We start from the raw sequence: 55,908 nt of genomic DNA, 5'->3' as shown, positions 1-55,908 counted from the left end.
CGTATGGCTGGGTCTTGCGCAGGTCCCAGGCGATACCGGAGCCACGGAGCATGGGGCCGGTCATACCCAGATTCAGGGCTCGCTCGGGTGGCACCACACCGATGCCCACCGTGCGCTGCTTCCAGATGCGGTTGTCGGTGAGCAGTGTTTCGTATTCGTCCACACAGCCTGGGAAACGCTGGGTGAAATCGTCGATGAAGTCCAGCAGAGACCCTTGACGATTCTGGTTCAACGCCTCCAGCGCCTTGGCATTCTTGATCTTGCTGACCTTGTACTGCGGCATGCTGTCGGGCAGATCGCGGTAGACGCCGCCCGGACGGAAATAGGCCGCATGCATGCGCGCGCCAGAAACCGCCTCGTACATGTCAAACAGGTCTTCCCGCTCGCGGAAGGTGTAGATCAGGATGGTGGAGCTGCCGCAGTCGTTACCGTGCGAGCCCAACCACATGAGGTGGTTCAGCAAGCGCGTGATCTCGGAGAACATCACGCGGATGTACTGCGCGCGCACCGGCACTTCCAGGCCCAGCAGCTTCTCGATGGCAAGGCAGTAGGCGTGCTCGTTGCACATCATCGACACGTAGTCCAGCCGGTCCATGTAGGGCAGTGACTGGATGTAGGTCTTGTGCTCGGCCAGCTTCTCGGTGGCGCGATGGAGCAGACCAATATGCGGGTCAGCGCGTTGCACAACCTCGCCGTCCAGCTCCAGCACCAGGCGCAACACACCGTGCGCCGCAGGGTGCTGCGGACCAAAGTTCAGGGAGTAGTTCTTGATTTCAGCCATGATGGATCACATGAGGCGCGAGGCGACTCAGTGCAGGCCTCCGTACTTGTCTTCGCGGATGATGCGGGGCGTGATTTCCCGCGGCTCGATGGACACGGGTTCATACACTACACGGCGCTGCTCGGCGTCGTAACGCATTTCGACATGTCCAGACAAGGGGAAATCCTTGCGGAAAGGGTGCCCGATAAATCCGTAGTCCGTGAGAATGCGGCGCAGGTCGTTATGACCATCAAACACGATGCCAAACAGATCGAAGGCTTCGCGTTCGTACCAGTTGGCTGCATTCCACAGCTCAGCTACCGAAGCAACAACCGGGAAATCATCGTCTTGGCAGAACACCTTCACGCGCACTCGCTGGTTGAGGCTGACCGACAACAGGTGCGACACCACACAGTAGCGGGCACCCTCATGGACTGCATCGCCATATGCAGAATAGTCCACACCGCACAAATCGATCAGCTGCTCGAAACGGCAACCTTCCGAATCGCGCAGCAAGCGCATCGCATCCAGATAGTCAGCAGCAGCGACCACCAGGGTGACCTCGTCGAGAGCGACCGAAATCTGGCGCACTTTGGCACCCAGCGCCGCAGAGATATTCTCTTTAAGCTTCTCAGGCCGAATGGCAACAGCTGTCATCATCAACCCTTCAGACACGAGCAATGGTGTTGGTGCGGCGGATCTTCTGCTGCAGCTGGATGATCCCGTAGATCAGAGCTTCTGCCGTCGGAGGGCAACCTGGCACATAAACATCTACCGGCACGATGCGGTCACAACCGCGCACCACCGAATAGCTGTAGTGGTAGTAACCACCACCATTGGCACACGAACCCATCGACAAAACCCAGCGCGGCTCGGACATCTGGTCGTACACCTTGCGCAGTGCGGGGGCCATCTTGTTGCACAGCGTGCCTGCCACGATCATCAGGTCGGACTGACGAGGGCTGGCACGGAACACTTCCGCACCAAAACGACCGATGTCATACCGGGCCGCCGCAGCGTGCATCATCTCCACAGCACAGCAAGCCAGACCAAACGTCATCGGCCACAGAGAACCGGTCTTGGCCCAGTTCACCACTGAGTCGTAACTCGTGGTGATGAAGCCTTCCTTCATCACGCCTTCAATCATTGCATTGTCCTTGTTGAAGTCCGCTCATTCCCAATCCAGGGCACCCTTTTTCCATTCGTAGGCAAAACCCACGACCAGAATGGCCAGGAAAATCACGACCGCCACAAAACCGGCCACACCCACCTCGTGCAGCGTGACCGCCCACGGGAAAAGGAATGCGATTTCCAGGTCGAACAGAATGAAGAGAATGGCCACGAGGTAGTAGCGCACATCGAATTTCATGCGCGCATCCTCGAAGGCTTCAAAGCCACATTCGTAGGGGGAGTTCTTTGCGGCATCCGGGCGGTTGGGGCCCAGTATGTAGCCGAGTACAAGGGGGACAACGCCTACGGCGATGCCGACCAAGATGAACAAAAGGACGGGGAGGTACTGATCGAGGTTCATCTTGAGGATGTGCTCACCGCTGTGGCCTTGCCCGTCAGGACCCAAGCCGGGTCATGCAGGCAGGCCTTTGTTTTGGTGCCGTCGGCGAGACTCGAACTCGCACAGCTTTCGCCACTACCCCCTCAAGATAGCGTGTCTACCAATTTCACCACGACGGCTGATTTTTGCATCTGGATGGCATGAGGAACCTTGCGGCTTTTGGCTTTCCAGACAATCCAGAATTCTACTCCGGAAAAACCCTGCTTCGGCCCTGCGGGCCGAAATTCAGTTCAATTATTTGGTCGGGATCTGCGCGGCGCCCGAAGCGGGAGCGGCAGGCGCTGCAGGCACCTCAGAAGCAGGTGCGCCGGCAGGCACGGCAGCGGCTGGCGTTTCCAGAACGCTGCCCGAACTGGCGGGACGAGCATTGCCAAAGTAGGCCAACGCGAGCGTAGAAACAAAGAACACTGCAGCCAGCACGGCCGTGGTACGGGACAGGAAGTTGGCGCTGCCGCTGGCGCCAAAGAGGCTGCCCGAACTGCCGCTACCGAAAGCCGCCCCCATGTCGGCTCCCTTGCCATGCTGAATCAAGATCAGGCCGATCATGGCCAGGGCCGCCAACATCTGCACTGCCAAAATCACATTCACGATCACGTTCATTCTCTGTTCACTCCTGATTGAATTGTTTGACTCGCAGCCGCCTCAACGGGCGGCCGCAATGATTTGTAGAAAGTCGGGCGCCTTCAGCGAAGCACCACCGACCAAGCCACCGTCGATATCGGGCTGCGCCAGCAACTGGGCTGCATTGGCCGCATTCATGCTGCCGCCGTACAGCAACCGGATGCGGTCCGCATGCTCGCTCGCAGCTGCCAGCTGGGTGCGCAGCACGGCATGCACGGCTTGCGCCTGCTCCGGCGACGCGGTGCGACCCGTGCCAATGGCCCACACAGGCTCGTAAGCCACCACGATCTCGCTGATGCAATGACCGTTGAGATGAATTACCGCTGCCAGTTGCCGCTTGACCACCGCCTCGGTCAGTCCCGCTTCACGCTCCTGCAGTGTTTCCCCCACACAGACCACCGGCGTCACACCGGCCGCCAGCGCGCGCTGGGCCTTCTCCGCCACAATCGCGTCCGTTTCACCATGGTACTGGCGGCGCTCAGAGTGCCCCACCAGCGCATAGCGCACACCAAAATCCTTCAGCATGGCCACCGATACCTCACCAGTGTAGGCACCCGCCTCGTGCGAAGACACATCCTGTGCTGCCACCGCAATGGCAGTGCCGGCCGTCAACGCCTGCACCTGCGCCAGATAGGGCGCTGGCACTGCGACTGCCACATCACAAGCCACATCTGCAGCACCCGCAATCAAGGCCTTCAACAAAGCTTCGTTGGCAGCGAGGCTGCCATTCATCTTCCAGTTGCCAGCGATGAGTTTTTTCTTGTTGTTCATGATTACCACGTCAAAACAATCTTGCCAACATGCTGGTTGGACTCCATCAGCGCATGGGCTTGTGCCGCATCCGCAGCAGCAAACGTGCTGTGGATGACCGGACGCACCTTGCCCGCTGCCAGCAAGGGCCAGACATGCTCACGCAGCGCCCGTGCAATCGCACCCTTGAAAGCCACGGGACGCGGACGCAACGTGGACCCTGTGATGGTGAGCCGCTTGCGCAGCACCAACCCTGCATTGAAACCGCTCTGCACACCCCCTTGCACGGCGATGATGACGATCCGTCCGTCCTCGGCTAGGCATTCGACCTCGCGGGCGACATAGTCACCTGCCACCATATCGAGCACCACATCAACACCACGCGCCTCGGTGATTCGTTTCGCCTCGGCCACAAAGTCCTGAGACTTGTAGTTGACGGCGTGGTGCGCGCCCAGCGCCAGGCACGCTGCACACTTGTCATCGCTTCCAGCGGTGGCAATCACGGTAGCACCGAAGGCACGTGCCAGCTGAATAGCCGTCACGCCAATGCCACTCGTACCGCCTTGCACCAGGAAGGTTTCACCGGCTTGCAAACGCGCACGGTCAAAGACATTGCTCCACACCGTGAAGAACGTCTCCGGAAGTGACGCAGCCTCTACGTCACTGAAGCCATCAGGCACCGGCAGGCATTGCACCACCGGCGCCACACACCACTGGGCATAACCACCACCCGCCACCAAGGCGCAAACACGGTCACCCACACGAATGCCCGCCTCTGCCATCGCCAAAGCATCGCCCGACTCAACCACCCCCGCGACCTCCAGCCCCGGAAGATCCGAGGTGCCAGGAGGCGGCGCATAGTGGCCCATTCGCTGCAATACATCTGGGCGGTTGATGCCACTGGCCGCCACGCGGATCAGCAGCTCACCCGCACCCGCTACAGGAGCGGGGCGCTCACCCAGACGCAGCACCTCAGGCCCACCAAACGATGTGATCTCAACAGCATGCATAACGGGGTTTACCGAAGATGGATTCAGATGATTTAGGCCGCTAGCGCATGATTTATATGCACCAGCAGCTACCAAATCAATAGCAGATCAATAATTTAGCCATTCACCTGAACAGACGCACCATCTGCAGGCAGGGCCTGCTGCTGTTGCTGCTCTGCGGGATGACGGCCGCCATCGCGACCATGATCGCGGCGGGGTTCGCGATCGCCACGTTCTGCAGGCGCTGGACGGTCGCTGCCACCGGCGGGACGATCTGCCAACACCTTCATGGACAGCTTGATGCGGCCCTTTTCGTCGGTTTCCATGACCTTGACCTTCACGATCTGGCCTTCGGTCAGGTAGTCAGACACCTTTTCGACGCGCTCGTGAGCGATCTGGCTGATGTGCAGCAGACCATCCTTGCCAGGCAGCAGATTGATCAGCGCGCCAAAGTCGAGGATCTTGGTCACAGGGCCTTCGTAGATCTTGCCGATCTCGACTTCTGCCGTGATCTGCTCGATGCGCTTCTTGGCTTCGTCGGCCTTCGCAGCGTCGGTAGCGGCGATGGTGATGGTGCCGTCTTCCTCGATGTTGATCTGGCAGCCAGTTTCTTCGGTCAGCGCACGGATCACAGCGCCGCCCTTGCCGATCACGTCACGGATCTTCTCGGGGTTGATCTTCATGGTGTACAGCTTGGGCGCGAAGTTCGACACTTCGGTCTTGGCTTCACCCATGGCCTCCTGCATCTTGCCCAGGATGTGCATGCGCGCCTCCTTGGCCTGGGCCAGTGCCACTTGCATGATTTCCTTGGTGATGCCCTGGATCTTGATGTCCATCTGCAGGGCCGTGATACCGCCCGTGGTACCCGCCACCTTGAAGTCCATGTCACCCAGGTGATCTTCATCGCCCAGGATGTCGGTCAGCACGGCGAACCGGTTGGCGTCCTTGATCAGACCCATCGCAATACCGGCCACGTGGGCCTTCATGGGCACGCCAGCATCCATCAGCGACAGGCAGCCGCCGCAGACCGAAGCCATCGACGAGGAACCGTTGGACTCAGTGATTTCCGACACCACACGCATGGTGTAGGGGAATTCTTCCTTGGTCGGCAGCACAGCAACCAGCGCGCGCTTGGCCAGACGACCGTGGCCGATTTCGCGGCGCTTGGTCGAGCCCATGCGGCCCACTTCGCCGGTGGCGAAGGGAGGCATGTTGTAGTGCATCATGAAGCGGTCTTCGTACTCGCCAGCCAGTGCATCGATGCGCTGTGCATCACGCTCGGTGCCCAGCGTGGTCACGACCAGCGCCTGGGTTTCGCCACGTGTGAACAGGGCCGAGCCGTGGGCGCGGGGCAGCACGCTGTTGCGGATCTCGATGGGGCGGACGGTGCGCGTATCGCGGCCGTCGATGCGGGGCTCGCCAGCCAGGATCTGGCTGCGCACGATGCCCGCTTCGATGTCGAACAGCATGCCTTCAACCTTGACGGCGTCGAACTCAACACCATCGGCCTTCAACGCCGCCATCACGGCTGCATAGGCTTCGCGGCAGGCCTGGGTGCGGGCTTGCTTGTTGCGGATCTGGTAGGCAGCGCGCAGCTTGTCGTCGGCCAGTGCCACCACCTTGGCGATCAGGGCTTCGTCCTTGGCAGGCGCTTCCCATTGCCACACGGGCTTGCCCGCGTCGCGCACCAGTTCGTGAATGGCGTTGATGGCCACATTGCCTTGCTCGTGACCGAACACCACGGCACCCAGCATGATTTCTTCAGACAGCTGCTGGGCTTCAGATTCGACCATCAGCACTGCGGCTTCGGTACCCGCCACCACCAGATCCATCTGCGAGTTCTTGCGCGCAGTCTGGCCAGGGTTGAGCACGTACTCGCCGTTGATATAACCCACGCGTGCGGCACCAATGGGGCCGTTGAACGGAATGCCAGAGATGGCCAGGGCAGCACTGGTAGCGATCAACGCAGCGATGTCGGCATCCACTTCAGGATTCAGCGACACCGTGTGGATCACCACGTGCACTTCATTGAAGAAACCTTCGGGGAACAGCGGACGGATCGGGCGGTCGATCAGGCGGCTGGTCAGGGTTTCGTGCTCGCTGGGCTTGGCTTCGCGCTTGAAGAAGCTGCCAGGGATCTTGCCGGCCGCGTACGTCTTCTCGATGTAGTCCACCGTCAGGGGAAAGAAGTCCTGGCCGGGCTTGGCGGACTTGGAGGCGACCACAGTGGCCAGCACCACGGTGTCGTCAATATTCACCAGCACGGCGCCAGAGGCCTGGCGGGCGATTTCGCCGGTTTCCATGATGACGGTCTTGTCACCCCATTGGAAGGTCTTGGTGACTTTGTTGAAAATGCTCATGTTCAGCTCCTGTTTTAATAGCTGGTAGTGCCCTACCAGATTGTCTTGGAGAGCAATTCAGAACACGATGCCATTCCAGGGAAGTTCTGCGCCAGGCAGTAACAACAACTTCATTGGAATGACACAGCTTCGCTCTGTTTTGCGGCTCCGAAGTAAAAAACGCCTGAGCTAGCGGACTAACCCAGGCGTTTTGGCATGCAATGAAGATTACTTGCGCAGACCCAACTTGGCGATCAGCGCGGTGTAACGGTCAGCGTCCTTGGCCTTCAGGTAGTCCAGCAGCTTGCGACGACGACTCACCATGCGCAGCAGGCCACGGCGACCATGGTGGTCCTTGGCGTGCGTCTTGAAGTGGGGAGTCAGTTCGTTGATGCGAGCGGTCAGCAGGGCCACTTGCACTTCTGGGCTACCAGTGTCATTGGCAGCACGGGCGTTCGCCTTGACGACTTCGGCCTTGATGGAGGATGCGATCATGTTTTTCCTTGAATGTGGCCTGCCGCAGGCGGAAGACCATGGTTTTTACTTGCGCCAGCAGCTGGAACGGCCGCAGGCGTGCGTCTTGCACCATGCAAAACCCGTGGATTATAACCCGAGGCCCTCAATTCGCCTCTGACCAGCCCACAGGCACCTTGCCAGCCCGATCTCGCCGGACCAGAACACGGGGGCTTGCTGCCGCCCTTCGTCGCCGGTGTAGCGTAGAGGATACGCGCAGCACAGGCCTCATCGGCGTGAGCCCGCCTCGACGCATTGCAGCCCAAGCCCACTTTAAGATCACCCGGCGCCCCGGCATCCCAACATTCACTACCCCGGACCACTCAACATGCCATTCCCCCCGCCCCTCCACCCCTCGACCAACGTGGCACTGCGCAAGGTTATCGCTCCCCTGCTTTTGTGGATGCTGGCCCTTAGCCTCGGGCTGCATACCGGGGCAAGCCACGCCACCACCCAAAATGCGACCCAAAGCGGCCATAGCGAAGTGAGCAAGAAAAAGAAATCCACCAAGGTGAAACAGGAGCGAAGCTCATCCGAGGAAAGCCGCTCGGAACGCGACCGCCGGCTGTATCGGGAGTGCAAGGGGCGCGCCAATGCGGGCGCCTGCCTCGGATACACCCACAAACCGTGACCCCACACACCACGCTGCCAAGCCTGAAGTCATCCGCATCCCTCAGAGACACCCCGGGGCGTGGCGCCGGTGCTGCGAAAAGGCCGTTGCTCTTTCAGGCGTTGGCCGCCGTGATCCCCCAGCGCGCGAGCGCTGCGTCGTCACTCACCCGTGCATCCACCCAGCGAGCGCCATGTGAGGTTTGTTCTTTTTTCCAGAACGGCGCCTGGGTCTTGAGGTAGTCCATCAAAAACTCGCAGGCCTGAAAACTCTGACCCCGGTGGGCACTGGTCACCGCCACCAGCACGATCTGGTCCAGGGGCTGCAGCAGACCTACGCGGTGAATCACGCGGGCGCCAAAAATATCGAAGCGCCGAAAGGCCTCTTCCACCATGGCTTCGATGGATTTTTCGGTCATGCCAGGGTAGTGCTCCAACTCCATGGAGGACACCTGATCCCCCTCGTTGCGATCACGGACGGTGCCCACGAAGCTGCAGACAGCGCCCACACCCTTGTTCTCACGACGCAGAGTAGCGATTTCGGTGGACAGGTCAAAGTCCTCGGTCTGAATAGAAACGCGGGGCAAGGTCATGACAAAAGGCTCTCAGCAGGTAGTGTGGAGTTCAGACAGAAAGTCGCTTCAGGGCGAACGATGCAGCCGTGGCGCAGCCAGCAGGGCACGTTCTTCCTCCACCACCTTGTTCAACTGCGCCAGTGCGGGCGATGGGGGCAACTGCGCCAGCAATGCCTGCAGCCGCGTGACGTCGCCCACGGTCGGTGCCACCTTGATCTGAGCAATGGCAGCGGGCAGGTTGCCGCCCCGAACCAACGCCAGCACCTTGGCGGGCCATTCACTTTTATTGCGTGCCATAGATTGGTAATAACGTTTGTCTGTACGATTCGCCCGCACTGTACCCGCATGCGATCCGGTACGTGATCTTCCAAGCCCTTTCCACCCATGGCCACACAAACGATTCAGACCGATCTCTACAAGCTCTACCCATCCCCGCGCAATACGGTCCGCGATGTGTTCGAGCACCAGGTCTTCGTGCCCCACCCCTACGCCATCATTGACTTGGATGTGATGGAGCTGGCGGGCAAAACGACGCTGTTTGGTGCCTGCCGCCTGTCGGACATGAAAATGGGCCAGGTGGTGACTTTCGAGCTGGCCTCCGATCAGGCCAAGTTCGAACGGCTGTTCACCCCCGACTAAACCACCCCATGGATGACGACAACCAGATCCACGTGCCGCCCTCCTTCATGGCGGTTTACACCGACACCCGAGGGCGCCTGACGGAAAAGGCGAACGGCGTGCGCGCCCGCTACGAGCTGTGCGAAGACCTGGCTGGCCACCTGGTGGAGCACGCGCAGACGCTGTACCACGTGCAGGCGCCATCCGAGTCCGAGATCCTGCAGCGCATCCACGCGGGGCTGTGCACGGCCGAATCTGGCGTGGCGGTGGCCGAAGCGACATGGATCGTCACCCGGCTGGCCGAGCTGCTGGTGTGGCAATGCCCCGTGCTGGTGCCGCCGCAGCCTGAATCAGCAGCCAACGCTGCCCGGCCACCGCAGGCAGGCTGACCAACCTTGGGACACGGTGGGCGCTTGGCTATACTGCGGCCCATGTCCACGCGCACCCCCTTTGCCACGACCGCCGCACCGGCGGTGGCGTTGCAGTGCGTGGGCAAAACCAAAAAACCAGAGCTCATCTGACCGGAGCTGTGGTTCCGTCCGGATGAGCGACGGAACCACCTGGTAGGGAAATTTCCTTTTCTCGTTTCACTCCCCGGCATTCAGCGCGCGCTCCCTCCGGACGGTTCTTCCCCTGGTCGAACCCTGAAAGGACGCTTCGCATGTCTGCCACCGATACCGCTACCTCCCACCAGCCGCTGTTCAGCGGGCTCTGGATCGCCTTGGTCACACCGTTCAAGGATGGCGCCGTGGACCACCCGGCCCTTGCCGCCCTCACCACCCGGCTGCGTGCCGACGGCGTTGCGGGCTTCGTTGCCTGCGGCTCGACCGGTGAGGCCGCGGCCCTCGACAAGGCCGAGCAACTGCAGGTGCTGGAGACCGTGCTCAGCGCCGCCCAGGGTTTGCCCGTGGTGATGGGCGTGTCGGGCTACCACCAGGACCAGGTGCTGGAGCAGGTGCAGGCCCTTGCACACTACCCGGTGGCAGGCCTGCTGGTGTCCGCCCCGCACTACATCCGCCCCTCGCAGGAGGGCCTGCTGCACTGGTTCCGCACTCTGGCCGATGCCAGCGCGGTGCCCCTGCTGATCTACGACATTCCGTACCGCACAGGCGCCACGCTCACCACCGAAACGCTGCTGGCGCTGGCGGCACATCCGCGCATAGAGGCCATCAAGGACTGTGGCGGCAACACGGCCAAGACGCAGGCCCTGATCGCCGATGGCCGGCTGCAGGTGCTGACGGGCGAAGACGCGCAGATCTTCCATACGCTGGCCCTCGGCGGCGCAGGCGCCATCTCTGCCTGTGCACACTGGCAGACGCCGCTTTTTGTGGAGTTGATGGCATTGCTGCGTCAGGGCGACCTGCCCGCAGCCCGCCATTTGTGGCAGGCCTTGCAACCCTGGGTGGAAGCGTGTTTTGCAGAGCCCAACCCTGCCCCGCTCAAGGCCATGCTGGCGCATGCAGGGTGGATGCGCAGCGAACTACGCGCGCCGATGATGCCGGCCTCGAAGGCGCTGCAAGATCGTTTGAAGGCGCTTTGAGGTGACGTGCTGGCGAGCTGGCTAGCCGCCCGTCACCGGGGGGAAGAAAGCCACCTCGGCCCCATCGGCCAGGGTGGCGGACTCGTCGCTCAAGGTCTGGTTGAGTGCCATGCGCACGGCCCGGCCCCGCGCCAGGCTGCTGGCATGGGCACCACCGCGTGCGATGAGCTCGTCGCGCAAGGCGCCCAGCGTGGTGGCAGCGGTTTCGACCGCCTCGCTGCCGTGCCCAATGGCCTCACGGATCGAGGCAAAGTAGCGCACAGAGACCTTCATCCCAGCAACTCCGAAAACGCGATAAACCGCACCATATCGCCTGGCGCAATCGTCTGGCCCGCCGGGTTGTCCACCACGCCATCACCCCAGGCGGCCGAAGTGAGCACGCCCGAACTCTGGTTGTTGAACAGGTCCAGTCCGCCCGCCGCGTTGTGCCGCACGCGCAGAAATTCGCGGCGTTTATCGGCTTTGGGCCAGCTGAAATCGGCACGCACCGCCACGGCCTGCGGAGTCACGTCCTGCACGCCCTGCAGCCGCAACACTAAGGGCCGCACCAGCAACGCAAAGGTCAGAAAGCTCGACACCGGGTTGCCGGGCAGGCCCATGAAGTGGGCAGCACCGCCTTCACGCGGGATCTGGCCATAGGCAAACGGCTTGCCGGGTTTCATCGCGATCTGCCACAGGTCCAGCGTGCCCAGAGTCTCCACAGCAGGCTTGATGTGGTCTTCCTCACCCACGCTCACGCCGCCGCTGGTCAGGATCAGGTCGTGCGCGCTGCTGGCCTGGCGCAGGGCGTCGATGGTGGCCTCGCGCCGGTCGGGCACGATGCCCAAGTCGGTCACCTCGCAGCCCAGGCGTAGCAGCATCGCACGCAGGAAAAATCGGTTGCTGTTGTAGATGGCACCGGGTCGCATCTGCTCGGGCGGGACTTCGCCGGGCATGACCAGTTCATCGCCCGTGGAAAACAGCGCCACGCGAGGGCGCCGCGCGACCTGCAGCTGGTGCTGACCGATGCTGGCCGCCAGGCCCAGTTCGGCCGGAGTGAGACGCGTGCCAGCCGACAGCACCACCGCACCCCGGGTGATGTCTTCGCCCGCGCTGCGGATCCACTGCCCGGCTTGCGGAACGGCGTTGATACGCACCGAGCCCAGGCCATCGGCCGCCGCAAGGGCTTCACAGTCTTCCTGCATCAGGATGGCATCGGCGCCTGCAGGCACTGGAGCGCCGGTGAAGATGCGCGCTGCCGTGCCGGGCTGCAGTGGGTCGCCCGCACTGCCGGCAGGAATGCGCTGGGACACCGGCAACACCACCCCTGCCGCCGCCACATCGGCGCAGCGCACGGCGTAACCATCCATCGAGCTGTTGTCCTGGGGAGGCACCTGCAGAGCCGACACACAGCTTTGCGCCAGCACGCGGCCGTCGGCGTCAAAGGTGGTGACGGTATCGGAGCCTGGCAGCAGCTGGGCGTGCGCCAGCAGGTCCGTCAGCGCCTCGTCCAGCGGCTTGAGCGGCTTCATTGCGGGGCGCATGGCAGCAGCCCTCCGTGCAATTCCCAGTTGTATTCAAAGCGGTGTTCGTACTGGATGAGCCAGTCCACCACTTGGTCGGGTGCGTTCAGGTCCAGCAAGGGCAATTGCGTGGCAACCGGCAGGCTCTTGGGGGCATCAGTGGCCACAGCCACCACAAAGTCGTCTTCGGGGTAACGCACGGGCTTGGCCACTTGCCCTGGCTCGGGGGCCCGCCAGACTTCGATCTTGAGCAGGTCGCTGTCCTTGAAACCCTCCACCAGCACCCAGTCCACCCCCTGGTACAGCTCCGCCAGCAGGTGGTGCACGCTGAGGGTGGCGGGCTGCTCGAACTCGCGCACCAGCATCAGGCGCTTGTCCGATGCCGCGACCACCTCGAAAGCCCCCGCCTCGCGGTGGCGGTAGGTGTCCTTGCCCGGGTGGTCCACATCAAAACTGTGGTGGGCATGCTTGACCACCGACACTCGCAGGCCCCGCAGCCGCAGCGCGGGGATCAACTGCTCGACCAGCGTGGTCTTGCCACTGCCGGAAAACCCGGCAAAACCGACAACCTTCATCCACTGCTCCTTGATTAGCTATGTTATTTATAGCTTTAAGTGCATACCAGACTAGCGCCCGGGGCAATATTGACCACAAAAGAGCCTGTCCTGGCCCGCCCGGCATCTGCCGGCCGCTCACGCGGACAGGCAGGTACCGACCGCTCACCCCAGCGCGGCAGGGGAGCAGTGGCGTTCGATGTAGGCCTTGACCAAGTCCACGTCGGCGGGCATCACCTGTACACGCTTGGGCAGGTCTTCGATGCCTGCAAACTTGGCAGGCCGCTCGGGCGCATGGCCCAGCGCTTCGACGATGGTCTCGGCAAACTTGATGGGCAGCGCCGTTTCCAACACGATCATCGGTACGTTGGGGTCTTGGTGATGCTCCAGGGCCACCTTCACCCCGTCGGCGGTGTGGGTGTCGATGGTCACGCCATGGCGCTGATAGTTGTCGCGGATCGTGGCCAGGCGGTCGGCGTGGGTGCTCTTGCCACTTTCAAAACCGTATTTGGTGGCGGCATCGGCAAACAGCGGCTCCGCGCTCAAGTCAAAGCGGCCGTAGGTTTGCAATGCAGCGCCGAACAAGGCCTTGGTACGTTGGCCGTTGCGGCCCAGCAGGTCGAAAATGAAACGCTCGAAGTTGCTGGCTTTGCTGATATCCATCGAAGGGCTGGACGTCTCGTGCGTGTCGGCACTGCTGCGCACGCGGTACACGCCGGTGCGGAAGAACTCGTCAAGCACGTCGTTTTCATTGGTGGCCACCACCAGCTTGGCAATGGGCAGGCCCATCATGCGCGCCACATGGCCCGCGCACACGTTGCCAAAGTTGCCCGATGGCACCGTGAAACTCACCTTCTGGTTGTTGGTCTCGGTGGCCTGGATGTAGCCCGCAAAGTAGTACACCACCTGTGCCAGCAGGCGCGCCCAGTTGATGGAGTTGACGGTGCCGATCTTGTACTTGTGCTTGAAGGCATGGTCATTGGAGACGGCCTTGACGATGTCCTGGCAGTCGTCGAACACACCTTCGATGGCGATGTTGTGGATGTTCTCGTCCTGCAGGCTGAACATCTGCGCCTGCTGGAACGCGCTCATGCGGCCGTGCGGGCTGGTCATGAAGACACGCACGCCCTCTTTGCCGCGCATCGCGTATTCGGCGGCGCTGCCGGTGTCGCCACTGGTCGCGCCCAGGATGTTGAGCTGCTCGCCACGGCGCTTGAGCTCGTACTCGAACAGGTTGCCCAACAGCTGCATGGCCATGTCCTTGAAGGCCAGCGTGGGGCCGTTGGACAGGGCTTCGAGCCACAGACTGTTTTCGAGGTGGCGCAGGGGCACGATCTCGCCCGTGCCAAACACTTCGGCGGTGTAGGTCTTGGCGCAGATGGCCTTCAAATCGGCGGCAGGAATGTCGTCGATGTAGAGCGACAGGATCTGAAACGCCAGCTCGGCGTAGCCTTGCTCGTGGTAGGCCTTGCGCAGGCGCGTGAGCATGGCGTCATCCACCTGCGGGTAATGCTCGGGCAGGTACAGGCCACCATCGGGCGCCAGGCCTTCGAGCAGGATGTCGCAGAACTGTTTGCGGTCTGCATGGCCGCGGGTGCTGAGGTACTTCATGAAGGATTCCCGTCGGTATCGGTGAAGGTGGTGAACTGGCTAAAAGCTGATGCCGTACACACGAATGTCAATGTAGAGACGCGAAGCGATCAGCAGGAAGAACCCGCCGATCAGGATGAGCCAGTGCAGTGCCCAGTCCTGGCGGTTGTCGGTGCGCTCCAGCAGCACAAAGTAAAGCCACGCGGCCAGAAAGCTGCCCACACCGTTGAGCAGGGCCTGCGTGCGCGACATGGCCCCGAACAGGGCCAATGCGACCAGCAGGCCGAACCAGAACGCCAGATGCCAGCGCGGCAGATCGACATGCGCCATCTTGAGCAGCGCCGACAGCGTGAGGGCGGCAACCAGAGTGGGCATGGCGAGGCAGCATCATGGTGTGGCGTGGCCCATCATCAGTTGAGTTCTTCCTTGCGAATGCGCGTGATGGGTGCCAGCACGGTCGGCAGCGCCTGCATTTGTGCAATGACGGCATCCATCGTGCCTTCGCGGGTGTCGTGGGTCAGGATGATCAGGTCGGTCTGCGTCGATCCCTCGCCGCCCACTTCGTCAGCCTCGCGCTGCAGCACGGCGTCGATGCTCACGCCTGCCTCGGCCAGCAGGCCGGTGACTTTGGCTAGCACGCCAGCCTGGTCGGCGACGCGCAAGCGCAGGTAGTAGCTGGTGACCACTTCGCTCATCGGCAGCACGGGCAGCTGGTCCATGGCGCCCTGCAGCGTGTTGGCCTGGAAGGCCAGATGCGGCACGCGGTGTTCAGGGTCGGCCGTGTGCAGGCGGGCGATGTCTACCAGGTCGGCGATCACGGCACTGGCGGTGGGCTCACTACCTGCGCCCTTACCGTAGTACAGCGTGGTGCCCACGGCATCGCCCTGAACCACCACGGCGTTCATCGCGCCTTCGACGTTGGCGATCAGGCGCTTGGAGGGCACAAGGCTCGGGTGCACGCGCAGCTCGATGCCCTTTTCGGCGCGCTTGGTGATGCCCAGCAGCTTGATGCGGTAGCCCAGTTGTTCTGCGTATTTGATGTCGGCGGCGGAGAGCTTGGTGATGCCTTCCACATAGGCCTTGTCGAACTGCACTGGAATGCCGAAAGCGATGGCGCTCATCAACGTCGCCTTGTGCGCGGCGTCCACGCCTTCAATGTCGAAGGTCGGGTCGGCCTCGGCATAGCCCAGGCGTTGCGCTTCCTTGAGCACCACGTCGAAGTCCAGGCCCTTGCTGCGCATCTCGGACAGGATGAAGTTGGTGGTGCCGTTGATGATGCCGGCGATCCACTGGATGCGGTTGGCCGTGAGGCCTTCGCGCAGCGCCTTGATGATGGGGATGCCACCCGCCACGGCTGCCTCAAAGGCCACCATCACGCCCTTGGCCGATGCGGCCGCAAAAATCTCGGTGCCATGCACGGCCAGCAGCGCCTTGTTGGCGGTGACGACATGCTTGCCTGCGGCAATGGCTTCGAGCACCAGTGCGCGTGCGATGCCGTAGCCGCCGATCAACTCGATCACGATGTCGATGTCGGGGTTGGCGATGATGGCACGGGCGTCGTTGACCACCTGGACGCCGTCACCCACCACAGCCTTGGCGCGCGCTACGTCCAGGTCCGCCACCATGGTGATCTCGATGCCACGGCCAGCACGGCGGCTGATCTCGTCCTGGTTGCGCTGCAACACGTTGAACACGCCGCTGCCGACGGTGCCGATGCCCAGAAGGCCTACTTGGATGGGTTTCATAGCAATGGGAAGAGAAAGAAAAACAATGATTCGGGAGGGATGTAAAGGGCGCGGTGTCGAGCAGCAGATCCCTCAACGCGTGACATAGGTGGGCAACTGCCAGGCGCCACCCGCAAAGCCACGGCACATGCCGTCACCAGACTCGCTGCGCAGCACAAAACCCTGGCCGTCGAACTGCCACTCACGCACCCACCAGCAGTCGCCAATGCCCCGGCCCTTCATTGCCGAATGCACCATGCCCGAGGCCGGATCGAAATCGCCGTCCACGTCCTGCAAGGGCTCTGGCTTGTAGGGCGGGCGGTCGTTGGCCACCCACAGCAAGCTGCTGAAGTTGTAAGCGCCCATGCCACAGGGCACGGACAGCAGCACCTTGCGCTCCGTGAGCCGGTAGACCTGCACATTGGCGGGGTTGAACGCATCGTCGCCGTTGCACTGGCCTTCGGTACTGGCGCGGCCCAGCGCAGCCACCAGCGGCTTGGCCAGTGCGGCATCCCCCTTGCGCGCAGGCATCGGGGTCACAGCCTTGATGACCGGAGCAGGCAAAGACGGCAGCACAGAAGCCTCTGGCTTCGTGCCCTTGCGCACCAAGGCGCCCGGTGTGCCCACCCGGCCCTGGGCCTCGTCCATCTTGAGCAGAACCGCGGTGACACCCGCCAGTGACAGCACCCAACGGTCCTTGCCAGCGGCCACCGTGGCCTCTTCGTTCTTGAGCAGCTCCTGCAGCAGGCGGGGCACCTGCGCTGCAGGCACGCTGGGGGTGTCGCCCTTGAGCCCTGGCAAAGACAGTGTGCCCACCTTGAGGTGCAGCGACGCTGGAGTGGCTTTCTCGGTGGACACCTGCAGGTCCACCAGCACCGGCGTGTCAGGTCCTGCCTCGCGGGTCAGGCGCATGGAGACCGGCTCCGACTCGCCACTCTCCGACTGGTAACCCACGGCCCTGCAAGTGCGGGTGTTGTCGCACTGCAAGGCCCAGTCCTTGTGCTGGAAGCTCACGGGCTCTTTGCCCTTTTCGGCAGCCTGCACAGCAGCGCCGTGCAAGCCCGCCGCCACCAGCCCACAGGCGGCGACATGCCGGGCCAGGTCAAGAACGGGGGGTCTGTGCATGGAGCGTATCGCCTTGTCTTCTGGGCAACGCGACGGATCAGGCCGCGACGGCTGCCGCAGCGGTCTGCTTGCGCTTTCGGTATTGCTCCAGGAAGCGCGCCACGCGGCCAATGGCATCGCGCAGGTCGTCTTCATGGGGCAGGAACACGATGCGGAAATGGTCCGGAGCAGGCCAGTTGAAACCCGTGCCCTGCACCAGCATGACCTTCGTCTCCTGCAGCAACTCCAGGAAGAACTGCTGGTCGTCCTCGATGGGATACACCGCCGGGTCGAGGCGCGGAAACATGTACAGCGCGGCCTGAGGTTTCACACAGGTCACGCCCGGGATGGCCGTGATCAGTTCATACGCCAGATCACGCTGCTTGCGCAGGCGGCCGCCCTCACAGACCAGTTCGTTGATGCTCTGGTAACCACCCAGCGCCGTCTGCACGGCCCATTGGCCAGGAACGTTGGCACAAAGTCGCATGTTCGAGAGCATGTTCAGGCCCTCGATGTAGTCCTTAGCGGGCTTCTTGTCGCCCGAGACCACCAGCCAGCCAGCACGGTAACCGCAAGACCGGTAGCTTTTGGACAGCGAGTTGAAGGTGAGCGTGAGCACATCCTCGCTCAGCGAGCCGATGGCCGTGTGCTTGGCGCCGTCGTACAACACCTTGTCGTACACCTCGTCCGCAAAGATCACCAGGCCGTGTTCGCGGGCGATGGCCACGATGCCCTTGAGCAACTCGACCGAGTACAGCGCACCCGTGGGGTTGTTGGGGTTGATGACCACGATGCCTTTGGTACGCGGCGTGATCTTGGCGCGGATGTCCTCCAGGTCGGGCATCCAGCCATTGGCCTCATCGCACAGGTAGTGCACCGGCGTGCCGCCCGACAGGCTGGCCGCAGCGGTCCACAGCGGGTAATCCGGCGATGGCAGCAACAACTCATCGCCAGTGTCCAGCAACGCGTTCGTTGCCATCACGATCAGTTCGCTGGCGCCGTTGCCCAGGTAGATGTCATCCAGCGCCACGCCCTTGATGCCCTGCTTCTGGGTCTCGTGCATCACGGCCTTGCGGGCGGCGAAGATGCCTTTGCTGTCCGAGTAGCCCGCCGAGTTGGGCAGGTTGCGGATCATGTCCTGCTGAATTTCTTCGGGGGCATCAAAGCCAAACACCGCCAGATTGCCGATGTTGAGCTTGATGATCTTGTGCCCATCCTCCTCCATCTGCTTGGCCGCGTCCATGATCGGGCCCCGGATGTCGTAACAAACATTGGCGAGCTTGGCGGATTTTTGGACGGTTTTCATGCGCTGACAGTAGTGCGGTGGGGTCAGGAGGCCGCCGGAGCCGGCGCCCTCAGGCGAAACCTATAATTTGACCACAGAACCGTTGCCATCCCCTGGCGCCGGGCGCCGCTGCCACACCCCGCAGCACCTGAGGCCCACCACTTCCTGCCATGAAATTCCAGCCCGACCGCTCCAACGCTCAGACCATCAGCGGCTACGGCCCCGGCTGGATCGGCATCGACGCCGACAAGATCACCCACAGCATCATCATCGGGTCGGCAGGCCTGCGCCAGCCCTGGCCCTGCTCCCGCTTTGAGGATCTGACCCCGGAGCATTTCGCCCAGTTGGCCGGGCTGGAAACCGAACTGGTCATTTTTGGCAGCGGGCTGCGCAATCGTTTTCCCCCGCCCGCATGGCTGGCTCCCCTGATAGCGCGGCGAGTCGGGCTGGAGACCATGGACACCCAGGCAGCATGCCGCACCTACAACATCCTGGCGGGCGAAGGACGCAACGTGGTCGCAGCCCTGATTCTGGAAGTCTGAACGGGCGCTCACGGCCTGCATCAAAGTCTGGCGCACCGGGAATGCCACTTATGCACGGCCGTGCCAAAGTGCCCGCCGCCCCACGCAGGACACACTGTCTTACATTTGGCCGGGAACCGATTTCAGGGTAAAATCACCGGTTGCGGTCGGGGGCACCACCAAGAGCAATAACACACCCACTCCCCCGGCTTACCAACGACTACATCCTAAGAGATTGAAGTGATATGGCGATCGTTGTCAACAAACCCCTCCCTGAATTTGAAGCCAACGCAACCGGTGGTATCAAGGTCTCCAACACCTCCCACCTTGGCCAAATTCTGGTTCTCTACTTCTATCCCAAGGACAACACGCCGGGCTGCACCACGGAGGCCATGCAGTTTCGCGACAAGTACAAGGATTTCGTGAAAGCTGGCGCAGCCGTGTTCGGTGTCTCGCGCGACAACATGAAGTCGCACGACGACTTCAAGGAAAAGCTGGAACTGCCGTTCGAGCTGATCGCCGACACCGAAGAAAAGATGTGCCACATGTTCGGCGTGGTCAAGAACAAGATCATGTACGGCAAGAAGGTCAAGGGCATCGAGCGCAGCACCTTCCTGATCGGCCCCGATGGCCTGCTTGTGCAAGAGTGGCGCGGCCTCAAGGTACCAGGCCACGTGGACGAAGTCCTCAAGACCGTCAAATCCCTCAAGGCCCTGAAAAAGGCCGCCTGAGCAGAACCTGATCGCGTCAGCGCTGCTGCGACCGTTGCAATCCACCAAAGGGCACTGGAGCATCCACGCGACACACCGCCCGTTTTGCCCTGGCAAGACACATGGAGTGGGCATAATGGGTCAATGCCCCTGGTTCTTGCACCGTTAGCACCCATTCAAAAAGCCGCCTTGGCCTCCAGGCGGCTTTTTGCTTTCTGACCCCATCCGTTACCCCTTTACCGACCGAGGCCCTGCCACCATGCCCCTGCCCCCCGCCCCCAGCCGGCGCGCTGCACTCCTCGCGCCAGAAGCCTTTGAAGTCACGGCCCGCCCCCGCGTAGCCACCACCTCGGTCAACGAAGCCGTTGCCATGCCTCAGCGCGCCGCTGCAGCCCCAGCCCGCGCGGGACGCAAGGCAGACAGTGTGGCCTCGTCGCTGGCAGCGCCTGACACCGCTCCACTGCTACAAATCGAGACACGAACCCGGACAGCCGCCCCCTCTGCCGCTCCCGTGGCTCGCAGCACTGGCACGCGCAAGGCGCGCGGTACCGCCACTCCTCCTGCCGTCACCGCCAGCCCCGCGCCAGCCACCGCAACCACCACACGCAGCCGCAAGTCCGCATCGCACGGCCCGACCAAGCTCTTCGTGCTGGACACCAATGTGCTCCTGCATGACCCGACCAGCCTGTTCCGCTTTGAAGAGCACGACATCTTCCTGCCGATGATCGTGCTGGAAGAATTGGACGGCCACAAGAAGGGCATGACCGAAGTCGCGCGCAACGGCCGCCAAGCCAGCCGCACCCTGGATGCGCTGGCGGCCGCCCAGGGCGCCGACATGGCCAAGGGCCTCAAGCTCGACTCCACCGGCCAGCGCGCCGCAGGCGGCCACCTGTTCTTCCAGACCGTACCGCTGGATTACAGCCTGCCCACCAGCCTGCCCCCCGGCAAGGCCGACAACCAGATCCTGGGCGTGGTCGAAGCCCTGCGCAAGCTGCACGCCCCGCGCGAGGTGGTGCTGGTATCCAAGGACATCAACATGCGCGTCAAGGCGCGCGCCCTGGGCCTGAACGCCGAGGACTACCAGAACGACAAGACACTGGAAGACGGCGACCTGCTGTACGCCGGTGTGCTGGCCCTGCCCCCCGACTTCTGGGCCAAGAGCGGCAAGAACGTGGAAAGCTGGCAGAGCGGCGCCCACACCTACTACCGCATCGGCGGGCCCATCGTGCCGCAGCTGATGATCAACCAGTTTGTGTACTTCGAGGCCCCCGGCGAGCCCAGCCTGTTTGCGCGCGTGAGCGAGATCCGTGAAAAGACTGCGGTGCTGCAGACGCTCAAGGACTATGGCTCCACCAAGAATGCTGTGTGGGGCGTAACCACGCGCAACCGCGAGCAGAACTACGCCATGAATCTGCTCATGGACCCCGAGATCGACTTCGTGACCCTGACCGGCACTGCAGGCACCGGCAAGACCCTGCTGGCCCTGGCCGCGGGCCTCACTCAGGTGTTGGACGACCGCCGCTACACCGAGATCATCATGACCCGCGCCACCGTGAGCGTGGGAGAAGACATTGGCTTCCTGCCCGGCACCGAAGAAGAGAAGATGGGCCCCTGGATGGGCGCACTGGATGACAACCTGGAGTTTTTGGCCAAGGGCGATGGCGGCAACGCAGGCGAATGGGGCCGCGCGGCCACCAATGAGCTGATCCGCAGCCGCATCAAGATCAAGAGCATGAACTTCATGCGCGGGCGTACCTTCCTGAACAAGTACGTGATCATCGATGAGGCGCAGAATCTGACGCCCAAGCAGATGAAGACGCTGATCACCCGCGCAGGCCCCGGCACCAAGATCATCTGCATGGGCAACCTGGCGCAGATTGACACGCCGTACCTGACCGAAGGCTCCTCCGGCCTGACGTATGCGGTGGACCGCTTCAAGGGCTGGCCACACAGCGGGCACATCACCCTGGCGCGGGGCGAACGCTCACGCCTGGCGGACTTCGCCAGCGAGGTGCTCTGAGTTGGCGGCAAGCTGGGTTGCAGCACTGAAGCTGGTGCCCTGGGGCGACGTCATCGAGGCGACGCCCCAGATCCTGCAGGCGGCCAAGAAGCTGCTGGGCACCACCCAAAAAGGGAATGCCGAAGCGGCGACGGCTGCACTAGATGGTGCCGTTGGCGAGCCCGCCATTCCGGTGGCCTTGCAGCTTCAGCATCTGCGTGACCGCGTGGCGCAATTGGAGCGGGAGCAGCAGGAGTCCGCCATGCTGATCCAGTCCCTGGCCGAACAGCATGCCCAGGTGGTGCAAGCGGTGGAAGTGCAGCGCCGACGCCAGCAATGGCTCACCGTGGCGGTGAGCATGCTCGCAGTGGCTTGCGCCGGTTTGCTGGTGTGGGTACTAACTCAATAGTGCAATAGCGATACCGCGCATGCCGGGAGCCTGGAACCACGGGCACTGTACGGCATGGCACCAGAACTTGTTCGCTATAAATTCAATAGCTGCTAGCGCTTATAAAACCGGCGCTAACAGCTATTTTTATTAGAAATCGTCGCCGGAACCCATCGCCAGGTTCTCAAAGCGCGTCTGGTTCTTCTGGAAGAACAGCTTCACGGTTCCGGTGGGGCCGTTCCGCTGTTTGCCAATGATGACCTCGGCCACGTTGGGCTCTTTGGAGTCTTTGTTGTAGTAGTCGTCGCGGTAGATGAACATGATGATGTCCGCGTCCTGCTCGATGGCGCCCGATTCGCGCAGGTCGGACATCATGGGGCGCTTGTCGGTACGCTGCTCCACCGAGCGGTTGAGCTGAGACAGCGCGATCACCGGGCATTGCAGCTCCTTGGCCAGCATCTTGAGGCCCCGGGAAATTTCGCCCAGCTCCGTCGCCCGGTTGTCCGAGCCCGACGAACCCGAGCCGCTCATGAGCTGCAAGTAGTCCACCACGATCAGACCCAGCTTGCCGCACTGGCGCGCCAGACGGCGCGCGTTGGCACGCAGCTCGCTGGGCGTGAGGCCCGGGGTTTCGTCAATGTGCAGCGACACCGTGCGCAGCTTTTCGATGGCTTCGGTCAGGCGTGGCCATTCATCGTCGGTGAGCTTGCCGGTGCGCAGGTTGCCCTGGTTCACCCGGCCGATCGAGCCCACGATACGCACCGCCAATTGAGCGGCACCCATTTCCATCGAGAAGATGGCAACAGGCAAGCCCTCGTTGAGCGCCACGTGCTCAGCAATGTTCACCGCGAACGAGGTTTTGCCCATGGACGGGCGGGCTGCCAGCACCACCATGTCGCCCGCCTGCAAGCCGCTGGTCATGCGGTCCAGGTCGGCAAAGCCGGTGGGGACGCCCGTGACGTCCACAGGGTTGTCAGCCATCTCCTGCACGCGGTCGAGCAGGTCAATCACCAGCGTATCGAGCGACTGGAAGCCCTGCTTGGTGCGCGAACCCTCTTCGCCAATGGCAAAGATCTTGGCCTCGGCTTCGTCCAGAATGCGTTCCACCGTTTTACCCTGGGGGTTGAACGCGTTGGTCGAAATTTCATCGCTGGCCGTAACCAGCTTGCGCAGGATGGCGCGTTCGCGAACGATTTCGGCATAGCGCCGAATATTGCTGGCACTGGGTACGTATTGCGCCAGATTGTTCAGATAGGCCAGCCCGCCCATCTCCTGCGCCTTGCCTTGGTTCTGGAGGTGCTCGAACACCGTGATCACGTCGGCTGGCTTGCTGGCATTGATCAGCGCGCCAATGGCCGTGTAGATCATCTGGTGCTCGTGGCGATAGAAATGGCTTTCTACCAGCAGGTCGCCCACGCGGTCCCAGGCGTTGTTGTCCAGCAGCAGACCACCCAGCACACTGGACTCCGCCTCGATGGAGTGCGGTGGCACACGCAGCTGGGCAATTTCACGGTCCGGCACGGGCGTGAATCCATCATCAAGGGGTGGGAAAACGGCAGACATGGAATCCTTGGAGCTAACCCGGCATGCTATCGCCCACGCGGCGTGTCGTCATGGCACAAGTCTGTGGATAAGGCGGGGGTAACCCGTGGGCAACCGTGTAAAAACTACGGTCACACAAAGACAAAAGCCGCCCAAGGGCGGCTTTTTTGAGAGGTCCTGACGGACGATCAGGCGGTTTCGCCGTAGACCGACACGTTGACCTCCACGACCACGTCGGTGTGCAAAGCAACGCTCACAGCGCTGTCGCTCACGACCTTGATAGGGCCGTTGGGCAGGCGGATTTGCGACTTGGCAACCTTGTAGCCTTGCTTATTCAGCTCTTCGGCGATGTCATGGTTGGTCACGGAACCAAACAGACGGCCATCCACGCCAGCCTTTTGTGTCAGCTTGACAGTGGTACCGGCCAGCTTTTCACCTTGGGCCTGGGCTTCTGCCAGCTTGGCAGCAGCGGCCTTTTCGAGTTCAGCGCGCTTGGCTTCGAACTCTGCCTTGGCAGCTTCGGTGGCGCGACGTGCGCGGCCAGCGGGAATCAGAAAGTTGCGGGCGTAGCCGTCTTTGACCTTGACGATTTCACCGAGGTTGCCGAGGTTCACAACCTTGTCGAGCAGGATGATTTGCATGGGTTGTGCTCCTTAGATCTTGTGCTGGTCGCTGTAAGGCACCAGGGCCAGGAAGCGTGCGCGCTTGATGGCAGTGTTCAGCTGACGCTGGAAGATGGCGCGCGTGCCGGTCAGGCGTGCGGGGATGATCTTGCCGTTTTCGGCGATGAAATCGCGCAGCGTATCGACATCCTTGTAGTCGATTTCTTCAACACCGGTCACCGTGAAGCGGCAAAAGCGCTTGCGCTTGAACAGCAGGGACTGGGTGTTGCGCTTTGGGCGCTTGTCTTTGTTGAACTTCTTGAACGTGGCCATTGCGGACCCCTTGAAAATTAATTTTGTTGAATATCCTGGATGTGCAGCACTGCAATCTTGCCATTGCGCGGTGTGGCCAGAAATCCATGAAAAGTCCAAAGACTTCCGATGTTTTGCCTTGCCAGTCGCTCAGCCATCGCTCCAAAGGCGGTGGCTTTCAGGGCGGCCTTGACTTCGCGGGGATGGCCTGCCTCAGTTTGCTGGGACTCGTGTTCGAGGCGCAGCGTGAGGGCAGGCAGTCCGGCGGGCGTGTATCGCAGGGGCTCAGCCTCTGCGATACAGGCGGTCAAGACGACGCGGTTCTCCACTCCAAAGAGAGAAGAGGATCAGCGCTCGCCGGCCGCTGCGTATTCAGCTTGGCTGGCCTTGCGGGCTTCTTCGCGCTCGACGGTCTTCATCATGGAGGAAGGACCGGTTTCAGCCTTCTTCTTTTGCACGGTCAGGTGGCGCAGCACGGCGTCGTTGAACTTGAAGGCGTGCTCCAGTTCAGCCATCACAGCCTGGTCGGCTTCGATGTTCACGCACAGGTAGTGGGCCTTGGCCAGCTTGTTGATCAGGTACGCCAGTTGACGACGGCCCCAGTCTTCCACGCGGTGCACCTTGCCACCGCCAGCGGTGATCATGCCCTTGTAGCGCTCCAGCATGGCTGGAACTTGTTCGCTTTGATCCGGATGGATCAACAAAATGATTTCGTAATGACGCATGCAGACTCCTTTTGGGTGAGACCACCCACCGCGTCTAGAAGTGGTGTGGCAAGGGAAAGCCTGCGATTATAACCCGACCGCTTGCGCTTGTACACTCTGCTGCCCCGCTGCCGCCATCGTCCACCCCCCATTTGTCCAGCCATGGAAGGTGCGGCCCTTGCAAAAACGGCGGTTGGGCCGACATGCCTTAGAACCACTTGCGCCAACCCGGGGCCGTCGTAACGACAAATCCCTGGCGCAGACCTTGATATTTCCCGGCAAGCCCCCAGATGCCGCGCGTACTGCTTTTTTACCTCTTCAAATCCTGACATGTCAGACCACAGCCAAACCAACCCCTCCCCAAGCGCCCCCGCCCCCGAAGAAGTCGAAGCCGCCATGGCCGCCCACGCCTCCGATGAGCTGGCACGCCTGCAGGGCGAGCTGGCCGAGCTGAAGGCCAAAAGTGCCGATCTGGCGGACCAGTTCCTGCGCGCCAAGGCCGAGGCGGAGAACGCCCGCCGCCGCGCTGAAGAGGAAGTGTCCAAGGCCCGCAAGTTCGGCATCGAGAGTTTTGCCGAGAGCCTGCTGCCCGTGGCCGACAGCCTGGACGCGGCCCTGGCCATCAAGGAGGCCACGCCCCAGCAGCTGCGCGAAGGCGCCGACGCCACCTTGCGCCAGTTGACGTCTGCGCTGGAGCGCAACAAGGTGGTGGCCATCAACCCGGCCGCAGGCGCCAAGTTCGACCCCCACCAGCACCAGGCCATCAGCGTGGTGCCCGCGGAGCAAGAAGCCAACACGGTGGTGGCTGTGCTGCAAAAGGGCTACGTGATCGCGGAGCGCGTGTTGCGCCCGGCGTTGGTCACCGTGACTGCGCCCAAGTAAGCCTCAAAAAAATCGACCTGGAAGACTTGAAGCAAACCAAGTTATCCACAAGTTACTAGCCATCCAAACCATTCAAGCATTCGGAGAAAAATCATGGGAAGAATCATCGGCATTGACCTGGGCACCACCAACAGCTGCGTTTCCATCATGGAGGGCAACACGACCCGCGTGATTGAAAACAGCGAAGGTGCACGCACCACGCCCTCCATCGTGGCCTACCAGGAAGACGGCGAGATCCTCGTCGGCGCCTCGGCCAAGCGCCAGGCCGTGACCAACCCCAAGAACACGCTGTACGCCGTCAAGCGCCTGATCGGCCGCAAGTTCACCGAAAAAGAAGTGCAAAAGGACATCGACCTGATGCCCTACAAGATCGTGGCTGCCGACAACGGCGACGCCTGGATCGAAGTGCGTGGCAACAAGCTGTCGGCCCAGCAGGTGTCCGCAGACATCCTGCGCAAGATGAAGAAAACGGCTGAAGACTACCTGGGCGAGCCCGTGACGGAAGCCGTCATCACCGTGCCCGCTTACTTCAACGACGCCCAGCGCCAAGCTACCAAGGACGCTGGCCGCATCGCTGGCCTTGATGTCAAGCGCATCATCAACGAGCCCACCGCTGCAGCCTTGGCCTTTGGCCTCGACAAGCAGGAAAAGGGCGACCGCAAGATTGCCGTGTATGACCTGGGTGGCGGCACGTTCGACGTGTCCATCATCGAAATCGCCGACGTGGATGGCGAAAAGCAGTTCGAAGTGCTGTCGACCAATGGTGACACCTTCCTGGGCGGCGAGGACTTCGACCAACGCATCATCGACTTCATCATCGGCGAGTTCAAGAAGGAACAAGGCGTGGACCTGTCCAAGGACGTCCTGGCCCTGCAACGCCTGAAGGAAGCCGCCGAAAAGGCCAAGATCGAGTTGTCGAATTCGGCAGCGACCGACATCAACCTGCCCTACATCACGGCCGACGCCTCGGGCCCCAAGCACCTGAACATCAAGCTGACCCGCTCCAAGCTGGAACAACTGGTGGAAGAGCTGATCGAGCGCACCATCGCTCCTTGCCGCATGGCGATCAAGGACGCGGGCGTGTCGGTGTCCGACATCCATGACGTGATTCTGGTCGGTGGCATGACCCGCATGCCTAAGGTGCAGGAGAAGGTCAAGGAATTCTTCGGCAAGGACCCCCGCAAGGATGTGAACCCTGACGAAGCCGTGGCCGTGGGCGCCGCCATCCAGGGCCAAGTGCTGTCGGGCGACCGCAAGGACGTGCTGCTGCTGGACGTGACCCCCCTGTCGCTGGGTATCGAAACCCTGGGCGGTGTGATGACCAAGATGATCACCAAGAACACGACCATCCCGACGAAATTCGCTCAGACCTTCTCGACGGCCGACGACAACCAGCCTGCCGTGACCATCAAGGTCTACCAGGGCGAGCGCGAAATGGCCACCGGCAACAAGCTGCTGGGCGAGTTCAACCTCGAAGGCATTCCGCCCGCAGCCCGTGGTGTTCCGCAGATCGAAGTGTCGTTCGACATTGACGCCAACGGCATCTTGCACGTGGGCGCCAAGGACAAGGGCACCGGCAAGGAAAACAAGATCACCATCAAGGCCAACTCGGGCCTGTCGGAAGAAGAAATCCAGAAGATGGTGAAGGACGCCGAGCTGAACGCTGCGGACGACAAGAAGAAGCTGGAACTGGTGCAGGCCCGCAACCAGGGTGAAGCCGCTGTGCACAGCGTCAACAAGAGCCTGGCCGAACACGGCGACAAGCTCGACGCAGGTGAAAAGGACGCAATCGCTGCAGCCGTGAAGGCCCTCGAAGAAGCCCTCAAGGGTGAAGACAAGGCCGCGATTGACGAAAAGACGACCGCGCTGATGGCCGCCAGCCAGAAGCTGGGCGAGAAGATGTACGCCGAATCGCAGGCAGCGCAAGCCGCCCAGGCGGCCGGTGGTGCAGACGCCGCAGGCGCATCGGCCGGTGCAGCCAACAAGCCCACAGACGACGACAACGTCGTTGATGCCGAGGTGAAGGAAGTCAAGAAGGGCTGAACGAGCCCCCGTTGACCCGAGCCGCCGCGCAATGCTCGTCAGGGGCTGCGCGGCGTTCCTGTTCCAACCGGGTTCTGAATCACTATGTCCAAACGAGACTTTTACGAAATCCTGGGCGTTCCGAAGAACGCCTCGGACGAAGAAATCAAAAAGGCCTATCGCAAGCTGGCGATGAAGCACCATCCTGACCGCAATCAGGGGGATGCAGCCAAGCCTGCCGAGGAGAAGTTCAAGGAGGCCAAAGAGGCCTACGAGATGCTCTCGGACCCCCAAAAGCGTGCGGCCTATGACCAGTATGGCCATGCGGGGGTAGACCCCAACATGCGCGGCCCTGGTGGCGCGGGAGCGGAAGGATTTGGCGGTTTTGCGGAAGCCTTCGGCGACATCTTTGGCGACATGTTCGGCCAACAAGGCGGGCGCGGACGCGGCGCCGGTGGACGCCAGGTCTACCGTGGCAGTGACCTCAGCTATGCCATGGAGATCACGCTCGAAGAAGCAGCTCGCGGCAAAGACGCGCAGATTCGCATCCCGTCCTGGGACACCTGCGACACCTGCCATGGCAGCGGCGCCAAACCCGGCACCAGCGCCAAGACCTGCGGCACCTGCCAGGGCGCGGGCACTGTGCAAATGCGCCAGGGCTTCTTCAGCGTGCAACAGACCTGCCCCCACTGCCGTGGCACGGGCAAGATCATTCCTGAGCCTTGCACCACCTGCCATGGCCAAGGCAAGCTCAAGAAGCAGAAGACGCTGGAAGTGAAGATTCCTGCTGGCATCGACGATGGCATGCGCATCCGCTCCACCGGCAACGGCGAGCCGGGCACCAACGGCGGCCCGCCGGGCGACCTGTACATCGAGATCCGCCTGAAGAAACACGACATCTTCGAGCGCGACGGCGACGACCTGCACTGCCAGGTACCGGTGAGCTTCATCACGGCGGCGCTGGGTGGCGAGATCGAGGTGCCCACCCTGCAAGGCAAGGCGGCCATCGACATCCCCGAAGGCACCCAGGCCGGCAAGCAGTTCCGCCTGCGCGGCAAGGGCATCAAGGGTGTGCGCGCCAGCTACCCGGGTGACCTGTACTGCCACATCGCGGTCGAGACACCCGTCAAGCTCACCGAACACCAGCGCAAGCTGCTGCGCGAGCTGGAAGACTCCCTCAAGAAGGGCGGCGCACGCCATTCGCCCAGCGGCGAGAGCTGGACGGACCGGCTGAAGAACTTCTTCAGCTGATCACGCGCGGGTTTCCCGCCAAAAACCGCCTGCAGCCCCAAAGCCGCAGGCGGTTTTTTCTTGATGCAAGGCAAGAAACCCCCTGGCAACGTCCGCAGGCGCAATCCGACCAGTAGGATGGTCATCATCGATGATCACCCGGGAGTCTGGACACATGAACGTCAACATCACTTTCCTGGGGGGCTCCGGCACCGTCACCGGCTCCAAGTACCTGGTGCGTTACAACGGCAAGAGCCTGCTGGTCGATTGCGGCCTGTTCCAGGGCTACAAGCAGTTGCGCCTGCGCAATTGGCAGCCCCTGCCCGTCACGCCTCAACAGATCGACGCCGTGGTGCTGACCCATGCCCACCTGGACCACAGCGGCTACCTGCCGCTGCTGGCGCGCGACGGCTACACCCACGCCATCCACTGCACCCCGGGCACACGTGACCTGTGCACCATCCTGCTGCCCGACAGCGGGCACCTGCAGGAGGAGGACGCCGCCTTCCTCAACCGCCACCAGCTCAGCAGCCACAGCCCCGCTCTGCCCCTGTATACCCGGCTCGACGCGCTGCACTGCCTCAAACAGTTTCAGATCCATGCCTTCCACAAGGCGTTCGAGCCCCTGCCCGGCTGGCGCGCGACCCTTTCGCCCGCAGGCCACATCCTGGGTGCGGCCAGCGTGCTGCTGGAGGTGGGCGGCAGGCGAATCCTGTTCTCTGGCGACCTGGGCCGGCCGGACGACTTGCTGATGAATCCACCGGACGCCCCACCCCAGGCGGACACCGTGCTCATCGAATCCACCTATGGCGACCGGGAGCACCCGCCCGAAGGTCTGCTCGACGAACTGGGCCCCGCCCTACAGCGCCTGGCCGCACGCGGGGGCATCGCCGTGGTGCCCGTCTTCGCCGTGGGCCGTGCACAGGTCGTGCTGCACGCCATCGGGTTGCTGAAGGCGCAGGGTGTGGTGCCAGCATCGCTCAAGGTATTCCTCGACAGCCCCATGGCCGTGAGCACCACCGGACTGTTCCAGCACCACATGCAGGAACACCGCCTGAGCGGCCGCGAGGTGCAGGCGCTAGAGCATGGCGCCACCATGGTCCAGACACCCGAGCAATCCAAAGGACTGGCCAAACTGCATGGTCCCATGGTCATCCTGTCAGCCAGTGGCATGGCTACCGGGGGCCGCGTGCTGCACCACCTGGCACTGCACGCTGGCGATCACCGCAACATGATCATTCTGACCGGGCACCAGGCGCCGGGCACACGCGGCGCGCGGCTGGCTGAGGGCGAAAAGACCATCCGCATTCACGGCCAGGACGTGGCCGTGCGCGCCGAAGTGGTCAAGCTGTCTTCCGCATCGGCCCACGCCGACGGCAACCAGCTCATCGCCTGGCTGCGCAGCATGGGCCACGCGCCCGACCAGGTGTATGTGGTGCATGGCGAAATGGGCGCCGCCGACCTGCTGCGCCAGCGCATTGAACACGAATTGCGCTGGCGGGCCTCAGTGCCAGAGCACGGCAGCACCTGCGCGGCCTGAGCCTCGGTCTCTTTCTGCACTCCAAGAGAGCCTCTCTCGCGCAGAAGGGCATCGCAGCCATCGCGTATCGCGATGACAAACTATCAACAATGGGGAGAAAATATGAAACCTTCTCTTTCTGAGAAGCCAAAACCCCATGAAAAGCTCCGAGCGCAGTTTTGCGCGCCGTATTGACCTCACCTCGCTGCAATTGTTCGTGGCGGTGTGCGAGTTGGGCAGCATCGGCCGCGCCGCCGAGCGCGAATTCATTGCAGCATCGGCGGTCAGCAAGCGCCTGTCGGACCTGGAAACGGCTGTAGACACCGCCCTGCTCTACCGCCACAGCCGGGGTGTGACGCTCACGCCCGCTGGTGAGAGCCTGCTGCACCATGCGCGCACCGTGCTGTTTGGCCTGGAGCGCATGCAGGGCGAACTGAGTGAATATGCCGACGGCGTTCGCGGCCATGTCCGCATGCACGCCAACATCTCGGCCATCTTCCAGTTTCTGCCCGAAGACCTGGGCGCCTTCGCGCGCGAGCACAGCCAGATCAAGATCGACCTGCAGGAGCACCTCTCCAGCGATGTGCTGCACGCCGTGCAAGAAGGAGCCGCCGACCTGGGCATCTGCAACATCGGCATGGCGAACGGCGGCGGCGTCCTGGAGCTGCAGAGCCGCCCCTACCGCGCCGACAATTTGGTGCTGGTTGTGCCCCGAGCGCATGATTTATCTGCGCTGAATGCTATTAATTTTGAAGAAGTCCTGGACTGGGACATTGTGGGCCTGCACGCCAACAGCAGCATCAGCCTGGCCATGCGCGCAGCCGCTGCCGCCGCCGGGCGCCCCCTGCGCCAGCGCATCCAGGTCACAGGGCTCGACGCCATGTGCCGCATGATCGACAACGGCCTGGGCGTGGGCCTGCTGCCCGACCGGGCGTTTGCGCTGATGCGCGGCGTGGGCAACCTGCAAGCCATTCCGCTGAGCGATGCCTGGGCCCACCGCGAACTGCGCGTGGTAGCCCGCGACTTTGATGCCCTGTCCATCACGGCGCGTTTGCTGGTGGAACACCTCTCACCCCGGGCAGAACCCGCCCCGGCGCAACCGGCCCCCGACACTAAAATCCAATCACCCACCTGAAAGCAGAAAGAAAGCCACGCCATGGGACGCACCCTGTACGACAAGATCTGGGACGAGCATGTCGTCCACACCGAAGAGGACGGCACCTCCATCCTCTACATCGACCGCCATCTGGTGCATGAAGTCACCAGCCCTCAGGCATTCGAAGGTCTGCGCGAGGCGGGCCGCAAGGTCTGGCGCATGAGTTCCATCGTGGCCACGGCCGACCACAACACGCCCACCACGGGCTGGGAAAACGGCTACGACGGCATCACCGATCCGATCAGCAAAGAACAGATCACCACGCTGAACGACAACATCGCGCAGATCACACCCGCCGCGTTCTTCCCGTTCATGCACAAGCGCCAGGGCATCGTGCACGTCATTGGCCCTGAAAACGGTGCCACCCTGCCCGGCATGACCGTGGTCTGCGGCGACAGCCACACCAGCACCCACGGCGCGTTTGGCGCACTGGCCCACGGCATCGGCACCTCCGAGGTCGAGCACGTGATGGCCACGCAGACCCTGCTGGCCAAAAAGGCCAAGAACATGCTGGTGCAGGTGGACGGCACGCTGGCCAAAGGCGTGACCCCCAAGGACGTGGTGCTGGCCATCATCGGCAAGATCGGCACGGCCGGCGGAACGGGCTACACCATTGAATTTGCAGGTTCCGTCTTCCGCGCCATGAGCATGGAAGGCCGCATGACCGTGTGCAACATGGCCATCGAAGGCGGCGCGCGCGCGGGTCTGGTGGCGGTGGACGACAAAACCATTGAATACGTCAAGGGCCGCCCCCTGTCGCCCACGGGCGTGGAATGGGACCAGGCCGTTGCGTACTGGAGGACGCTGCACTCCGACGCCGACGCAAAGTTCGACACCGTGGTCAAGCTTGATGCGGCCGACATCGTGCCGCAGGTCACCTGGGGCACCAGCCCCGAGATGGTGCTGGGCGTGGACGCCCGCGTGCCCGACCCGGACAAGGAAAAGGACACCAACAAGCGTGGCGCCATCGAGCGCGCGCTGACCTACATGGGCCTGCAGCCCGGCAAGCCGATCAATGACATCACGATCGACAAGGTGTTCATCGGCAGCTGCACCAACAGCCGCATCGAAGACATGCGCGAAGCCGCTGCCGTGGTGAAGAACCTGGGTCGCAAGGTGGCCAGCAATGTGAAGCTGGCCATGGTGGTGCCCGGCTCGGGGCTGGTCAAGGAGCAGGCCGAGCGCGAGGGCCTGGACAAGATTTTTGTGGCCGCAGGCTTTGAGTGGCGCGAGCCCGGTTGCAGCATGTGCCTGGCCATGAACGCCGACCGGCTGGAGCCTGGCGAGCGCTGCGCATCCACCAGCAACCGCAACTTTGAAGGCCGCCAGGGTGCTGGCGGCCGCACGCACCTGGTGAGCCCGGCCATGGCCGCAGCCGCTGCCGTGCACGGCCACTTTGTGGACATCCGCCAGTTCACCTGAGCTGATCATTCATCCCATCATCCGCCCGTTGTCCTCTCTACTGCCCCAACTGCCTGAAGGAGCCTTGTCATGAAAAAGACCGCCACCCTCATCGCCCTGTCCCTGGCCTTTGTGCTGGCTGGCTGCAACACCGTCAAGGGTGTGGGCCAGGACATTGGCAAAGCCGGCAGCGCCATCGAGCGGGCCGCCAAGTAACTGATACCGCCATGCAAAAATTCACCTTGCTCAAGGGCCTTGTAGCCCCCATGGATCGCGAGAACGTCGATACCGACGCCATCATCCCCAAGCAGTTCCTCAAGTCGATCAAGAAGACCGGCTTTGGCGTGAACCTGTTTGACGAATGGCGTTACCTGGACCACGGCGAGCCCGGCCAGGACCCCGCCAGTCGCAAGCCCAATCCCGACTTCGTGCTAAACCAGCCGCGTTACCAAGGCGTCAGCATCCTGATAGCACGCAAGAATTTCGGGTGTGGTTCCAGCCGCGAGCACGCGCCGTGGGCCTTGGATCAGTTCGGCTTCCGCGCCATCATCGCGCCCAGCTTTGCCGACATCTTCTTCAACAACTGCTTCAAGAACGGCCTGCTGCCCATCGTGCTGCCCGAGGCCACGGTGGCCCAGCTGTTCGATGAAGTGCTGGCCTTCCCCGGCTACCAGCTCACCATCGACCTGGAGCGCCAGGTCATCGTGCGCCCCCAGGGCGAAGAGATCCCGTTCGACGTGCAGGCCTTCCGCAAGTACTGCCTGCTCAACGGTTTTGACGACATTGGCCTGACCCTGCGCCAGTCGGACAAGATCAAGGCCTTTGAAGCCCAGCGTCTTGCCACCAAGCCCTGGCTGGCACACACCATGGTGTCGTAACTCAAAAATTCAGCCCAATCGGCCGCAAGCGCTACATCCATATGCGCTAGCAGCTATCAAAAACAAAGCAAAATCAATGAAAATCGCAGTTCTGCCGGGTGACGGCATCGGTACCGAAATCGTCGCCGAGGCCGTCAAGGTCCTCAACGCACTCGATCTGAAGTTCGAGATGGAATCGGCCCTGGTCGGCGGCGCCGCCTACGAGGCCCACGGCCACCCGCTGCCCGAGTCCACCCTCAAGCTCGCCAAGGAAGCCGACGCCATTCTGTTCGGCGCCGTGGGCGACTGGAAATACGACAAGCTCGACCGGCCCCTGCGCCCCGAACAAGCCATCCTGGGCCTGCGCAAGAACCTGGGCCTGTTCGCCAATTTCCGCCCCGCCATCTGCTACGAGCAGCTGGTGGGTGCATCGAGCCTCAAGCCCGAGCTGATTGCCGGCCTCGATATCCTCATCATCCGCGAGCTGACGGGCGACATCTACTTCGGCCAGCCCCGCGGCCGTCGCACGGCAGTGGACGGCCACTTCCCCGGTGCCGAAGAAGCCTTCGACACCATGCGCTATAGCCGCCCCGAGATCGAGCGCATCGCCCACGTCGCCTTCCAGGCCGCCCGCAAGCGCAGCAAGAAGGTCACCAGCGTGGACAAGGCCAACGTGCTCGAAACCTTCCAGTTCTGGAAGGACGTCATGACCGAGGTGGGCCAGCAGTACCCCGACGTGGAACTCCAGCACATGTACGTGGACAACGCGGCCATGCAACTGGTCAAGGCCCCCAAGGCGTTTGACGTGGTGGTGACCGGCAACATGTTTGGCGACATCCTGTCGGACGAAGCCTCCATGCTGACTGGCTCCATCGGCATGCTGCCCTCGGCCAGCCTGAACAGCAGCAACCAGGGCCTGTACGAGCCCAGCCACGGCAGCGCCCCCGACATCGCCGGCAAGGGCGTGGCCAACCCGCTGGCCACCATCCTCTCGGCAGCGATGATGCTGCGCTTCAGCCTGAACCAGGAAGCCGCCGCCCAGCGCATCGAAGCCGCCGTGCAGAAGGTGCTGGCCCAGGGCCTGCGCACGCCCGACATCTACAGCGAAGGCACCACCAAGGTCGGCACGGCGCAGATGGGCGACGCGGTGGTGAAGGCGCTACAGGCGTAAATCACCCCAGCCGTCCGAGCTGCCCAGAGCGGCGGCGCGCGGCATCCGCAAAAGGCGATCCTCTGTGATCGCCTTTTTTATGGGCGCGGACCGACTCGCACACCCATCCAGCCCGCCAGGGGCACCGTTGCCGAGCAGACCATGGCGTGCTCGCAACGTTGCAAGCCCCGTGCAAGCCGCGATCTATTACAATCATGCCCATGTTTGCCGCCCGCCCGTTCGACCTGAACACCGCTACTGCCGCCCTGGCAGGCGTGGCTGTGCGCGCAATCACCACCAAAACCACGACCATTATTAAGGGCTGATCCAGCTCCGGTACCGTCGTGCGCCCTCTCCCGGCCAGACGAGCCGGGGCAAACAGTCTGGTCTGGCACTGTTTCTTAATCTGAAAAGGGGCGTTGAAATGAGCAAGTTGGTAGGTTTGGTCGGCTGGCGCGGCATGGTCGGCTCGGTGTTGATGGACCGCATGGTCGAGGAAAAAGACTTCGACCTTATTGAGCCATTGTTCTTCTCCACATCCAATGCCGGCGGCAAGGCCCCTGCGCAGGCCAAGAACGAAACCACACTGCAAGACGCCTTCAACATCGACGCCTTGAAGCGCTGCGACATCATCGTCACAGCCCAAGGCGGCGACTACACCACCGAAGTCTTCCCCAAGCTGCGCGCCGCAGGCTGGAACGGCCACTGGATCGATGCTGCTTCGACCCTGCGCATGGAAAAAGACGCGGTCATCATCCTGGACCCGGTGAACATGCCCGTCATCAAGGACGCGCTGGCCAACGGCGGCAAGAACTGGGTGGGCGGCAACTGCACCGTGAGCTGCATGCTGATGGGCGTGGGCGCACTGTACAAGGCCGGGCTGGTCGAGTGGATGAGCACCCAGACCTACCAGGCGGCATCGGGCGGCGGCGCGCAGCACATGCGCGAACTGCTCACGCAATACGGCACGCTCAACGCCGAAGTGAAGGCCCTGCTCGACGACCCCAAGAGCGCCATCCTGGAAATCGACCGCAAGGTCATCGCCAAGCAGCGCGCACTGACCGGTGCAGAAACCGCCAACTTTGGCGTGCCGCTGGGTGGCTCGCTGATCCCCTGGATCGACAAGGACCTAGGCAACGGCCAGTCCAAGGAAGAGTGGAAGGGCATGGCCGAAACCAACAAGATTCTGGGCCTGGGCGAAGGCTTTGACTCCGCAGCCATTCCAGTCGACGGATTCTGCGTGCGCGTGGGCGCCATGCGCTGCCACAGCCAGGCCCTGACCTTCAAGCTCAAGAAGGACGTGCCCGTGGCCGACCTCGAAGCCATGATCGCCGCCGACAACGAGTGGGTGAAGGTGGTACCCAACACCCGCGAAGCCACCATCAAGGACCTGACACCCGTCGCCGTGACGGGCACCATGACCATCCCCGTGGGCCGCATCCGCAAGCTGGCCATGGGCCCCGAGTATGTCGGCGCCTTCACCATCGGCGACCAGCTCCTCTGGGGCGCCGCCGAGCCACTGCGTCGCATGCTGCGCATCTTGCTCAACGCCTGATCGTCTCACCTCATAAAGCGCGCGCAAGCCCCCTTGCGCGCGCTTTTTTACGCCTGAGACATCGACACACTCGGTTACGCGGCGTTGGCAATTGGCAACATCTGCACGCCCCAATTTGGGGCGCCGGGACCCCACTCAAAGCTTCGGAGCCACCTCAGCTTGTCAGTGCAAAACATTGATGCTATGGTGCTTTTTACATATTTTCACGCGCCGGGGCGGGGATCAGACCATGAGAACAAAAGCACCGCTCGTCCGAGCCGCAAAAAATCCTAATCAGTTGTTGGCAAACATGCATCGTTGGAAATTTTCTGTCCTGGCGGCCGCGGCCGTGGCTTGCGCTGGTTTCTACACCAGCGACGCGTCTGCGCTGGCACTGGGCCGCATCACCGTGCAGTCTGCCCTGGGCGAGCCGCTGCGCGCTGAAATCGACCTGCCACAGATCACTCCTGCCGAAGCGGACTCGCTGCGTGCCACGACGGCCACGCCTGAGGTCTTCCGTGCCCAGGGCATGGAATACACGCAGACCATGAACAACCTGCAGATTCAACTGCAGCGCCGCGCCGACGGCACCGCCGTGTTGCGCCTGTCAAGCGACCGGCCTGTGAACGAACCCTTCCTGGACTTGGTGCTGGATGCCAACTGGGGCTCAGGCCGCATCGTTCGCAGCTACACCATGCTGTTTGACCCGCCAAGCATGCGCCGCGCAGCGCCTGCCGTCACAGCAGCGCCCCAAATTTCTGCACCGGTGGCGCCCCAGGTCCCTGCGACGCGCCCCGCAGCCACAGCCCGTGCCAGCGAGGCAACTGCCGCTGCACCCGCACCCCGTGCGGCAGCCCCACGCCCCGCCCCCGCAGATGGCGTGACGGTACAGGCCGGCGATACCGCCGGCCGCATCGCGAACGCGTACAAGCCTGCAGGCGTTTCGCTCGACCAGATGCTGGTCGCCATGATGCGTACCAACCCGGACGCATTCATCCAGGGCAACGTCAACCGCCTGAGGGCAGGTGCCGTGCTGCAAATGCCCGACCAGGCCGCAGCGCAATCCACTTCAGCCCCCGAAGCACGTCAGATTCTGGCCGCACAGGCCCGTGACTTCAACGACTTCCGCCGCAAACTCGCGGGTGCGGCCCCTTCGACCGAAGTGGCAGCTGCCCAGCGCTCCGCCTCTGGCACCGTACAGACGCGCGTAGAAGACAAAAAACCCGCGACTGCAGCGCCCGACAAGCTCACCCTGTCCAAGGGGGCCGTCAAAGGCCAGAAGGCAGCCGAAGAGCAAGTCGCCAAGGACAAACAGGCCAGCGAAGCCGCCACGCGGATGGCAGAGTTGTCCAAGAACATCACCGACCTCAACAAGCTGAGCGCAGCCTCTGCAGCCGCCGGAAGCAGCCCTGCGCCCGCCGCAGCGGGTGCAGCCAGCGCACCTGCGGGGGTGGCCGTGCAGGCCCCAGTCGTCCCGGCAACACCGACCGCGCCGCCGGCGCCCGAAGCCCCGGCATCCGCCCCCGCTGCGGCCGCCAGCACCCCGCCAGACACCGCAGTGGCAGCAGAAGCGGCTGCCTCGGCACCCGCCACGGAGGCCTCTGCACCCGCACCGGCCCCCAAACCAGCGCCCACACCCAAACCTGCTCCGGCCCCGGTCGAGGAGCCCGGTTTCCTGTCCACCCTTATGGACGACCCACTGTTGCCTATTGGCGGCGGCATCCTGGTGGCGGGTCTGCTCGGATTTGGCGCTTACCGCCTGGTCCAGCGCCGTCGACAGAACGGTGGGGTGGACAGCTCCTTCCTGGAAAGTCGCATTCAACCCGACTCGTTTTTTGGTGCCAGCGGCGGCCAGCGTGTAGACACGGCCAACAGCGACATGACCACCGGCTCGTCCATGGCCTATTCACCCAGCCAACTGGACGCCGGCGGTGACGTGGACCCCGTGGCCGAAGCCGACGTTTATCTGGCCTACGGCCGCGATCTCCAGGCCGAAGAAATCCTGAAAGAAGCCGTGCGCCACAACCCGGGCCGCGTCTCAGTGCACGTCAAGCTGGGTGAAATCTACGCCAAGCGCCAGGACCGCAAAGCCCTTGAGGCCGTCGCTGGCGAAGTATTCAAGCTGACCCAGGGCGAAGGGCCTGACTGGAACCGCATTGCCGAACTCGGGCGTGACCTGGAGCCCGAAAACCGCCTGTACCAACCTGGCGGCCGCCCTGGAATGGCCGAGGATGAATCGCCTTCCGTGCCACCGGGCGGGTTCCCCAGCACCTTCACTGGTGCAGGCAGCCCTGCCGCAGCCCTGCCACCAGACTTGGACCTCGACCTGGATCTGGACCTGCCCGATGACGCGCTGACGGACGCCCCCCCCGCTGCAGCCGGTGGTTTTGCTGCGGCTGCTGCGGCTGCTGCGGCCAACAACCGCAGTGAAGCCAGCGAACCACAGACGCTACGCCCCGAGTTGGATCTGCCCAGCATCCCCGACGAGCCCACGGCCGCGTGGAGCAGTCAGGAAACCGCTCCGAGTCCCATGATGGCGCCGCCTCCAGTGGCCAATTTGGACTTCCCCAGCAGCGACGACCTGACCATGGCGCCGTCCGGCCCCATGCCTCTCCATGGCGAACCCCAAGACTCCGGCCCTATGGAGTTTGATCTGGGCGACCTGTCGCTGGACCTGAACGCCCCCTCCAAGCCCATGGCAGCTCCCGCCGCCAAGGCCCCGGCGGCTCCCGCACCGGAATTCACCGACGATGGATCGGCCGCAGCGCAGGACGACCCGCTGGCCACCAAGCTTGCGCTGGCCGAAGAGTTCAACGCCATCGGGGACACCGACGGCGCTCGTACGCTGATTGAAGAGGTGGTGGCAGAGTCCAGCGGCGCCCTCAAGACCCGCGCCCAGCGCATGCTGGCCGAACTGGGCTGATGCCGCTCGGCCCCTCCGCTGATTTAACCCCCAGCACGTCCCCAGGCCGCCCCGTGACCCGGGTGGCGCTGGGTGTCAGCTATAACGGCCAGGCCTACAGTGGCTGGCAGAGCCAGCTTTCTGGCAATACCGTGCAGGACAAACTCGAAGCGGCCCTGGGCCGCTTTGCTACGCATCCGGTCAGCACCCTTTGCGCAGGCCGTACCGATGCGGGTGTGCACGGCCTGATGCAGGTGGTGCACTTTGACACCCCGCTGGACCGGCCCGCGGCGTCCTGGGTCCGGGGTACCAACACCTTCCTGCCCTCCGACATCGCGGTGCAATGGGCTCAGGCCGTCCCAGGCAACTTTCATGCGCGTGCCAGCGCCGTGGCCCGGCGCTATGCCTACGTGCTTCTGCAATCGCCGGTGCGGCCCAGCGTGGATGCCGGGCGGGTGGGCTGGGTGTTTCACCCGTTAGACCATGACGCCATGCGGCAGGCGGCCGACTACCTGATCGGCGAGCATGATTTCACCTCGTTTCGCGCGTCCGCCTGCCAGGCCAAGACCCCGGTCAAGACCTTGCAACGCATCGACATCGTGCGACGGGGGGCGGACACACCGCACCCCGAACTGGGCTGGAGCCCCTGTTACTGGCGTTTTGAATTCGAAGCCAACGCCTTCTTGCACCACATGATCCGCAACATCATGGGCTGCCTGATCACCATCGGCCAGGGCACGCAGCCTCCCGAATGGATGGCCGAGGTGCTGGCAGCCCGGTCCCGCAAGGTGGCTGCGCCGACATTCTCGCCAGACGGGTTGTACTTTCAAGGGCCCGTCTACGACGCCGCCTGGGGGCTACCCCAGCGCACGGCTGCGTATGATTGGCTTCCATGAACCAGGCCACTACACCGACCACAACGGCCCCCGCCGTCAGTCAACGCCTCCACGCCCCTTTCCAGGCGTCTGCCAACGTACGCACCCGCATCAAGATCTGCGGGCTGACCCGCGAGGAAGACGTGGATGCAGCTGTGGCTGCGGGCGCCGATGCGGTGGGTTTTGTACTCTACGCCCCCAGCCCACGGTCGGTCACCCCCCAGCGGGCCGCGCAGTTGGCACGGCGCCTGCCGCCGTTTGTCACGCCCGTGCTGCTGTTCGTGAACGAATCCACTCCTAATGTGATAGCAGCCAGTGCAATGATTGCTGGCGCTACAGTGCAATTCCATGGTGATGAGACGCCACAGGACTGCATGGCGGCCACCCACCAGGGGGCACGCCCCTACCTGCGAGCCGCCCGAATTCCCCTCGGTGATGGAGCGGCGCAGTTTGACCTCGTAAAATACACCCACGATTACTCTCACGCCCAAGCCATCCTGCTCGACGCCCATGTCGAAGGTTTTGGCGGCAGCGGCAAGGCATTCAATTGGTCACTCCTTCCACCAAGCGTCAGCTCTCACCTCGTTTTGTCTGGTGGACTCACGCCTGCAAACGTGACCGATGGCATTTTGCAAGTCCGCCCGCGGGGTCTCTCGCTGGCGGTTGATGTCAGTTCCGGCGTCGAAACCGATGGTCCTGATGGCAAACCCGTCAAGGGCATCAAGGACGCCGTGAAGATCCAACGCTTCGTTGCCGCCGTGCGTGCGGCCGATGCACAACTTGCAAAGAACCCCCATGAATTCCTATCAGCAACCTGATGCTTCCGGTCATTTCGGCCCGTATGGCGGCAGCTTCGTCAGCGAAACCCTGACCCACGCCATCCAGGAGCTGCGCGAGGCTTACGCGCGCTACCAGAACGACCCTGAATTTCTGGCTGAATTCCATTACGAACTCAAGCATTTCGTCGGTCGCCCCTCCCCCATCTACCATGCAGCGCGCACCAGCCGCGAGATGGGCGGCGCACAGATCTATCTCAAGCGCGAAGACCTGAACCACACAGGCGCGCACAAGATCAACAACGTGATCGGCCAAGCCATGCTGGCCAAACGCATGGGCAAGCCCCGCGTGATTGCCGAAACGGGTGCGGGCCAGCACGGCGTGGCCACTGCCACTATCTGCGCGCGCTACGGACTCGAATGCGTTGTTTACATGGGTGCCGAAGACGTGAAGCGCCAAAGCCCCAACGTGTACCGCATGAAACTGCTGGGCGCTACGGTGGTGCCCGTGGAGTCTGGCAGCAAGACCTTGAAGGACGCCCTGAACGACGCCATGCGCGACTGGGTGGCGAATGTGGACAACACCTTCTACATCATCGGCACGGTGGCGGGCCCGCACCCTTACCCCATGATGGTGCGCGACTTCCAGAGCGTGATCGGCAAGGAATGCATCGAGCAGATGCCTGCCATGCTGGCCGAGCAAAAGGTGCTGGGCGACCAGCCCGATGCGGTTATCGCGTGCGTGGGTGGTGGCAGCAATGCCATGGGTATCTTTCACCCATACATCCCTTTCGAGAAAACGCGCCTCATCGGCGTGGAGGCAGCGGGCGAAGGCCTGGAGTCGGGCAAACACTCGGCGTCGCTGCAAAAGGGCAGCGCGGGTGTGCTGCACGGCAACCGCACCTTCATCCTGCAGGATGACAACGGCCAGATCACCGAAACCCATAGCATCAGCGCAGGCCTGGACTACCCCGGCGTGGGCCCGGAGCACGCTTGGCTGCAGGAAATCGGCCGCGCCGAATACGTCGGCATCACCGACCAGGAAGCGCTGGACGCCTTCCACTACCTGTGCCGCACCGAGGGCATCATCCCCGCACTCGAATCCAGTCACGCCGTGGCCTACGCCATGAAGCTGGCCAAAACCATGCGCCCAGACCAGTCGATCCTGGTCAACCTCTCGGGCCGGGGCGACAAGGACATTGGTACTGTGGCCGATCTCAGTGGCGCCGACTTTTACTGCCGACCCAGCTGCCAGGGGCAGTCCGTCAAGGGCGGCGAGCAACCCATCAAGTTGGTGAAATAAATGAGCCGTATCGCATCCACCTTTTCTGCCCTGCAAGCCCAGGGCCGCAAGGCGCTGATTCCTTATGTGACCGCCGGTTTCCCGTTCGCCGACATCACCCCCGCGCTCATGCACGGCATGGTCGAGGCCGGTGCCGACGTGATCGAGCTGGGCGTGCCCTTTTCCGACCCCATGGCCGATGGCCCGGTGATCCAGAAGGCGGGTGAAAAAGCCCTCAGCCTGGGCATTGGCATGGTGCAGGTGCTCGACCATGTGCGTGAGTTCCGCAAGCGCAACAGCACCACGCCAGTGGTGTTGATGGGCTATGCCAACCCTGTGGAACGCTACGACCAGAAGCACGGCGAAGGTGCGTTTGTGCGCGACTCTGCCGCTGCGGGCGTGGACGGCGTGCTCATCGTGGACTACCCACCCGAAGAATGCGAAGCCTTTGCCGCCAGCCTGCGCGCGCACGGCATGGACCTGATCTTCCTGCTGGCCCCCACCAGCACGGATGAACGCATGGCCCAGGTGGCGCGTGTGGCCAGCGGCTATGTGTACTACGTATCGCTCAAGGGCGTGACCGGCTCAGGCGCGCTGGACACGGCGGCCGTGGAGCAGATGCTGCCCCGTATTCGCCAGCACGTGACCATCCCGGTGGGTGTGGGCTTCGGCATCCGCGACGCCGCCACCGCCCAGGCCATCGGCAAGGTGGCCGATGCCGTGGTCATCGGCAGCCGCATCATCCAGTTGATTGAAGACCAGGAGCACGCCAAGGTGGTGCCCCTGACCATCGACTTCCTGCGCGGCATCCGCAAGGCCCTGGACGCCTAGTCGCATAATGCAGCCCGGCGCATCCTGCGGGGTGCGCCGACAGATTCACACCCGGCCTGCCCCGCAAACGCCTACGGGCTTTGTAGCAGGTCGCGCCACTGAAGAGGAGAACACCATGTCCTGGCTCGAAAAACTTCTACCCGCCAAAATCCAGCAAACCGACCCCACCGAGCGCCGTCAGGTGCCCGAAGGCCTGTGGATCAAGTGCCCGAGCTGCGAAACGGTGCTCTACAAGGCCGACCTGGAGCACAACCAGAATGTGTGCCCCCACTGCAGCCACCACCACCGCATCGGTGCGCGCGCCCGACTGGACGCATTTCTGGATGCTGAAGGCCGCTACGAAATCGGCCAGGAAGTGCTGCCCGTAGACGCGCTCAAGTTCAAGGACAGCCGCAAGTACCCCGAGCGCCTGAAGGAAGCCCTGGAGAATACCGGCGAGACCGACGCCCTCATCGTGATGGGCGGCGCGGTCAAGAGCATCAACGTCGTCGCCGCCTGCTTCGAGTTCGACTTCATGGGCGGCTCCATGGGCTCCGTAGTGGGCGAGCGATTTGTGCGTGGCGTGGAAACCGCCATCGAGCAAAAGGTACCCTTCATCTGCTTTACCGCCACCGGCGGCGCCCGCATGCAGGAAGGCCTGCTGTCGCTCATGCAGATGGCCAAGACCAACGCAGCGCTGACCCGCTTGGCCAAGAAGGGCCTGCCCTACATCAGTGTGCTGACCGACCCCACCATGGGTGGCGTGAGCGCAGGTTTTGCCTTTGTGGGCGACATCGTGATTGCCGAGCCCAAGGCGCTGATCGGCTTTGCTGGCCCGCGCGTGATCGAATCCACCGTGCGTGTGACCCTGCCCGAGGGCTTCCAGCGTGCAGAGTTCCTGCAAACCAAGGGCGCGGTGGACTTCATCTGCGACCGCCGCGAACTGCGCAACACCGTGGCCAGCAGTTTGGCCATGCTGCAACGACTGCCTGCTGACGCGGTGATGTAAATACCCGGTCCCCGAAAAGGTGACTGAGTGAGGCCTCACCACGCCATTGCTATATTTTCAATAGCAAACAGAGCATATTTGGCTAGCGCATCGGGCCTTTGGGATGCTTAACGCATCACACTGGCCTGCAAATGACCCAGAACAATCATCACAACCTGCAGCACCACCAGCGCCACCAATGGCGACAGGTCGAAGCCGCCCACCAGCGGAATGACGCGCCGAAAAGGACGCAACACAGGTTCACACAGGCGCGCGATCACATCCGCCAGCGGTGAACGGCCACCCTGTACCCAGGACAGGACGGCATAGACAATCAGCAGGCCGATCAGCCCCGAGACCGCCACGCGCAGCAGCCCGAACAAGGCCAACCAGGGCAACCACGCCCATGCCGATCCCGCACCGAGCAGCAACGTCAACAACGCGTACTGCACCAGCTGCACCAGCATCGCAGCCACCAGACTGGACACATCCCAACGCCCCGCAGGGGGGATCACCCGTCGCAGCGGCATGATCAGCCAATCGGTCAACGCAAACACCAACCCACCGACCGGGTTGGAGAACGGCACCCGCTGCCACTGCATGTACAGCCGCAAAAGGCAGGCTCCGGTTAGCAAGCCGCCAACAACATCGAGCAGGAAAGAGGCGATCTGATAGAGCATGGATGAGACAAAAACAGTGGTGTGCAGCAAAAGCCGACGGTGTCATGGGATGATAGCGGGCGAAGGCATCCACGCGCCCATGACCCCACCCCTCACCTTGTCGTCCCTGCCGCTTTTCCCCCTGGGCTCTGTCTTGTTCCCGGACGGAGTGCTGGCTCTGAGGGTGTTTGAGGTGCGCTACCTGGACATGGTGCGCAAGTGCCACCGGACAGGCGCCCCCTTCGGTGTGGTTGCACTCACCCAAGGCCAGGAAGTGCGCCAAGCCGGAGCGCCAGAAGAACGCTTCAACGACATCGGTACCCTGGCCATCATCGAGCAATTGGAGACACCCCAGCCCGGACTGGTCACCCTGTTATGCCGTGGTAGCCAGCGTTTTCGCATCACTCAACGCCACCACCTGCAGCACGGCCTTTGGATTGCTGACGTCGATCACGTCGAACAGGATCTGACAGTACCGGTTCCAGACGATCTCAAAAAGGCGTCAACTGCATTGGGACAGGTCTTGCACACGCTGCAGGTGCGCGACCCAGACATGCCCCACTTGGTCACCCCCACTGCAGCACAACTGAACGATTGCGGCTGGGTGGCAAACCGATGGTGCGAACTGCTGCCAGTGCCACTTGAGCTGAAACAGCGGTTGATGGAGCTGGACAACCCCCTGGTCCGCCTGGAACTGGTGGGGGATGTGCTGGAGCGGACGGGGATCGCGCAGTAGCGCGAGAGACACAGGCGGCAGCCTGAGTCAACGGACTGTGTATTCAGGTACCAGACTCTGGAGCCAGGCACGCAGCGACGAAGCTGCTGGGGCAACCCCTAAACTCTCAATATCGCTGCAGACCGTCTCAGGGTTCAGGCGGCCCGGTGAGCTGGTTTTGGCCACGTGCAGTTTGGGATGTGGTGTCGGAATAGTGGTTTCGCCATTGGCAAGAAGCTCTTCGTAGAGTTTCTCTCCGGGTCTGAGCCCTGTGAACACCACAGGAATTTCCTGCTCGTTTTTGCCAGACAACCGTATCAATATCTTCGCGAGATCAAGGATTTTGACGGGCTCCCCCATATCCAGCACAAAAATCTGCCCTGATTGCCCCATCAAACCAGCCTGCAGAACCAGTTGGGCAGCTTCCGGAATCGTCATGAAGTAACGAACAATGTCCGGATGCGTGACTGTTACAGGACCGCCACGCGCGATCTGCGCAGAAAACAGCGGAACAACCGAGCCACTGGAACCCAACACATTTCCAAAACGCACGGCCACAAAACGCGTGCTTTCGCATTCGCCAGCCACCGACTGCATGACCAGTTCAGCGAGCCGTTTACTCGCACCCATGACATTGGTCGGGTTGACCGCTTTATCGGTGGATATCAGCACAAAACGCGTAGCTCCGACAGCGCCAGCGACGCGAGCAGCATTCAAGGTTCCCAACACATTGGTGCGCAGGGCTTCCACCTCGTTCAAAGACTCCATCAAGGGAACATGCTTGTAGGCGGCAGCATGAAATACCACCGTTGGTCGGTGGAGCTGAGCGATGGCAAGCAATCGCTCATATTCTCGGACGTTGGCGGTGTAGTAAAGCCCTTGCATTTGGGGATGAGCCCTGAGTAGCTCTTGCTCCAGTTGGTAGATGGCGTATTCGGACACGTCAACACACACAAGCCGCGCAACACCAAAGCGCGCAATCTGGCGGCACAATTCAGACCCAATCGAACCTCCTGCACCGGTGACCAGCACCGTCTCTCCGGCAATGAGATCAGACAGGCCCTTTTCATCCAGCGCCACAGGCGCTCTACCCAGCAAGTCCTCCAGCTCGATACGCCTAGGTTGACCATCTTCAGCGCGCAGCCATTCGTCTGGCCGCGGCATTGTCAAAAGGGGCAGACTCGCTTCGCTAGCACCCATGAGCACTTCTCGCCGGGCATCAGACCCTGTGGCCAAGACCACAAGGGCGGCTACCGCTTGGGTGCGCGCAGCGATATGGGAGAGGTCGCCCAAACCTCCCAGCACACTCAGTCCCTGCAGGCTGCGGCCTTTTTCGGCGGCGATGGGACTTACGATACCCACCGGCGACCACAGCCGCGTCCCGCGCAACGCAGGCAGTGCTGCTGCTGCGTCTTGAACCGAACCCACCAGCAGCAAGGGCTTGCCGGTAGGTGCACTTTGCCCACGGTTGACCAGCAACAGTCGGGCGCTGATGCGGGCACCGCCCAAAAGCAGCAACACCAACATGGGATGCAACAGCAGCACCGAGCGCGGGAAAGACCCGACTCGCAGCATCAGCACTGCAGACGCAGACAACAAACCGGCGAACACCACGCCATATACAAGGCGCGTGAGTTCGGCCACGCTGGTATAGCGCCAGATGTGGCGGTACACCCCCCATACCAGCAGACTCGTACCAAACCCGAGCAACGGCCATGGCAGGGTGTCAACCATCATGGCCTGGAATTCATCGGGTGTCTCGAGGTTGAAGCGGAGCCAAAACGCAAGCCACCAGCCAAGTGCAACCAGTGCCAAGTCGATCGGCAGCTGCAGCCAACGGTTGCTCATAGGCTGCACACCGCTCACGGGCATATCGGTTGCGTGACACAGGGTAGCACGGCGCTCACGAGTCCTGGCCTTCACCTAGCAGCGACCATGCCATGGGGGTGCCGGCCTTCACATCTTGTCCGATGGACAAACCCAATAGGCTGCCCAGATGCTTGGGCGCGAGACCGAATCCGGGCCGCACACAGCGCAGGTTTTCAGAGGTGAGCACCTCACCGGCCTGCAAGTCCTTGGCGATGTAGAGCGATCGGCGAAAAGCAAGTGACCTCATCTCGGCTGCTGTAGGGCCGTAGCTCACTTGCCCCAGTGCCTGCCAAGCACGCTCAGTCTCTTCACGCAACTGACGCAGCTCCTGAGGCTCCATCGAGAAAGAAGAATCTACACCACCGTCGGCGCGGTGCAGAGTAAAGTGCTTTTCGATCACCGTTGCGCGTAAAGCTGTAGCCGCCACCGCCACGCCGCAACCCAGGGTGTGATCCGACAGACCAACTTCGCAGCCGAACAGAGTGCGCATGTGCGGGATGGTCGCAATATTGGTGTTGTCGGCACTCGCCGGGTAAGTGCTGGTGCACTTGAGCAGCACAATGTCACGGCAACCGGCGTCGCGCGCAGCGCGCACGGCCTCATCGATCTCGCCCGCCGTGGCCATGCCGGTGGACATGATTATGGGCTTGCCGGTAGCCGCCACGCGGCGGATCAGCGGCAGGTCGGTGTTCTCGAACGAGGCAATCTTGTATGCCGGCACATTCAGCGATTCAAGAAAGTCTACCGAACTGAAATCGAACGGTGTGCTGAAGCAATGCACGCCGTGCCGGGCAGCGCGCTCCATGATTGGCGCGTGCCATTCCCAAGGGGTATGGGCTTCCGCATACAGCTCGTACAACTGGCGCCCCGCCCATAGACTTTTGGGGTCGTCAATCGTGAAGCCGGGCATGCGCAGGTTCAGCGTCATGGTATCGGCGGTGTAGGTCTGCAGCTTGATGGCATCAGCACCGTGCGCGGCGGCGGCATCCACGATGGCCAGCGCGCGTTCCAGCGACTGGTTGTGGTTGCCAGACATTTCCGCGATGAGATAGGGGCGCTGGCAGAGGCCTATGGTGCGATCGAGGATTTTCATGATTCGGTGTATTCCGAGGCAGGCAATGGGCCAACCAATTTCCGGTATCGCAAAGCCCCCCAATGGTATCCAGCAACCTGAAACAGGCGTTGTGATGCGGTGTTGCCAGGCAGGACCTGTGCCTCCAAGGTGAAGCCGCCGGGGTGCAACGCAAGCAGCGCCTGTTCACCGGCCGCCAGCAGTCGCTGCCCCAGGCCCAGGCCTTGCAGGTCTGGGTCGGTATAGAGCGAAACCTCAACATGTCCGCTGTCGAGCCAGTCGAAACGGATGCTGCCCACGGGCAATTGGCCGATCTGGGCAACGAACAACCAGCGCGCAGGGTTCTCCAACACGGCGTGCAGCCAGCGCTGGTGCGCGTCAAAGGCGATTGTGTCCTGGGAGACCGACACCACGCGCACAGAGAGGTGGTTACGCCACGCATGCAACTGCGAGGCGTCGTCGGGGGTGGCGGGGCGCAGTTGCAGATGGTCGCGCAGAAGCATCAGAGCCACGCGCTGGGCGCCACGGCCATCAACCAGTGCTGCCGCACGCTCAGAAAGCACAAGCCGTGCAGTGGGATCCGCGATAAGTTCACGCAGCACGCCCGGCAGGGTCGCTTCATCGGCGGAACGCACCGCGCCCAGTTCGGCCAGACCAGCCACCACAGCCGATTGGTTGGCCGCCATGACCAAGGCGACGGTGGGGGCACCGACACAGCAACGCTCCCAGGTCGCCCCACCACCAGCGCCGATCTGCAGGTCATGGCGTGCGAAGAAGGCCGAGAGATCGGATTGATCTACTGTCAACATGACGCTGGAGTCCGCGGCACAAACCTCACGCAGCGCGTCCAGGCGTGGATTGGCCGAAGTGGACACAACCTCGATGAGTCCGACAAAACCTGCTGCCCTGCAGGCATCCAACACGCGGGCCGACACGCCCTCCGGGTCAGTTCCTCCCATGAAGATACCAAGGCTGCTCACCTTGGGCTGGTAGGCGTAGCGCAACCCACTCCGGTATGCGGGTGAGAGCAAAGCGTAACGTGGACCAGCCAACCAGCGCGACTCGCACGCCAGCCGACCCGCGTATTTGGCACGGTGGTCGGGCGCCCAGTTGGGGTCCAGCAAGACATCGGCACTTATTGCACGGTCTGCGGTGTCATCAATCACTAACAGGCGGCAGCCGAGGGATGTACGAACAGTCTCGTGCCAGCGCGCATCAAAGGCATAGTGGTCTACCACAATCCAGTCGGGTTGCTTGCTTCGCAGGGCGTTCGCGGTGTCCTCGGCGTCCTGAAACCACGAAACACGTGCCCATGCAGCATGTGGCGTGGCGGTTGTATCGGTCGAAGTGTCGCCACTGGGTGCAGGCAACCAGTGCAAACAGCAAGGCGTTTCACGCGACAACACCTGCGCCGCTACTGCGTCCAGAGCGCGCGTTACCAGTATGACCTGAGCACCTTGTTCTAGGAGCGCGTGCGTCAATGACAGGCAACGCGTTAGGTGACCGGTGCCCATGTTCGCAGATGCATCTACGCGAATCGCCACAAGCGTCATGTCAGGTCAACGCTTTTCCATCAAGAACCAAGTGATGTCGTCCTGCGGAAAGCTGGGGTCGCGGCGGTAGGCAAAGCCGTAATCCACTAGTTGCAATTGCGGGTGGCGATCCATGATCTCGCCCGCAAAGTCGCGCTTGAACAGACGGTCGTCGTGGCCACGATAGGGAATGGCCACCGGCACCGGGTTGTAGTACTCAGCTACCAGAAGATAGCGACCGCAGGCGGCGAACAGCTTGTCGTACACCTGGGGGAGCACCTCCTGGTTGATGTGGATTAGCACACCTTTGACAAGGGTCAGGTCCCATTGGCGCATAGGCACGAAGTCCAAGATAGACGTGTTATAGACTTTTGCCGACGGGAGGACCTCGCCCAGTTGGTTCGCGGCCGCGGCGTTGATCTCTATGGCGTAGGCGTCAATGCCAGGGTGCAGCAGCTTAAGTGCCCTGAGGTTCATGCCGATGTTCGCGCCGAATTCGATACAGCTGCGAAAGCCGCTGGCCTGACGCAGGGCCTTGCCGAAGAAATCGAGGTTGGAGGCGAGCAGCGCATCGCCCTGGTTGCGCTGGATGTACTCGGTGCCGAAATCGCCGGCCCAGAAGGCTTCCTGCTCAGTCTTGAAGGTCATGGGTTTTTCTTGACGGTCTGGGTTTCGTTCGCAGGCTTCTGCATGATGTGCTGGTTGAGCGCGATCCAGTCGGGGTGCTGGTCCAACAGTGTCAACACGTCGGCCTGATTGAAATAGGGCTTGGTCGGCATCAAGTGGTCGAACAAACGACTGACGAGCGCATAGTCCTCGGGGGTATCCACAGTCCAGCGATGCTGGCTCAGGTCCACAGGGCTGGCAACATTGCACAGGCGGTAACGCTCGGGGCGCCAGTAGAGAAATGGCGTGACGTGCTCACGCTCGGCCGCTTGGGTGGCTTCTTCATGGGCCTGAGCCAGCACAGCCTCGCTAAACACCTCCACAGCCATGCCGTATGGCCAGGTTGGCGGCAGCATATTGGAGACGTAGTCGCCGCAGCCCTCTTCATAGGCGTTGATCACCCGGTCGATCAACGCGGGGTCGATCAGCGGACAATCGGAGGTGACGCGCACAACCGTGTCGGCGCCGTGCAGTCGTGCAGCGTCGGCATAACGGGAAAGCACGTCGTGTTCGAGCCCCCGATGGCAGGAAACGCCCAGCTGCGCGCACAGCCCAGCGATCGGATCGTCGGTCACGTTGGTGGTGCTGGCAACGACGATACCGTCGGCGCGCTGCACTCGACGCAGCCGCTCGACTAGCCGCGTGAGCATAGGTTCGCTAGCCAAGGGCAGCAGCACCTTGCCCGGCAGTCGGGTCGAGGTCATGCGCGCCTGGACGATGATCAGTGTGGTCATGCCTGCAAGGCCGCTGTCAGCGCCGCCACCACACGGTCCTGTTGAACATCTGTCAGGGATGGGTAAAGCGGGATTGAAAGGGCTTGTACAGCATAGGCCTCGGCGGCCGGGAACTGGCCAGGCTGAAAGCCCAGGCCGCGATAGTACGGCTGCAGCGGAATCGGTTCGTAGTGCACATTGACACCGATGCCAGCCTCGCGCATACGAGTGAACACGGTGGCGCGGTCGGCCACGCCAAGGCCCGGCAGCAGCTCCACCACGTAGAGGTGCCAGGACGAATGGGCAGTCGAGCCCGGGCCGGGCACGCGGGCCGGCCGCCGCAGGGGCAGCTTAGCCAGCAATTGGTCGTAGCGTTCGGCCAGACGTTCGCGGGCGGCTTGGAAGCTGTCGATGCGCTGTAGCTGCGAGTGGCCCAGGGCGGCCTGGATGTCCGTCATCCGATAGTTGAAGCCCAGGCTGTGCTGTTCGTAGTGCCAAGCACCCGTTTCAGGGTGATCCATCTCACACACCTCACGCGTGATGCCGTGCGACCGAAGCAGCTGTAGACTGCGCGCCAGCGCAGCGTCCTGCGTGGTCACCATGCCGCCTTCACCGGTGGTCACGATCTTGACCGGATGGAAGCTGAACACGCTGGCGTCGGCATATGCGCTCCCAATAGGCTGGCCGTTGTAAAGGGCGCCCACAGAGTGGGACGCATCTTCCAGGACCTTGAAACCGTAACGGTCCGCCAACGCTCGCATGGGCACGAGGTCGCAGGGCAAGCCGCCGAAATGTACCGGAATCACTATGGCGGGCAGGCGGCCGTCGCGTTCGGCCTGTTCCAGTCTCACAGCCAAGCCCGCCACACTCATGTTCCGGGTGACGGGGTCGATGTCCACGAAGTCCACATCTGCACCGCAGTACAGCGCGCTATTGGCCGAGGCAACGAAGGTATTCGGGCTGGTCCACACGGTCTTACCTGGACCTGCACCTAGAGCAAGGCAGGCGATGTGCAAGCCGGCGGTGGCGTTGGACACGGCCACCGCGTGAGCTACACAGTGCCGCTGCGCGAAAGCCTGCTCAAACCTTGGCACAGCTGGGCCCTGGGTCAACCAACCCGAGGTCAGAGCCTCGCGCACTGCTGCCAAGTCGTCTTCATTGATCGACTGTGTGGCGTAGGGGATGAAGTCCATGACGCTGCCCGGATCAGATGCGGCCGATCTTGTCCTGGTGCTGGGCGATCCAGGCCTGCAGGGCGGACACGTCCATCCACTCGGTGTTATTGTCGCTGGCGTAGGTGAAGCCTGCGGGCACGCGCCGCCCATCCTTAATACGCTTGAAGTCCTCGTGCCAGCTGTGAATGGCGGGCAGTATCTTGAAGTGCTCCGGGTATTCATAAGTGTAGTAGGCGTCTTCCGGACTGATCATCTGTTCATGCAGTTTCTCGCCAGGACGGATACCCACGATCTCGTGCTGTGCTTCAGGGTCGACCGCCAGGGCGATATCGGTCACCTTCATCGACGGGATCTTCTTGACATAGATCTCGCCGCCCTCCATGTCCTCGAATGCGTGCCAGACCAGCTCCACGCCCTGTTCAAGGCTGATCATGAAGCGGGTCATGCGCGCGTCGGTCACTGGCAAAGATCCTTTACCCTTCTGTGTCAGGAAGAATGGAATGACCGAACCGCGCGAACCCATGACATTTCCGTAGCGCACTACCGAGAACTTGCATCCATCGACACCAGCGTAGGAATTCCCTGCAACGAACAACTTATCAGAAGCGAGCTTGGTCGCTCCGTAGAGATTCACTGGGCTGCTGGCCTTGTCGGTGGACAGGGCCACCACACCCTTGACCCGCTGGTCAATACATGCATCGATCACGTTCATAGCACCATTCACGTTAGTTTTGACGCATTCGAACGGGTTGTACTCTGCTGTGGGTACGATCTTGGTGGCGGCGGCGTGAACCACGTAATCCACCCCATCCAGCGCCCGGTACATGCGCTCGCGGTCGCGTACGTCGCCGATAAAAAAGCGCACTCGTTCGTCACCCCGGAACAACTTGGCCATTTCCCACTGCTTCATCTCGTCGCGCGAGTAAACGATGAGCTTGCGAGGGTTGTAGCGCGCCAGGGTCATGGGCACGAAAGTGTGGCCGAACGATCCGGTGCCGCCGGTGATGAGTATGGTGGACTGGTTCAGCATGTCCTGAGAGCGGATTAAAGTGGAAAAAAATGCCTAGCGACTCACCTAGTCACTGAGCTCGTGTCTCCTCCAGCCACCATCAAACCACCATACCCGCGGGTCCCGGAAGGTGTCAGCGATAGCATCGAAGGTGGTTTCATCCATACCCACGTAATTCAGCCAGCGCTGCACATCAAACGGCTTGACCGGGTCGTGATGCCGAGCTAACGCAATGCCTTCAGCGCGCGATAGTACGCCACTGCGGATGTCTTTGGATGCGTGATCTGTACAGCGGCCATAACCGAACTTCACGTATTTCATGTAGTCGTGCGCGCCGTTCTCGTGCATGTCGTCTAGGTTGGACGCTCGGCGGTAGGTGCGTTCAAACGGCGTGTTGCCTGCCTCAAAACCGTACAACTCAGAAGCCAGTTTGCTGTTAGCGTTACCGTCCCATGGTACATAGTTAGAGAGGTAGATACCCTTGAGGTTGAGGTCAAAAAGCTCTTGATCACTGGGGTACTGGTAAGGCACCATGTCAGCCGCCGTGATGTCTTCGAAGCCCACCATGTAGTTCCACTCGTAGCCGCGGCCAAAATGCTCAAGGCGATTGCGGTAGCTCCACTCAACAAAGTCGTTCATGGAGAACTGCCCGCACAAGTCGGCATAGCCGTGCTCACCCCAAACTACCAAAGGAATCTTATGCAACGCAGCGATTTTCATTGGCAGTGTGGCGATACCCATATGGCCGTGCCAGTTCATATCCCCCATAATCTGGAAGCCTAGGCGATTGAGCTTTTTCAGCAGGGTCACACTGGGTTTGTAGATGATGTGATCTACATCGAACACCTCGGCCATGCGCCGCAAGTTGTATTCGCCCTCTGGGGTGTAGTTGTTGCCGTAATACGTTACCAAGAGCGGTTTGTAGCCCAACACGTTCTTTACGTAGTGAGTCTGGAAGTAGCTATCCTTGCCACCTGAGACGCCAATGACGCAGTCGTGCCGCGTTCCGTCGGATGAACGGGCTTGTTCAAAAATTCCGCGCAGGATTGTGCCGCGACGTTGCCATTCCGAGGCTCCGAAATCGGTCTTCATCTGCGCCATCTGGCAACCCGTGCACAACCCCTTGGCGTCGTACTCCATGGGTGTGGCACTCAGTGATGGATACAGACATTGTGTGCACCAGCGCATCTTTCGTTCACGCGGATCCTGCGCCGCTGCGAAAAGACCTTGGCGCGCATGGCTCATCCGCATCTCGAGTTTGGCTTTTTCAATTTGAAAGTCGTATTGCGGTTCACGCGTAAACCACTTGTTGGCGAGTTGCACGGGCCGCATGGCAACCCCCGCATCAATGCAAGTTTTTTTGGCGTGCGGGTAAGCCAGCTCATAGAAGTTGAAGATGTTGGCTGCAGCTGCGGCACTGGCGCCGGCTTCATTCAAAGCGGGCACGAAGTCAGCGTATGTGCCGACACCACCGCAAGCAATCACGGGGATCGATACTGACGTTGTAACCGCCTGAACCAATGCAAGGTCATAGCCGGTGCCAGCACCATCGCGGTCCACAGAGTTGAGCACGATCTCGCCCGCGCCCCGTTGTTCACACTCGCGTGCCCACGCCAATGGATCAAGCCCAGTCGGCGTTCTACCGCCGTCGATCATCACTTCCAAGCGACCATCGCGATGGCGAAGCACGTCG

General features: G+C 62.3%; 58 protein-coding genes and 1 tRNA gene (2 of these 59 cut by a window edge). 25 read left to right on the top strand and 34 right to left on the bottom strand.

Going from position 1 to position 55,908, the window contains the following annotated elements:
• The 10 genes from ASD75_RS20685 to rpsO all read right to left on the bottom strand — a co-directional run.
• Window positions 1–781, bottom strand: partial view of an NADH-quinone oxidoreductase subunit D gene (locus ASD75_RS20685; protein WP_056061550.1) — the 5' portion only. 473 nt of this gene lie to the left of the window's left edge; the window shows 781 of its 1,254 coding nt (coding positions 1–781); it begins with the start codon at window positions 779–781; its stop codon lies off the left edge, out of view.
• Window positions 782–808: 27 nt separating this feature from the next.
• Window positions 809–1,417, bottom strand: coding sequence for an NADH-quinone oxidoreductase subunit C (locus tag ASD75_RS20680; RefSeq protein WP_056062144.1), 609 nt, complete (start codon window positions 1,415–1,417; stop codon window positions 809–811).
• A 10-nt stretch (window positions 1,418–1,427) separates the two neighbouring features.
• Window positions 1,428–1,907 (bottom strand): NADH-quinone oxidoreductase subunit B family protein, encoded by a 480-nt coding sequence (locus ASD75_RS20675; protein ID WP_007849129.1) that lies wholly within the window; start codon window positions 1,905–1,907, stop codon window positions 1,428–1,430.
• A gap of 24 nt (window positions 1,908–1,931) precedes the next feature.
• Window positions 1,932–2,291: an NADH-quinone oxidoreductase subunit A gene (locus tag ASD75_RS20670; RefSeq protein WP_056061547.1), complete on the bottom strand. Its 360-nt coding sequence runs from the start codon at window positions 2,289–2,291 to the stop codon at window positions 1,932–1,934.
• 73 nt (window positions 2,292–2,364) lie between these two features.
• A tRNA-Leu gene (locus ASD75_RS20665) sits at window positions 2,365–2,449 on the bottom strand.
• A gap of 115 nt (window positions 2,450–2,564) precedes the next feature.
• A complete protein-coding gene (secG, locus tag ASD75_RS20660) occupies window positions 2,565–2,930 on the bottom strand; it encodes a preprotein translocase subunit SecG (RefSeq protein ID WP_056061544.1) in 366 nt (121 codons plus the stop codon).
• Window positions 2,931–2,972: 42 nt separating this feature from the next.
• A complete protein-coding gene (tpiA, locus tag ASD75_RS20655; protein WP_056747675.1) occupies window positions 2,973–3,722 on the bottom strand; it encodes a triose-phosphate isomerase in 750 nt (249 codons plus the stop codon).
• Between the two features lie 2 nt (window positions 3,723–3,724).
• The gene (locus ASD75_RS20650; RefSeq protein WP_056747674.1) at window positions 3,725–4,711 is read right to left on the bottom strand and encodes an NAD(P)H-quinone oxidoreductase; all 987 of its coding nucleotides are present in this window, start codon (window positions 4,709–4,711) and stop codon (window positions 3,725–3,727) included.
• 95 nt (window positions 4,712–4,806) lie between these two features.
• Window positions 4,807–7,050, bottom strand: coding sequence for a polyribonucleotide nucleotidyltransferase (gene pnp, locus ASD75_RS20645; protein WP_056061536.1), 2,244 nt, complete (start codon window positions 7,048–7,050; stop codon window positions 4,807–4,809).
• A 207-nt stretch (window positions 7,051–7,257) separates the two neighbouring features.
• Complete coding sequence (gene rpsO / locus ASD75_RS20640; RefSeq protein ID WP_005793232.1) at window positions 7,258–7,524, bottom strand: 30S ribosomal protein S15; 267 nt, start codon at window positions 7,522–7,524, stop codon at window positions 7,258–7,260.
• A gap of 382 nt (window positions 7,525–7,906) precedes the next feature.
• On the opposite strand from rpsO, the gene ASD75_RS23530 reads away from it, so the two are divergent.
• Window positions 7,907–8,173: a hypothetical protein gene (locus tag ASD75_RS23530; RefSeq protein WP_235511668.1), complete on the top strand. Its 267-nt coding sequence runs from the start codon at window positions 7,907–7,909 to the stop codon at window positions 8,171–8,173.
• Window positions 8,174–8,267: 94 nt separating this feature from the next.
• Here ASD75_RS23530 and ASD75_RS20635 read toward each other — a convergent pair whose 3' ends face one another.
• Window positions 8,268–8,744 carry a molybdenum cofactor biosynthesis protein MoaE gene (locus ASD75_RS20635; RefSeq protein ID WP_056747672.1) on the bottom strand — a complete coding sequence of 159 codons (477 nt, stop codon included), beginning with the start codon at window positions 8,742–8,744 and terminating at the stop codon, window positions 8,268–8,270.
• Between the two features lie 48 nt (window positions 8,745–8,792).
• The gene (locus ASD75_RS20630; protein ID WP_056061531.1) at window positions 8,793–9,023 is read right to left on the bottom strand and encodes a hypothetical protein; all 231 of its coding nucleotides are present in this window, start codon (window positions 9,021–9,023) and stop codon (window positions 8,793–8,795) included.
• An 87-nt stretch (window positions 9,024–9,110) separates the two neighbouring features.
• Between ASD75_RS20630 and ASD75_RS20625 the strand changes: the two genes are divergently transcribed.
• From ASD75_RS20625 to dapA, 3 genes are all read left to right on the top strand, one after another.
• Window positions 9,111–9,365 carry a hypothetical protein gene (locus ASD75_RS20625; protein ID WP_056061527.1) on the top strand — a complete coding sequence of 85 codons (255 nt, stop codon included), beginning with the start codon at window positions 9,111–9,113 and terminating at the stop codon, window positions 9,363–9,365.
• Between the two features lie 8 nt (window positions 9,366–9,373).
• On the top strand, window positions 9,374–9,733 hold the full coding sequence (locus ASD75_RS20620; protein WP_056747670.1) for a hypothetical protein: 360 nt from the start codon (window positions 9,374–9,376) through the stop codon (window positions 9,731–9,733).
• Between the two features lie 272 nt (window positions 9,734–10,005).
• Window positions 10,006–10,884 (top strand): 4-hydroxy-tetrahydrodipicolinate synthase, encoded by an 879-nt coding sequence (dapA, locus tag ASD75_RS20615; protein WP_056747668.1) that lies wholly within the window; start codon window positions 10,006–10,008, stop codon window positions 10,882–10,884.
• 21 nt (window positions 10,885–10,905) lie between these two features.
• Here dapA and moaD read toward each other — a convergent pair whose 3' ends face one another.
• The 8 genes from moaD to ASD75_RS20575 form a co-directional block, all read right to left on the bottom strand.
• A complete protein-coding gene (gene moaD, locus ASD75_RS20610; protein WP_056061518.1) occupies window positions 10,906–11,157 on the bottom strand; it encodes a molybdopterin converting factor subunit 1 in 252 nt (83 codons plus the stop codon).
• Entirely contained in the window at window positions 11,154–12,407 is a 1,254-nt protein-coding gene (gene glp, locus ASD75_RS20605) for a gephyrin-like molybdotransferase Glp (protein WP_056747666.1), read from the bottom strand. Before glp ends, moaD begins: the two co-directional genes overlap by 4 nt.
• Window positions 12,392–12,961, bottom strand: coding sequence for a molybdopterin-guanine dinucleotide biosynthesis protein B (mobB, locus tag ASD75_RS20600; RefSeq protein ID WP_056061511.1), 570 nt, complete (start codon window positions 12,959–12,961; stop codon window positions 12,392–12,394). The genes glp and mobB overlap by 16 nt, the downstream gene beginning before the upstream one ends.
• Window positions 12,962–13,105: 144 nt before the next feature.
• Window positions 13,106–14,551: a threonine synthase gene (gene thrC / locus ASD75_RS20595; RefSeq protein ID WP_056061508.1), complete on the bottom strand. Its 1,446-nt coding sequence runs from the start codon at window positions 14,549–14,551 to the stop codon at window positions 13,106–13,108.
• Window positions 14,552–14,590: 39 nt separating this feature from the next.
• Window positions 14,591–14,905, bottom strand: coding sequence for a hypothetical protein (locus tag ASD75_RS20590; protein ID WP_056747665.1), 315 nt, complete (start codon window positions 14,903–14,905; stop codon window positions 14,591–14,593).
• Window positions 14,906–14,940: 35 nt separating this feature from the next.
• Window positions 14,941–16,275 (bottom strand): homoserine dehydrogenase, encoded by a 1,335-nt coding sequence (locus tag ASD75_RS20585; protein ID WP_056747664.1) that lies wholly within the window; start codon window positions 16,273–16,275, stop codon window positions 14,941–14,943.
• Between the two features lie 72 nt (window positions 16,276–16,347).
• The gene (locus tag ASD75_RS20580) at window positions 16,348–17,379 is read right to left on the bottom strand and encodes a DUF1176 domain-containing protein (protein WP_056747662.1); all 1,032 of its coding nucleotides are present in this window, start codon (window positions 17,377–17,379) and stop codon (window positions 16,348–16,350) included.
• Window positions 17,380–17,416: 37 nt separating this feature from the next.
• Window positions 17,417–18,664, bottom strand: a complete 1,248-nt coding sequence (locus ASD75_RS20575) for a pyridoxal phosphate-dependent aminotransferase (protein ID WP_056061495.1) — start codon at window positions 18,662–18,664, stop codon at window positions 17,417–17,419.
• Between the two features lie 149 nt (window positions 18,665–18,813).
• Here ASD75_RS20575 and ASD75_RS20570 point away from each other — a divergent pair, with 149 nt between their 5' ends.
• The 4 genes from ASD75_RS20570 to ASD75_RS20555 all read left to right on the top strand — a co-directional run bounded on the left by ASD75_RS20570 (window position 18,814) and on the right by ASD75_RS20555 (window position 22,282).
• Entirely contained in the window at window positions 18,814–19,185 is a 372-nt protein-coding gene (locus ASD75_RS20570; RefSeq protein WP_056747660.1) for an Mth938-like domain-containing protein, read from the top strand.
• Between the two features lie 224 nt (window positions 19,186–19,409).
• Complete coding sequence (locus ASD75_RS20565; protein WP_015013251.1) at window positions 19,410–19,895, top strand: peroxiredoxin; 486 nt, start codon at window positions 19,410–19,412, stop codon at window positions 19,893–19,895.
• Between the two features lie 238 nt (window positions 19,896–20,133).
• Complete coding sequence (locus ASD75_RS20560) at window positions 20,134–21,894, top strand: PhoH family protein (protein WP_056747770.1); 1,761 nt, start codon at window positions 20,134–20,136, stop codon at window positions 21,892–21,894.
• A 1-nt stretch (window position 21,895) separates the two neighbouring features.
• Window positions 21,896–22,282, top strand: coding sequence for a hypothetical protein (locus tag ASD75_RS20555; protein ID WP_056747657.1), 387 nt, complete (start codon window positions 21,896–21,898; stop codon window positions 22,280–22,282).
• Between the two features lie 129 nt (window positions 22,283–22,411).
• On the opposite strand, the gene dnaB is transcribed toward ASD75_RS20555, so the two are convergent.
• The 5 genes from dnaB to rpsF form a co-directional block, all read right to left on the bottom strand.
• Window positions 22,412–23,824, bottom strand: a complete 1,413-nt coding sequence (gene dnaB / locus ASD75_RS20550; protein WP_056061481.1) for a replicative DNA helicase — start codon at window positions 23,822–23,824, stop codon at window positions 22,412–22,414.
• Window positions 23,825–23,991: 167 nt separating this feature from the next.
• Window positions 23,992–24,444 (bottom strand): 50S ribosomal protein L9, encoded by a 453-nt coding sequence (gene rplI, locus ASD75_RS20545; RefSeq protein WP_015013247.1) that lies wholly within the window; start codon window positions 24,442–24,444, stop codon window positions 23,992–23,994.
• 12 nt (window positions 24,445–24,456) lie between these two features.
• Window positions 24,457–24,738 (bottom strand): 30S ribosomal protein S18, encoded by a 282-nt coding sequence (gene rpsR, locus ASD75_RS20540; RefSeq protein WP_005795932.1) that lies wholly within the window; start codon window positions 24,736–24,738, stop codon window positions 24,457–24,459.
• A gap of 17 nt (window positions 24,739–24,755) precedes the next feature.
• Window positions 24,756–25,046 carry a primosomal replication protein N gene (gene priB, locus ASD75_RS20535; protein WP_056747653.1) on the bottom strand — a complete coding sequence of 97 codons (291 nt, stop codon included), beginning with the start codon at window positions 25,044–25,046 and terminating at the stop codon, window positions 24,756–24,758.
• Between the two features lie 18 nt (window positions 25,047–25,064).
• On the bottom strand, window positions 25,065–25,442 hold the full coding sequence (gene rpsF / locus ASD75_RS20530; protein WP_015013245.1) for a 30S ribosomal protein S6: 378 nt from the start codon (window positions 25,440–25,442) through the stop codon (window positions 25,065–25,067).
• A 309-nt stretch (window positions 25,443–25,751) separates the two neighbouring features.
• On the opposite strand from rpsF, the gene grpE reads away from it, so the two are divergent.
• From grpE to accD, 16 genes are all read left to right on the top strand, one after another.
• The gene (gene grpE, locus ASD75_RS20525; RefSeq protein ID WP_056747651.1) at window positions 25,752–26,303 is read left to right on the top strand and encodes a nucleotide exchange factor GrpE; all 552 of its coding nucleotides are present in this window, start codon (window positions 25,752–25,754) and stop codon (window positions 26,301–26,303) included.
• A 93-nt stretch (window positions 26,304–26,396) separates the two neighbouring features.
• On the top strand, window positions 26,397–28,346 hold the full coding sequence (dnaK, locus tag ASD75_RS20520) for a molecular chaperone DnaK (RefSeq protein WP_056747649.1): 1,950 nt from the start codon (window positions 26,397–26,399) through the stop codon (window positions 28,344–28,346).
• Between the two features lie 84 nt (window positions 28,347–28,430).
• Complete coding sequence (dnaJ, locus tag ASD75_RS20515) at window positions 28,431–29,576, top strand: molecular chaperone DnaJ (RefSeq protein WP_056061470.1); 1,146 nt, start codon at window positions 28,431–28,433, stop codon at window positions 29,574–29,576.
• 154 nt (window positions 29,577–29,730) lie between these two features.
• Window positions 29,731–31,095 carry an MBL fold metallo-hydrolase gene (locus ASD75_RS20510; RefSeq protein ID WP_056747647.1) on the top strand — a complete coding sequence of 455 codons (1,365 nt, stop codon included), beginning with the start codon at window positions 29,731–29,733 and terminating at the stop codon, window positions 31,093–31,095.
• 136 nt (window positions 31,096–31,231) lie between these two features.
• Window positions 31,232–32,209, top strand: coding sequence for a LysR family transcriptional regulator (locus ASD75_RS20505; RefSeq protein ID WP_056747645.1), 978 nt, complete (start codon window positions 31,232–31,234; stop codon window positions 32,207–32,209).
• 21 nt (window positions 32,210–32,230) lie between these two features.
• Window positions 32,231–33,652 (top strand): 3-isopropylmalate dehydratase large subunit, encoded by a 1,422-nt coding sequence (gene leuC, locus ASD75_RS20500; RefSeq protein WP_056061462.1) that lies wholly within the window; start codon window positions 32,231–32,233, stop codon window positions 33,650–33,652.
• A gap of 69 nt (window positions 33,653–33,721) precedes the next feature.
• A complete protein-coding gene (locus ASD75_RS20495; RefSeq protein ID WP_005795904.1) occupies window positions 33,722–33,847 on the top strand; it encodes an entericidin A/B family lipoprotein in 126 nt (41 codons plus the stop codon).
• An 11-nt stretch (window positions 33,848–33,858) separates the two neighbouring features.
• Window positions 33,859–34,509: a 3-isopropylmalate dehydratase small subunit gene (gene leuD / locus ASD75_RS20490; protein ID WP_056747643.1), complete on the top strand. Its 651-nt coding sequence runs from the start codon at window positions 33,859–33,861 to the stop codon at window positions 34,507–34,509.
• Window positions 34,510–34,585: 76 nt separating this feature from the next.
• Window positions 34,586–35,659, top strand: coding sequence for a 3-isopropylmalate dehydrogenase (gene leuB / locus ASD75_RS20485; RefSeq protein ID WP_056747641.1), 1,074 nt, complete (start codon window positions 34,586–34,588; stop codon window positions 35,657–35,659).
• A 403-nt stretch (window positions 35,660–36,062) separates the two neighbouring features.
• Entirely contained in the window at window positions 36,063–37,193 is a 1,131-nt protein-coding gene (gene asd / locus ASD75_RS20480; protein ID WP_056747639.1) for an aspartate-semialdehyde dehydrogenase, read from the top strand.
• Window positions 37,194–37,482: 289 nt separating this feature from the next.
• Window positions 37,483–40,095 (top strand): FimV/HubP family polar landmark protein, encoded by a 2,613-nt coding sequence (locus ASD75_RS20475; protein WP_056747637.1) that lies wholly within the window; start codon window positions 37,483–37,485, stop codon window positions 40,093–40,095.
• Window positions 40,095–40,970 carry a tRNA pseudouridine(38-40) synthase TruA gene (gene truA / locus ASD75_RS20470; protein ID WP_200947626.1) on the top strand — a complete coding sequence of 292 codons (876 nt, stop codon included), beginning with the start codon at window positions 40,095–40,097 and terminating at the stop codon, window positions 40,968–40,970. The genes ASD75_RS20475 and truA overlap by 1 nt, the downstream gene beginning before the upstream one ends.
• Window positions 40,967–41,767, top strand: a complete 801-nt coding sequence (locus ASD75_RS23525; RefSeq protein ID WP_082565109.1) for a phosphoribosylanthranilate isomerase — start codon at window positions 40,967–40,969, stop codon at window positions 41,765–41,767. Before truA ends, ASD75_RS23525 begins: the two co-directional genes overlap by 4 nt.
• Window positions 41,745–43,028 carry a tryptophan synthase subunit beta gene (gene trpB / locus ASD75_RS20460; RefSeq protein WP_056747633.1) on the top strand — a complete coding sequence of 428 codons (1,284 nt, stop codon included), beginning with the start codon at window positions 41,745–41,747 and terminating at the stop codon, window positions 43,026–43,028. The genes ASD75_RS23525 and trpB overlap by 23 nt, the downstream gene beginning before the upstream one ends.
• A complete protein-coding gene (gene trpA / locus ASD75_RS20455) occupies window positions 43,029–43,838 on the top strand; it encodes a tryptophan synthase subunit alpha (RefSeq protein ID WP_056747631.1) in 810 nt (269 codons plus the stop codon).
• 115 nt (window positions 43,839–43,953) lie between these two features.
• Window positions 43,954–44,826 carry an acetyl-CoA carboxylase, carboxyltransferase subunit beta gene (gene accD / locus ASD75_RS20450; protein WP_015013229.1) on the top strand — a complete coding sequence of 291 codons (873 nt, stop codon included), beginning with the start codon at window positions 43,954–43,956 and terminating at the stop codon, window positions 44,824–44,826.
• A gap of 107 nt (window positions 44,827–44,933) precedes the next feature.
• On the opposite strand, the gene ASD75_RS20445 is transcribed toward accD, so the two are convergent.
• Window positions 44,934–45,485 carry a YggT family protein gene (locus ASD75_RS20445; protein ID WP_056747768.1) on the bottom strand — a complete coding sequence of 184 codons (552 nt, stop codon included), beginning with the start codon at window positions 45,483–45,485 and terminating at the stop codon, window positions 44,934–44,936.
• A gap of 79 nt (window positions 45,486–45,564) precedes the next feature.
• Between ASD75_RS20445 and ASD75_RS20440 the strand changes: the two genes are divergently transcribed.
• A complete protein-coding gene (locus ASD75_RS20440; protein WP_056747767.1) occupies window positions 45,565–46,200 on the top strand; it encodes an LON peptidase substrate-binding domain-containing protein in 636 nt (211 codons plus the stop codon).
• 27 nt (window positions 46,201–46,227) lie between these two features.
• Here ASD75_RS20440 and ASD75_RS20435 read toward each other — a convergent pair whose 3' ends face one another.
• The 8 genes in view from ASD75_RS20435 to ASD75_RS20400 are tightly spaced (at most 55 nt apart) and all read right to left on the bottom strand, a layout consistent with a single transcriptional unit that may run on beyond the window.
• Window positions 46,228–48,027, bottom strand: coding sequence for a nucleoside-diphosphate sugar epimerase/dehydratase (locus tag ASD75_RS20435; RefSeq protein ID WP_056747764.1), 1,800 nt, complete (start codon window positions 48,025–48,027; stop codon window positions 46,228–46,230).
• 55 nt (window positions 48,028–48,082) lie between these two features.
• Entirely contained in the window at window positions 48,083–49,141 is a 1,059-nt protein-coding gene (gene pseI, locus ASD75_RS20430; RefSeq protein ID WP_056747630.1) for a pseudaminic acid synthase, read from the bottom strand.
• On the bottom strand, window positions 49,138–50,673 hold the full coding sequence (gene pseG, locus ASD75_RS23520; RefSeq protein WP_082565108.1) for a UDP-2,4-diacetamido-2,4,6-trideoxy-beta-L-altropyranose hydrolase: 1,536 nt from the start codon (window positions 50,671–50,673) through the stop codon (window positions 49,138–49,140). The genes pseI and pseG overlap by 4 nt, the downstream gene beginning before the upstream one ends.
• A 6-nt stretch (window positions 50,674–50,679) precedes the next feature.
• Window positions 50,680–51,300: a pseudaminic acid biosynthesis-associated methylase gene (locus tag ASD75_RS20420; protein WP_056747628.1), complete on the bottom strand. Its 621-nt coding sequence runs from the start codon at window positions 51,298–51,300 to the stop codon at window positions 50,680–50,682.
• Entirely contained in the window at window positions 51,297–52,052 is a 756-nt protein-coding gene (locus ASD75_RS20415) for a cytidylyltransferase domain-containing protein (RefSeq protein ID WP_056747627.1), read from the bottom strand. Before ASD75_RS20415 ends, ASD75_RS20420 begins: the two co-directional genes overlap by 4 nt.
• Window positions 52,049–53,224, bottom strand: a complete 1,176-nt coding sequence (pseC, locus tag ASD75_RS20410) for a UDP-4-amino-4,6-dideoxy-N-acetyl-beta-L-altrosamine transaminase (RefSeq protein ID WP_056747626.1) — start codon at window positions 53,222–53,224, stop codon at window positions 52,049–52,051. The genes ASD75_RS20415 and pseC overlap by 4 nt, the downstream gene beginning before the upstream one ends.
• A gap of 13 nt (window positions 53,225–53,237) precedes the next feature.
• Window positions 53,238–54,236 (bottom strand): UDP-N-acetylglucosamine 4,6-dehydratase (inverting), encoded by a 999-nt coding sequence (pseB, locus tag ASD75_RS20405; RefSeq protein ID WP_056747625.1) that lies wholly within the window; start codon window positions 54,234–54,236, stop codon window positions 53,238–53,240.
• Window positions 54,237–54,281: 45 nt separating this feature from the next.
• On the bottom strand, window positions 54,282–55,908 hold the 3' portion of the coding sequence (locus tag ASD75_RS20400; RefSeq protein WP_056747624.1) for an N-acetyl sugar amidotransferase. It continues 416 nt past the right edge of the window; only the last 1,627 of its 2,043 coding nucleotides appear in the window; the start codon falls outside the window, past its right edge; its stop codon occupies window positions 54,282–54,284.

Origin of the sequence: Acidovorax sp. Root568, assembly GCF_001427445.1 — a bacterium.
GTDB lineage: Bacteria > Pseudomonadota > Gammaproteobacteria > Burkholderiales > Burkholderiaceae_C > Acidovorax > Acidovorax delafieldii.
This window is presented reverse-complemented; position numbering and strand designations above follow the sequence as displayed.

Bases quoted from the DNA above. Each gene is read 5' to 3' on its own strand.
- tpiA (WP_056747675.1), bottom strand. From the start codon at position 3,722: ATGAACAACAAGAAAAAACTCATCGCTGGCAACTGGAAGATGAATGGC.
- glp (WP_056747666.1), bottom strand. From the start codon at position 12,407: ATGCGCCCCGCAATGAAGCCGCTCAAGCCGCTGGACGAGGCGCTGACG.
- asd (WP_056747639.1), top strand. From the start codon at position 36,063: ATGAGCAAGTTGGTAGGTTTGGTCGGCTGGCGCGGCATGGTCGGCTCG.
- truA (WP_200947626.1), top strand. From the start codon at position 40,095: ATGCCGCTCGGCCCCTCCGCTGATTTAACCCCCAGCACGTCCCCAGGC.
- trpB (WP_056747633.1), top strand. From the start codon at position 41,745: ATGAATTCCTATCAGCAACCTGATGCTTCCGGTCATTTCGGCCCGTAT.
- accD (WP_015013229.1), top strand. From the start codon at position 43,954: ATGTCCTGGCTCGAAAAACTTCTACCCGCCAAAATCCAGCAAACCGAC.
- ASD75_RS20670 (WP_056061547.1), bottom strand. From the start codon at position 2,291: ATGAACCTCGATCAGTACCTCCCCGTCCTTTTGTTCATCTTGGTCGGC.
- ASD75_RS20440 (WP_056747767.1), top strand. From the start codon at position 45,565: ATGACCCCACCCCTCACCTTGTCGTCCCTGCCGCTTTTCCCCCTGGGC.
- ASD75_RS20570 (WP_056747660.1), top strand. From the start codon at position 18,814: ATGAAATTCCAGCCCGACCGCTCCAACGCTCAGACCATCAGCGGCTAC.
- ASD75_RS23525 (WP_082565109.1), top strand. From the start codon at position 40,967: ATGAACCAGGCCACTACACCGACCACAACGGCCCCCGCCGTCAGTCAA.
- ASD75_RS20625 (WP_056061527.1), top strand. From the start codon at position 9,111: ATGGCCACACAAACGATTCAGACCGATCTCTACAAGCTCTACCCATCC.
- mobB (WP_056061511.1), bottom strand. From the start codon at position 12,961: ATGAAGGTTGTCGGTTTTGCCGGGTTTTCCGGCAGTGGCAAGACCACG.
- rpsO (WP_005793232.1), bottom strand. From the start codon at position 7,524: ATGATCGCATCCTCCATCAAGGCCGAAGTCGTCAAGGCGAACGCCCGT.
- ASD75_RS20580 (WP_056747662.1), bottom strand. From the start codon at position 17,379: ATGCACAGACCCCCCGTTCTTGACCTGGCCCGGCATGTCGCCGCCTGT.
- ASD75_RS20505 (WP_056747645.1), top strand. From the start codon at position 31,232: ATGAAAAGCTCCGAGCGCAGTTTTGCGCGCCGTATTGACCTCACCTCG.
- leuB (WP_056747641.1), top strand. From the start codon at position 34,586: ATGAAAATCGCAGTTCTGCCGGGTGACGGCATCGGTACCGAAATCGTC.
- ASD75_RS20510 (WP_056747647.1), top strand. From the start codon at position 29,731: ATGAACGTCAACATCACTTTCCTGGGGGGCTCCGGCACCGTCACCGGC.
- ASD75_RS20445 (WP_056747768.1), bottom strand. From the start codon at position 45,485: ATGCTCTATCAGATCGCCTCTTTCCTGCTCGATGTTGTTGGCGGCTTG.
- ASD75_RS20650 (WP_056747674.1), bottom strand. From the start codon at position 4,711: ATGCATGCTGTTGAGATCACATCGTTTGGTGGGCCTGAGGTGCTGCGT.
- ASD75_RS20635 (WP_056747672.1), bottom strand. From the start codon at position 8,744: ATGACCTTGCCCCGCGTTTCTATTCAGACCGAGGACTTTGACCTGTCC.
- dnaJ (WP_056061470.1), top strand. From the start codon at position 28,431: ATGTCCAAACGAGACTTTTACGAAATCCTGGGCGTTCCGAAGAACGCC.
- pseG (WP_082565108.1), bottom strand. From the start codon at position 50,673: ATGACGCTTGTGGCGATTCGCGTAGATGCATCTGCGAACATGGGCACC.
- ASD75_RS20435 (WP_056747764.1), bottom strand. From the start codon at position 48,027: ATGAGCAACCGTTGGCTGCAGCTGCCGATCGACTTGGCACTGGTTGCA.
- pnp (WP_056061536.1), bottom strand. From the start codon at position 7,050: ATGAGCATTTTCAACAAAGTCACCAAGACCTTCCAATGGGGTGACAAG.
- rpsR (WP_005795932.1), bottom strand. From the start codon at position 24,738: ATGGCCACGTTCAAGAAGTTCAACAAAGACAAGCGCCCAAAGCGCAAC.
- ASD75_RS20675 (WP_007849129.1), bottom strand. From the start codon at position 1,907: ATGATTGAAGGCGTGATGAAGGAAGGCTTCATCACCACGAGTTACGAC.
- secG (WP_056061544.1), bottom strand. From the start codon at position 2,930: ATGAACGTGATCGTGAATGTGATTTTGGCAGTGCAGATGTTGGCGGCC.
- ASD75_RS20495 (WP_005795904.1), top strand. From the start codon at position 33,722: ATGAAAAAGACCGCCACCCTCATCGCCCTGTCCCTGGCCTTTGTGCTG.
- trpA (WP_056747631.1), top strand. From the start codon at position 43,029: ATGAGCCGTATCGCATCCACCTTTTCTGCCCTGCAAGCCCAGGGCCGC.
- ASD75_RS20565 (WP_015013251.1), top strand. From the start codon at position 19,410: ATGGCGATCGTTGTCAACAAACCCCTCCCTGAATTTGAAGCCAACGCA.
- ASD75_RS20415 (WP_056747627.1), bottom strand. From the start codon at position 52,052: ATGACCACACTGATCATCGTCCAGGCGCGCATGACCTCGACCCGACTG.
- rplI (WP_015013247.1), bottom strand. From the start codon at position 24,444: ATGCAAATCATCCTGCTCGACAAGGTTGTGAACCTCGGCAACCTCGGT.
- leuD (WP_056747643.1), top strand. From the start codon at position 33,859: ATGCAAAAATTCACCTTGCTCAAGGGCCTTGTAGCCCCCATGGATCGC.
- dnaB (WP_056061481.1), bottom strand. From the start codon at position 23,824: ATGTCTGCCGTTTTCCCACCCCTTGATGATGGATTCACGCCCGTGCCG.
- ASD75_RS20620 (WP_056747670.1), top strand. From the start codon at position 9,374: ATGGATGACGACAACCAGATCCACGTGCCGCCCTCCTTCATGGCGGTT.
- ASD75_RS20475 (WP_056747637.1), top strand. From the start codon at position 37,483: ATGCATCGTTGGAAATTTTCTGTCCTGGCGGCCGCGGCCGTGGCTTGC.
- ASD75_RS20560 (WP_056747770.1), top strand. From the start codon at position 20,134: ATGCCCCTGCCCCCCGCCCCCAGCCGGCGCGCTGCACTCCTCGCGCCA.
- ASD75_RS20575 (WP_056061495.1), bottom strand. From the start codon at position 18,664: ATGAAAACCGTCCAAAAATCCGCCAAGCTCGCCAATGTTTGTTACGAC.
- ASD75_RS20680 (WP_056062144.1), bottom strand. From the start codon at position 1,417: ATGACAGCTGTTGCCATTCGGCCTGAGAAGCTTAAAGAGAATATCTCT.
- thrC (WP_056061508.1), bottom strand. From the start codon at position 14,551: ATGAAGTACCTCAGCACCCGCGGCCATGCAGACCGCAAACAGTTCTGC.
- rpsF (WP_015013245.1), bottom strand. From the start codon at position 25,442: ATGCGTCATTACGAAATCATTTTGTTGATCCATCCGGATCAAAGCGAA.
- pseC (WP_056747626.1), bottom strand. From the start codon at position 53,224: ATGGACTTCATCCCCTACGCCACACAGTCGATCAATGAAGACGACTTG.
- leuC (WP_056061462.1), top strand. From the start codon at position 32,231: ATGGGACGCACCCTGTACGACAAGATCTGGGACGAGCATGTCGTCCAC.
- dnaK (WP_056747649.1), top strand. From the start codon at position 26,397: ATGGGAAGAATCATCGGCATTGACCTGGGCACCACCAACAGCTGCGTT.
- ASD75_RS20420 (WP_056747628.1), bottom strand. From the start codon at position 51,300: ATGACCTTCAAGACTGAGCAGGAAGCCTTCTGGGCCGGCGATTTCGGC.
- pseI (WP_056747630.1), bottom strand. From the start codon at position 49,141: ATGAAAATCCTCGATCGCACCATAGGCCTCTGCCAGCGCCCCTATCTC.
- grpE (WP_056747651.1), top strand. From the start codon at position 25,752: ATGTCAGACCACAGCCAAACCAACCCCTCCCCAAGCGCCCCCGCCCCC.
- pseB (WP_056747625.1), bottom strand. From the start codon at position 54,236: ATGCTGAACCAGTCCACCATACTCATCACCGGCGGCACCGGATCGTTC.
- ASD75_RS20585 (WP_056747664.1), bottom strand. From the start codon at position 16,275: ATGAAACCCATCCAAGTAGGCCTTCTGGGCATCGGCACCGTCGGCAGC.
- dapA (WP_056747668.1), top strand. From the start codon at position 10,006: ATGTCTGCCACCGATACCGCTACCTCCCACCAGCCGCTGTTCAGCGGG.
- moaD (WP_056061518.1), bottom strand. From the start codon at position 11,157: ATGAAGGTCTCTGTGCGCTACTTTGCCTCGATCCGTGAGGCCATTGGG.
- ASD75_RS20630 (WP_056061531.1), bottom strand. From the start codon at position 9,023: ATGGCACGCAATAAAAGTGAATGGCCCGCCAAGGTGCTGGCGTTGGTT.
- ASD75_RS20590 (WP_056747665.1), bottom strand. From the start codon at position 14,905: ATGCCCACTCTGGTTGCCGCCCTCACGCTGTCGGCGCTGCTCAAGATG.